The sequence below is a fragment of the Bradyrhizobium sp. genome, from assembly GCF_035701725.1.
GTDB lineage: Bacteria > Pseudomonadota > Alphaproteobacteria > Rhizobiales > Xanthobacteraceae > Bradyrhizobium.
The window spans coordinates 1-45,076 of the sequence record NZ_DASSRP010000242.1; the positions used below are offsets into that span (position 1 = coordinate 1).

The window sequence follows — 45,076 nt, forward strand, 5'->3', positions numbered from 1 at the left end:
TCCGACGAACGCGATCGCCTCGCGCGCCTTCTCGCGCGCCACCGCGTTGTTTTTGGATCGCAGAAATGCGCCGGTCATGACGTTCGAGAGCACCGTCATGGCGCCAAAGGGCTTTGCGACCTGAAAGGTTCGCGCGAGGCCGAGCGCGCAGATGTCATGCGGCTTGAGCCCGACGATCTCGCGGCCGAAGGCCTTGACCGAGCCCTGGTCCGGCCGGTGAAAGCCGGTGATGAGGTGAAAGCTCGTGGTCTTGCCGGCGCCGTTCGGGCCGATCAGCGCCAGCGTCTCGTTTTCCTTGACGGTGAAGCTGACGTCCTGAACGGCACGCAGGCCGCCGAACCGTTTGCTGAGACCGCTGATCACGAGCGCATCTGCCATCACGCTGTTCCTCAGGCCTGCGCCGGTTTACGCGCGGCAAAGCGTTGCCGCATTTCGTTGATCATGCCCATCAGCCCGGTCGGGCGCCAAAGGATCACCGCCATCAGGATCAGGCTGTAGACGGTGAGCTGCACGCCGCCGATCGAACTGCCAAGCCAGCTCTGCAACAGCGCCGAGGTCGTCTCCAGCAACACGGTGCCGATCAGGGGACCCCACAACGTGCCGATGCCGCCGACGATCGAGACCAGGGCGGCCTCGATCGAGATGTTGAAGGAGAAGGCGGTCGCGGGATCGATGAAGTAGATGTACTGCGTGTAGAACGTGCCGGCGAGCGCGGTCAGAAACGCGCTGATCATGTAGATGTCGCGCTTCATTTTCGGCGCGTTGACGCCGATCGCCTCCGCAGCGTCTTCGTCCTCGCCGATGGCGACCAGGTAATTGCCGATCCAGGAGCGCTCGATCAGCCAGGTGACGAGGAGGCTGAGCAAGAGCAGGCCGAGCACCACGTAATAATAGGAGCTCTTGTTTTCGAACTGCATCATCAAGGGCGCCGCGCCGAGGTTGGGGATAGTTGTGCCCTCGGCGCCCCAGGCGAAGTCGCGGAATTTGAGGAAGATCAGCATCAAGGCTTGCGCGGTGGCGATCGTCGCAATCGTGAAGTAGGGGCCGCGCAGGCGAAAGCACAGCCAGCCGATCGGGAGGCTCGCGAGCGCCGCGACGACGCCGCCGACCACCATGCCGATCCAGGGCGAGACGTCGTAATTGATCTCGAGAATGGTCGAGGTATAGGCGCCGAGGCCGAAATAGGCGGCATGACCGAGCGACAACTGCTTGGCATAACCGCCCATCAGGTTCCAGGCGGTGCCGATAAAGGCGAACAGCAGGATGCGCACGAAGATGTCGATCGCAAACGAGCTCTTCACCACCATTGGCAGCACGATGAGGACTGCCACACCGATGGCGATGACAATGGCGTGGCGCGGATTGATATCTGCCATCATCGCGCGCGGCCTCCGCCTAGTCCGGTCGGCTTGAAGGCGAGCGTCAGCAAGAGCATCGCGAACACGACGATCAATCCGGAATCGGCGCCGACATATTGGATGCCGAGCGATTCCGCGATGCCCATCATCAGGCTTGCAATCAGCGCGCCCACCACGTTGCCGAGCGTGCCCAGCACCACGGCGACGAAGGCCATCAGGACGAACACCTGGCCGACGAACGGATAGGCCGAATAAAACGGCATCAACAGCGAGCCGGCGGCGCCCGCCAAGGCGAGCGCGATCCCAAGCGCGACGCAGAACACCCGGTTCGGGTTGATGCCCATCAGCATCGCCACGTCGCGGTTCTGGGATGCGGCGCGCATCGCCTTGCCGAGGTCGGTGGTGTGCAGAAACAGCCAGAGCAGGCCGCTCAGCAGCATGGCGACCACGAAGGCGATCAGTTTCGCAACGGGAATATAGAGCCCGGCGATATGGAAAGCTTCATCGGAGTAGGAGGTGTGCACGGTGCGGTAATTCGCGGTGAAGAGCATCAGCGACAGATTGAGAAGCAGGAGCGACAGCGCAAAGGTCAGGAAGATCTGCGGCATGTCGTTTGGCCCGAGCACCCTGCGGATCAGGAAATGCTGGATCAGGACACCGATCACGAACAGCACCGGCATCGAGACGAACAGCGAGAGCAGGGGATCGATGCCGAACTGACTGGAGAGGAAGAAGGTGATGTACATTCCGATCATCACGAATTCGCCCTGGGCGAAGTTGACGATCTTGACGACGCCGAAGATCAGCGTGACGCCGATGCTGACGAGCGCATAAATCCCGCCGATGAGCAGGCCGTTGATCACGGCCTGGGCCACTGTCTCCCACATTGGGCTTGCCGAGTCAGGTTTTCAGCAGCGGCGCGCGGGCGTCTTCCTTGGGGAAGACGCTGGCCAGATCGCCGTTCTGCCACTGCACGCCGACGGGATGGCCGTAGATGTTCTTGCCGTCGGGCCCGAACTTGACCTTTCCGCCGGGCGCCATGGCGGCGTAGCCGGATGATACGTCGAGCGTCGACAGCGCTTCGCGCACCTTTTGCGGATCGGCGGACGCCGCCCGCTCCAGCGCGTCGGCCAGCATGAAGGTCTGCGCGACCAGCCCGCCGGCATATTCGAAGGCGAAATCGCCGGTGCGTTTCTTGAATTCGGCGTTCACCTTCTGCGCGTCCTCGCTGACGTCGTGGTTCCAGTGCGCGACGCCGAGCAGGCCCTCGGCGAGCTTGCCGACATTCTTGTAGAAGTCCGGGATGACGAATCCGCCGGAGCCGCCGTTGATCGGCATGTTGAGGCCGAACTGCTTCACGGTTCGCACGATCAAGATGAGATCGTTGAGGTAAGAGACGGAGAACAACATGTTGGCCCCGGAGGACTTCACCTTGTTGATCAGCGGGCTCGCATCGGTGAAGCCGGCCGAGTAGGGCTCGAACATCACGATCTCGACGCCTTCCGACGGCGCAAGTTCCTTGAGCCCGTTCGAGGTCGAGGTGCCAAAGGCGGTGTTCTCGAAGATCACGGCGACTTTCGGCGTATCGCTGACGAGCTTGGACATCTGCAGTTGGGCGCGCGCAAATTGCGAGGCCCGCGCAAAGGGTGTGAAAGTGTAGGTGCGGCCCTTGTTGAGCTGATCCGAACTCGATCCGGTGATCAGCGGCACCTTGGCGCGCTCGGCGACTTCGCTCGCGATCAAGGTCAGCGCGCTGGCATAGCATCCGTGGATTGCCGACAGCTTGTTGCCGGTGATGAGCCGATCGGTTTCCGTGCGCGTGACTGTCGTATCGCTCTGCACGTCGGAAATGATCAGATTGAGTTTGGCGCCGCCGAGCGATTTGATGCCGCCAGCGTCATTGACCATGTCGACGGCGAGCTTGGCCGCCGCGACACAGCCGACGCCGATCTGCGCCATGCTGCCGGTCGTCGGGTAAAGCGCGCCGATATTGATGGGATCCGCGGCCCAGCCGCGAAGCGGAACGGCACCGAATGCGCCTGCGGCAAGCAGGCCTCCGGTCCTGGCGATGAATTGACGGCGGCTCTGTCGCCTGGACGTGGCCTGATCGACACTCTTGCAGGCGGAATCCTTGCGTGCCCTCGCCATCTTCTTCTCCCCATTTATTGGCTGCGGTGGCCGCAGCTCACTGTTTTCGCGGGCCGTTTCGAGACAGGCCCGCGCATTTTGGGGGACGGTAGCCGTATTCAATATTCTTTACAATACGACATCCGACTTTACTGAACGGCCGCTGGCAGCTTCGGCTATTCCGCGCTGCTCACCAGCTTGATCCGAGGCGCGGTCGCTTCCATCAGACTGTGATAGGTAGCGAGATAGTCGAGCGCCATGCGCCTGGCGGTAAATCGCGTTTCAAACTGTTTTCGGATCGTTGCGCGATCGAGCTGAGGCAGGCGATTCACGGCCGCAGCAGCGCTGATCTCATCTTCGACGATGAAGCCGGTCAGATTTTCCTCGACGATCTCCGGGACCGAGCCGCGGTTATAGGCGATGACAGGCGTGCCGCAGGCCATCGCTTCGATCATGACGAGGCCAAACGGCTCCGGCCAATCGATCGGCACCAGCAGTCCGAGCGCACCAGAGAGGAAATCGGATTTTTCGTGGTCGCCGATCTCGCCGATATATTCGACAAGCGGATGATCGATCAGCGGCCGGATCACCTCGTCGTAATATTCCTGGTCGGCACGATCGACCTTCGCTGCGATCTTGAGCGGAATGCCGCATCGGGTCGCGATGCGGATGGCGCGGTCGACACCTTTTTCCGGCGCGATTCGGCCAAGAACGGCGAGGTAAGATGGCCGCGTCGGGCGCGGCGTCAATAGGTTCTCCGGCAGACCATGATAGATGGTGCTCGTCCAGTTCGCCTGCGGTACCGGGCGTCGCTGTGCGTTCGAGATCGAGATCACCGGAACGGATGAGAAGGTCGTGAAGACGGGCTGATGCTCCGGCAGATCCAGCCGGCCGTGCAATGTCGTCACAAACGGCGTCGGCTGTCGAAAAAACAACGAGAATGGGTAGTAGTCGAGATGAAAGTGGAGGAAGTCGAATTCCTCATCGTCACATTTCCGTCGAACCTGCTCCAACATCACCATGTGTAGTGCATTCGGATCGCGGACCGATCCATCGAGGCGTAGCGCGCGCGGCCAGATCGCATGGAGTTTGCCGGATGTTCTCGAGTCTCCGCTGGCAAATAGCGTCACATCGTTTCCGAGTGCGACAAGTTCCTCCGTCAGCCAGTGTACCACCCGCTCAGTTCCGCCATAAAGCCTCGGCGGAACAGCCTCCGTCAGCGGAGCTACTTGCGCGATGCGCATCTACCTCTCCTTCTCGATGTCATGGACGAACAAGCCCCACAAAGCCCGGCGTAAGGACGCCGGGAGGGGAACGTTTCCGCGTCTGCGAGGTTCCACTAGCGCGCGCACTTCTTCCGTCGGGAACGTCACGCGATATTGCCGGCGAACGGGAGTGGTGTGCGCGAAAGGCAGCGGGGCGGGAACCGCGAAGCGGTGTGCGGCATTCCATCGGCTGAACAAGCGGGTCTGAAAAAACAGGCCTTAACAAAAACGTAAGAAGGTCTTGCAGCACATGGATAACCTCTCAGGATTCGCAAATCGCCCTTTTGCCTTCGTGCTGCGCTATCTGCGCCATAGGCCTGCATCACATCTTTGTATTCTGTCGGCGGTGATTGCTGCGGTTGCCTGTTCCGTAGGCACGCAATATGGCGTCAAATTCCTCGTCGATGGTCTTTCGGGCGGGCCTTCCAATGCCGATAGCGTCTGGCAGGCATTCGCAATCCTGGTATCGCTGATCGCCGCGGACAACTTTCTGTGGCGAATTGCTGGCTGGATTGCGAGCTTCACGTTCGTCGGCGTGACCGGCGATCTGAGACGGGACATGTTCCGCCATCTGACGGGCCACGCGCCCAGCTACTTTTCGGACCGGCTGCCGGGCATGCTGACCAGCCGCATCACGGCAACATCGAACGCCGTTTTTTCGGTTGAAAACATGTTCATCTGGAACGTGCTGCCGCCTTGCATCGCGACGATCTCCGCCATCTCCCTGATCGGGACCGTGAGCTTGCAGATGTCGGCGGTCCTGATCGTGATCGCAGGCGGCATGGTGGTTGCCATGTTCCGGCTCGCAGCTGCGGGCAAGCCGCTGCACGACGATTTCGCCGACAAGGCCGCAGCCGTTGACGGCGAGATGGTCGACGTCATCAACAACATGCCGCTGGTGCGGGCATTCTGCGGATTGAGCTTCGAACATGAGCGCTTTGATGCGACCGTGAAGCGCGAGCTGACCGCGCGCGGGCGCAGTCTACGATATCTCGAGAAACTCAGGCTCACTCACGCCGCAGTAACTGTGGTGCTGACGATCGCGATCCTTGCCTGGGCGGTCACGCTTTGGCAGAGCCGCAGCGCGACGACGGGCGATGTCGTTCTGGTCTGCACGCTCGGCATCTCGATCCTCAGTGCGACGCGCGATCTTGCTGTCGCTCTGGTCGACGTCACGCAGCATGTTGCCCGGCTTACTGAGGCGCTCGCCACGGTATTGCTTCCGCACGAGCTGTGCGATCATCCGGAAGCCGAGCCGCTGGTCAAAAGCGGGGCCGCCATCACCTTCAACAACATTTCGTTTAACTATCCGGGCGGTGCGACGGTGTTTGACAAATTCAACCTCCGCATCCAGCCTGGACAGCGCGTAGGGTTGGTTGGCCAGTCCGGTGGCGGCAAGTCTACGCTGTTCGTGCTGTTGCAGCGTTTTTACGATGTTCGGCACGGTAGCATTACGATCGACGGGCAAGATATTTCGCGGGTTACCCAGCAAAGTCTGCGCGAGGCGATTTCGGTCGTGCCGCAAGACATTTCGCTGTTCCATCGCTCGATCATGGAAAATATCCGCTACGGCCGTCCCACGGCCACCGACGACGAGGTGTTGCGCGCGGCGATCGCGGCGCGCTGCGATTTCGTCGAACAGTTGCCCGAGGGGCTCGACACCATGGTCGGCGACCGCGGCGTCAAGCTGTCCGGCGGCCAGCGTCAACGCATCGCGATCGCGCGCGCTTTCCTGAAAGATGCCCCAATTCTGTTACTTGATGAAGCGACTGCGTCGCTCGATAGCGAGTCGGAGGAGGCGATCCGGGATGCGTTGTCACGATTGATGCGCGGGCGAACGGTCATTGCGATCGCCCATCGCTTGGCGACATTGCGCCATTTCGATCGCGTCGTGATGCTCAAGGCCGGCAAGATCATCGAAGACGGTTCGCCCGACCGTCTGATGCAAGGGCAGGGGCCTTACCGCGAGCTGGTGACTCAGGAAATGAGGCGACTGGCCAAACACGCGGCCTGATATCCGACGAGCGTTGCGTCTGTCTTTCGCTGTCAATTCAAGCGAGGCCACATGTCCGCTGAAGCCGTAACCCACGTCACCACATTGCGGATACAGGAAACGGTGATGGAATCGCCGTTCTACATCCCGATGACCGGGCCCGCGGCCCGGCCGCGACGCTCGCTGAAACACGACGACACTTTCATGGTGCTCGACAGCCATGGCGATATCGGTGCGTCGGCCGGCGGGCCGGACGGCCTGTTCAATGCCGATACGCGCTATCTTGCGCGGCTTGAACTCGTGCTCGACGAGGTTCAGCCGCTGCTGTTGGGTTCGAACCTTCGCGACGACAATTCGGCGCTCACGGTGGACCTCACCAATCCCGACGTTTATCGCCAGGGGCGCAATGTCCTGCCAAAGGACGTGTTGCACATCGTGCGCACGATCTTTCTCTGGCGCGGCGCAGCCTACCAGCGGATCGGGGTTCAAAATCACAGCGAACAGACCGCGAGCTTCGATCTGACGCTGTTGTTCGGTAACGATTTCGCCGATCTGTTCGAAGTGCGCGGCGAGCGTCGTTCGCGCCGCGGTACCGCCGTCACGACGCTGCCAAGTCCCGCCGACGTGCTGTTCGAGTATACGGGTCTTGACGGCAGTTCCCGCACCACCGCACTTCAGTTCGATCCGCGGCCGACGCGCCTTGCGGCGAACGCGGCGACCTATCATCTCGAACTGGCACCCAAGCAGACGCGTTCGCTGTTCGTCATCGTCGCCTGCAACAAGCCGGCGATGTCGAAGCCTGTTCCGTTCTTTCGCGGCTTGTTGGCGCACCGCCGGGAGATGCGCGAACAGACCAAAGGTGCAGCCAGCATCGAAACCTCGAACAACATTTTCAACGAGGTGCTGTGCCGCTCGATGGCGGATCTGAACATCCTGATGACCGACACGCCCCAGGGACGTTATCCATATGCCGGCATTCCCTGGTATTCGACGACATTCGGCCGCGACGGGATCATCACCGCATTGCAGATGTTGTGGATTGATCCGCGGGTCGCGCGCGGGGTGTTGAGGCGACTTGCCTTGCATCAGGCAAAGCGGGTCGATCCGCTCGCCGATGCTGAGCCCGGAAAGATTCTTCACGAGATGCGCGGCGGCGAAATGGCGGCCCTTCGCGAAGTGCCGTTCGCGCAGTACTACGGCAGCGTCGATGCAACGCCACTATTCGTGCTCCTGGCGGGACTTTATGTCGAACGCACCGGCGACGACGCGACGCTCCGCGAGCTGTGGCCCGCCATCGAGGCGGCGCTGAACTGGATCGACGGTCCCGGAGATCCGGACCGGGACGGCTTTGTCGAATATCAGCGGGCCTCCGAACAGGGCCTCGCCAATCAAGGCTGGAAAGATTCTTACGACGCGATCTTCCATGCCGACGGGCGGTTGGCCGAAGGTTACATCGCGCTCGCTGAAGTGCAGGGTTATGTCTTTGCCGGAAAGCGGTTGGCAGCGCGCTGCGCCAAGCGGCTGGGATTGTTGGAAAAGGCCCGCCAGCTTGAGGCGGAAGCGCTCCAATTGGCGGAGCGGTTCGAAAATGCGTTCTGGTGTGATGATATCTCTACCTATGCGCTGGCGCTCGATGGCACCAAAGCGCCGTGCCGGGTGCGCACGTCGAATGCCGGGCAGCTGCTTTTCACGGGCATCGTCCGCGAGGACCGCGCCCGGCGCGTGGCGGCTGGCTTGATGCAGCCGAATTTCTTCACCGGTTGGGGCATTCGCACGGTGGCGCAGGGCGAAGCGCGCTACAATCCGATGTCCTACCACGACGGATCGATCTGGCCGCATGACAACGCGCTGATCGCGCTTGGACTTGCGCATTATGGGCTCAAGCACTGCGTCGAGCAGGTGTTCAGGGCGCTGTTCGATGCCGCAACCTATATGGACTTGCGTCGTCTGCCGGAACTGTTCTGCGGCTTCCGTCGCGAGAAGGGGCGAGGGCCGACGCTCTATCCGGTCGCCTGTGCGCCGCAAGCCTGGGCCAGCGCGACGCCGTTCACTTTGCTTGAAGCCGCGCTTGGTTTTGAATTCGATGCCGATCGCAGCGAAATTCGTCTGCATAATCCAAGGCTGCCGGCATTTCTGAACGAGGTCGTATTCCGCGATCTGCAGCTCGGCGCGTCGAGCGCGGATCTTCGCGTGAGGCGGCATGGCGATGAAGTTTCACTGGAAGTGATGAAGACGCGCGGGCAGATCCAGGTGTCCATCGTACTCTCCCGCTGATCGCGGGTACGTGACTGCCGATCGTTCGCTTTCGAGTGAGGGAATAAGATGCAGGCCAGAAGTCGTCTCGCGTTTACGGTCGTCATCGTTGTCAGCCTGTACGGCGCGCATTCGCGTGGCGAGGAAGAAGCAAACGCGCCGCCCGCGCAACAGGACAGCGCCGCGCCGACGACGCCGAAGGAGCAGACGCCGGTGCCGCCGCCGTCCGTCACCATCATTGGAGCGAGGGAAGCGCATGGCGTGCTCGGACGCGACGTCCGTAGCCCCGCGAATGAAGATATGGGCCGCATCGTCGATGTGATCGTCGACCGCCAAGGCATGGTGCGCGCCGCAGTGATCGATTTCGGCGGTTTTCTCGGCGTCGGTAGCCGGAAGATCGTCGTCGACTGGAGCGCCTTGCATTTTGGCCGTGTTGCCGACAAGGGAGAAAGTATCACGCTCGACTTGACCAAAGAGCAGGTGATGGCGGCACCTGAATATAAGGATGGCACGCCCATCGTGGTGCTTGGCGCGGCCGGCAGCCTCCAGCCGTGGCAATTCGATCATTAGCGAGATGGCGGAGAGATGTTTGCCCGGCCATCCCCGCCTCAACATCACAAGCCCCTCTCCGAAGAGCGCGGGCGCTCCTACCGCGATGGCCGAGTGGCAGAAGCCAAAACCGCGGGCACGCGGCCGACGCCTTCGCGCGGCAGCCTGCGTGGTCTCGACTGGTTCATCTTTTTCCTGGCGGATGTGCAAACCGGTTTCGGTCCCTTTGTTGCAGTCTATCTGACCACGCAGAAGTGGACCCAAGTCGAGATCGGCTCTGTGCTCTCGATCGGCAGCGTCATCGCCCTGCTTGGCCAGATGCCGGGTGGGGCCATCATCGATGCAGCGAAATCCGAACGGTTGGTCGCAGGTCTTGCGATCGCGACCATCGGATGCGTTGCGTTGGCCTATGCGGCCTGGCCGATTTATCCGGTGGTCGCGACCGCGGCCATGCTGCATGCCGCGGCGAGTTGCGTGCTCGGCCCCGCGATTGCAGCGATCAGCCTTGGTCTGGTCGGTCCGATGATGATCGGCGAGCGGCTGGGACGCAATGCCCGCTTTGCTTCGCTCGGAAACGGCTTTGCCGCCGCCCTGATGGGCATCTGCGGCTACCTTTTGTCGAGCCGGTCGGTGTTCGTGGTCGCCTTCATATTGGCCCTCCCCACCTTGCTGGCGCTTGCACGTATCCGCGAACGCGAAGTCGATGCCGCGCGCGCTCACGGCTTCGTGCCGCCGAGCGCGCCGGACGCCAAATCGACCAGCGTTCTGGTTCTGTTGCGTCAACGGCCGCTTCTGGTGTTTGCCGGCTGCATCCTGCTGCTGCAATTGGCCAACGCGGCGATGTTGCCGTTGATGGCGGGCATCGTCACCACACGGTCGAGCAAATGGGCAACCCTCCTGATCGCCGCCTGTATCATCGTGCCGCAGGCGATCGTGGCGCTGACCTCGCCCTCGGTCGGGCGTAAAGCGCAAGAATGGGGAAGGCGCCCGCTGTTGCTGCTTGGATTTGGCGCGCTTGCGGGGCGGGGACTTCTGTTCGCGATGGTCCACGATCCCTATCTTCTGGTCGCGGTCCAGGTGCTCGACGGCATCACGGCGGCGGTATTCAGCGTCATGATTCCGCTGATCGTCGCCGACGTCGCATTCGGCAGCGGGCATTTCAACCTCGCCCAAGGCGTCGTCGGTACCGCCACCGGAATCGGCGCTTCGCTCAGCACGCTGGTTGCGGGCTACGCCAGTGACAAATTCGGCAGCAGCATCGCCTTTGTCGGACTTGCTTCGGTGGCAGCGTTCGGCCTCATCATCATCTGGTGTGCGATGCCCGAGACGCGCCCGGCGCCGCGCGTGCTGGAGATGGACAAGACCGGTGACTGAACACGTCCCCTAGGGTGCGACCGTCTTGCGATAGAGCGCGCCGTATAAAGCCGCCGAAATATCCCAGCTGAAAGAGCGCGCCATCGCATTCCGCCGCATCGAGTCGAGGCGGTCCTTGGCGGTGAAAGCCGAGAAAGCGCGGCGGACGCCGCCGAGGAAGGATTCCGGCGAAGGTTGCGGAAACAGAAAGCCGGTCTCGCCATCGGTGATGGTTTCCGCAAGACCGCCGGTCTGATGGCCGATCGGCAGCGATCCGAAGCGCTGGGCGTACATCTGGCTGAGCCCGCAGGGCTCGAAGCGTGACGGCATCAGCGTGAAATCGCTGCCGGCAAAGATGCGCCGCGCCTGCGCGGCGTTGAAGCCGATCACGACGCCGATCGCATCCGGACGTCGCCGGTGCGCCGCGACCAGGGCTTTCTCGATCTCCGGCTCGCCGCGTCCGGTGACGACGATCTGTCCGCCGGCATTGATGATTTCGTCGGTCGCCGACAACACGAGGTCGATACCCTTCTGGTGGACCAGGCGCGCGACGAGACCGAACAGCGGACCGCGCGACAGCGCGAGCCCGAATTGATGGCGGACGTAATCGGCATTGGCCTGCTTGCCGACCCAGTCGCCGGGCGCGAACTGCTGCGCCAGCTGAGCATCGACCCGCGGGTCCCAGCTCTCATCGATCCCGTTCAGGATGCCGGTCAATTGATGGGCGTCCGAGCGCTGGCGCAACAGCCCTTCAAGTCCGCAACCGAGTTCGGCCGTCGTGATCTCTTTGGCATAGGTCGCGCTGACCGTAGTCAGGTGGGAGGCATAGACGAGTCCACCTTTGAGGAAAGACAGCTTGTCGTAAAATTCGAGCCCGTCGATGTGGAAGGAATCCGGCGGCGCGCCGATCCGCCGCAGCGACTCCTTCGAAAACAGGCCCTGGTATGCCAGATTATGAATGGTGAGGATGCTCGGGATCTTGCTGCCGCTCCAGGCCAGGTAGGCGGGCGCCAAAGCCGCCTGCCAGTCGTTGGCGTGAACGAGGTCAGCTGCCCAATTCTTGTCCAGGGTGCCCTCGGCGAGCTGCGCCGCGATCGAGGCCAACCGTCCGAAGCGGATGTCGTTGTCGGGCCAGTCGTGGCCCTCTTCATCGCCGTAGGGGTTGCCCGGCCGATCGTACAATTCTGGACACAAGACCACATAGACGGGCAGGCCGTCCTTGGTTGCCCCGAGGGCGAGCGAGCACGCCGGCATTTCCGCAAGCGCTGGGCATTGGCCGACAATATCGAGATGGGTGAATTGTTCGACGACGTCGCTGTAGCCTGGAAGGATGACCCTGACGTCGCTCCAGCGCCGGAGCGCCCGGGGCAGCGCGGCCGAAACCGCGGCCAGCCCCCCGACCCGAACGAAGTCATCCATCTCCGTGGTAACGAACAGGACTCTCAAAACGCCCTCGCACGCTGCCGTGGCTAAACTCCGACTATGCAAGATCAGTTCCAGTTGCGCGTCGCCCGTCGTATGGGCAGTCGCAACATGGATCGCCATTCTTGGCTCGGCCGGCATTCCTTGCCGGACTCGTCGATGAGATGCTTTCCCCTCGGGCCCGCACCCTCTAGTCTTTTTGGCTAGGCCCGCGGTCAGACGGGCGGCAAGGGGAGTTCTTCGATGACCATAGCAGACGTCGATGAGCGGAATGCGACAGGCAGCCTGCACGGCCTGCGCGTGCTCGATTTCTCGACCACCATTGCCGGTCCTCATTGCACGCGGATGCTGGCCGATATGGGTGCCGAGGTCATCAAGATCGAGGCGGCCGAAGGCGAGACGATGCGCATCCGCCCGCCCGTCCGCAACGGCTGCTCCAGCCTTTTCGGCCAGCTCAACGCCGGCAAGAAAAGTGTCGTGCTCAATCTGAAATCGGCGGACGCCGTCGGCATCATTCATCAACTGGTGAAGGATGCGGATGTCCTGGTCGAGAATTTCCGGCCTGGCGTGATGCGGCGGCTCAAACTCGATTACGCCTCGCTGCAGCCGCTCAATCCGAAGCTCGTCTATTGCTCGATTTCGGGCTACGGCCAGAGCGGGCCATCGGCGGAGTTGCCCGCCTATGCGCCGGTGATTCATGCCGCGTCCGGCTATGATATGGCCCATCTCGCCCATCAGCCGGGCCGAAACCGTCCCGATTATTGCGGCATCTACCACGCCGACATCCTGACCGGTGTCTATGCCTTCGGGGCGATTTCGGCGGCGCTGTACCAGCGACACCTGACCGGCAAAGGCCAGCACATTGACGTCTCGATGCTGGAATCGATGCTGACTTTGACCCAGAACGAAGTGCAGAACGCGCAGTTCGACGTGCCGCCGCCGAGCCGGCCGATGTTCGGCCCGGTCGAGACCGCCGACGGCTATGTCATGGTGGCGATTGCCAGTGAAAAGACGTTTCAGGGTCTCGTCCGGGCTGCGGGCCATCCAGATTGGATCGAGGATGCCCGTTTTGCGAAATATGCCGACCGGCGCCGGCACTGGACCGAGCTGATGGAGGGCGTCGAAAGCTGGTCGCGCACGGTCACGAACGAACAATGCCTCGCGGAATTGGGCGTCCATGGCGTGCCGTGTTCGGCGTATCGAACCGTGGCGGAGGCGATGCGCGATCCGCAGATCGCCCACCGCGGCGGGCTCGCCACGGTCGAAGACGGCGGCGGCACCTTTGAGGTCATGAACATGCCGTTTCGGATGTCGGGCGCCCGCGTCGCAGCCGGCAAGCGCGCGCCGGCGCTCGGCGAACATACCCGCGAATTTCTCGCCGAAAGCGGGCTGTCGGATGATCAGATCGCGGCCGTGCTTGATCAGCGGTAGCGGACGGTCTTGCGGGGGCGGCAGTTTCCGGCCTATCACACGCGCAAAGAGGTATCCGGGAGTGAAACAATGAAGAGCTTTCGCGTCGCCGAGTTCAACGCCCCATTGAAGGAAATGGAGGAGCCGACCCCGCAACCCTCCGGCACGCGCGTGCTGATCAGGGTCAAGGCGGCCGGCGTCTGCCACAGTGACCTGCACATCTGGGAGGGCGGCTATGATCTCGGTCATGGCCGCAAGCCGTTGTCGCTCAGGGATCGCGGCGTCTCGTTGCCGCTGACGATGGGACACGAAACCGTCGGCGAAATCATCGCGTTCGGTCCGGATGTTAAAGAGAGCGACAAAGACGGTCTCAAGCTCGGCGATACCGTGCTGGCCTATCCCTGGCTTGGTTGCGGCAAGTGCAAGACCTGCCTCGGTGGCGATGAGAACATGTGCATCGTCAAGCCGAGCGCGCTCGGCGTCTACTGCGACGGCGGCTATGCCGACCACATGACGGTGCCGCATCCGAAATATCTGATCGACCTGAAGGGGCTCGATCCGGTCACCGCCGCGCCATACGCCTGCTCCGGCGTCACCACCTATAGTGCGCTGAAGAAGGTCGAGTCCGTGTTCGATACGCCGATCGTGATTATCGGCGCCGGCGGTCTCGGCCTGATGGCGCTGTCGCTGCTGAAGGCGATGGGCGGCAAGGGCGCCATCGTCGTCGACATCGATGCCGGCAAGCGTGAAGCCGCGGAAAGGGCCGGGGCGCTCGCGACCGTCGACGGCGGCGCAGCCGATGCGCTGGAGCAACTCACAAGGAAAGCCGGCGAGCCGATCCGCGCCGTGATCGATCTGGTCGGCAATGCCAAGACCACCCAGCTCGGCTTTGATTGCCTCACCAAGGGCGGCAAGCTCGTGATCGTCGGCCTGTTCGGCGGCGGTGCAACTTTTGCCCTGCCGCTGATCCCGATCAAGGCGATCACGATTCAAGGCAGCTATGTCGGCAATCTGCGCGAGACGCGCGAACTGCTGGATCTCGTGCGCGCCAAAAAGATCGCGCCGATCCCGGTGACGCCGATGCCGCTTGCCAAAGCCAATGAGGCGCTTTCCAGTTTGAAAGCCGGCCGGCTGGTCGGGCGGGCGATTCTGACGCCGTGAGACCAATGCCTCGGTCATGGCTGGGCTTGACCCGGCCATCTACGTCTTGCTTGTGGTGACGCTTGAAGACGTGGATACCCGGAACAAGTCCGGGCATGACGAAACAGAAAAATCCGACCTAACGAAGATCAAGGATACCCTTCATGTCTGCCAACACTGCGCTCCACATCGCCGTCCTTCCCGGGGACGGCATCGGCCCCGAAGTCATGGAGCCAGCGCTCGAGGTCCTGCGCAAAATCGAAAAGACCACGGATCTCAAGTTCCGCTTCACCGAAGCCGCGGCGGGCGCCAATCACTATAAGGAGACCGGCAAGTCGATGCCGGACTCGACCATCAAGCTGTGCGAGGAGGCGGACGCGATCCTGCTCGGCGCCTGCGGCCTGCCGTCGGTGCGCTACCCCGATAACACCGAGATCATGCCTCAGGTCGAACTGCGCTTTCACTTCGACCTCTATGCCGGCGTGCGCCCGGCGCGTCTCATTCCGGGGGTGCCGAGCCCGATTGTCGGCGCCGATGCGCGCGGCATCGACCTCGTCGTGATCCGCGAGTCCACCGAAGGCCTGTTCGCCTCGATGGGGAAGGGCATCGTCACCCACGAGGATGCGCGCGAAACGCTCGTGATCACCCGCAAGACGTCGGAACGGCTGTTCGAGTTTTCCTTCCGTCTCGCCGAACGTCGCAAAAAGCGCGGCCGCCCGGGCGCGCTCACCTGTGTCGACAAGGCCAATGTGTTCAAGGCTTTTGCGTTCTTTCGTGAAATGTTCGACGAAGCCGCCAAGCGCCATCCGGATGTGAAAACCGACAGGCTCTATGTCGATGCCTGCTCGGCGATGCTGGTGAAGCGGCCGTGGGACTTCGATGTCATGGTGATGGAGAACATGTTCGGCGACATTCTCTCCGACATGACGGCCGGCCTGATCGGCGGCATGGGCATGGCGCCTTCGGCCGACATCGGTGACAAATATGCGGTGTTCCAGCCCTGTCACGGCACCGCGCCCGATATCATGGGGCAAGGCAAGGCCAACCCCACAGGCATGATCCTGTCGGCGGCGATGATGCTCGACTGGCTTGCCGACAAGCACGGACTGGAGTCCGCTGCCGAAGCCGGCGAGCGCATCGAGAGAGCCGTCGACAAGGCGTATGCGCAAGGGATCAAGCCGATGGAGTTCGGCGGCAAGAACGGCACCGCCGACGTTGCCAAGGCGGTGTTGGAAGCGTTGTAGGTTCGGCACTTGTTCATCTCGTCATTCCGGGGCGCGCGTAAGCGCGAACCCGGAATCCATTTCTCCCGGCATTGTTGCGGCTCCATGGATTCCGGGCCTGCGCCTTTTGGCGCATCCCGGAATGACCGGATCTTGCGAGCCTGCCTCGACGGTTAAGTGAGATGCGCGGCCTCTTCGCTTTCCTGCTCATCCCAATGCGTGCTGCCAATCGCGGGGTCGATCAGTTGGCCCCGCAACAGCGCCAGCGGCGACTTGTAGTAGAGCGCAATGTTGTGAAAGGGATCGGTGAGGACTTTGTAGACCCATGCCAGTCCAGTCATCACACCACGCGTGAGAAAAAGCTGGATCATGCGAAAGGCGCCGCCGCCAATACCGATGACGAGCCAGATGTCGCCGACGTGACGAACGAAATCGATCCTGCCGGCTGGCGGAGCGAAGATTCCGAACAGCGTCGGAAAGAAAAACAGCAATGCGGGCGCCGATCCCCATACCACTAGCAAGGCGATCTTGCGGTTCTGGTTGTATCCGACCTTGATCGCCTCCTTGTACTCATTGGTGACGTGATTGACCGCGTCGTAGCCGTTCGGCTCGAAAAAGAAATGCCCGGTCTGCCGCGTGAGCATCGCAAGCCAGCCGATCAGGCCGGCGAGCGCGGGATCCCTGAACAGCAGCGCATAACACGCTAGAAAAATCACCGCGCTGATCAGATGCAGTGTCTGGTTGATCCGGCTCTGATGGTAATAGCGATAGTCGTCGTAGCGCTGGGTGCGCAACATTTCGAAAAAATGCTTCATCTGAAATCCTCGTTGCGGTTGGCGCGCGCACCTAACGAGATTCCCCCAAAAGACGTGTGACAGTTCAATAATGTCATGCTCCGTATCATTACTTAGGACGAAAGGCGTGGAAACGAACCGCGCGCATCTGACAATCAGTTGCAATCCGCTTCCCGAAGTCATGACGATTTTCCTCCCGCGGCGCGATTTTCGCGTCCGGGTTTTCCAATAGTGCCCCCAATCAGAAGAGGGCGCGGGAAATGCCGGGCGTTTGGCGCGCCCGCAGCCTCGTGTGTAGAAAGAAAAACACACGAGTTAGTCACCGCAGGTTCGCCGAAAACGATCCGGCATTCCCCGCGCAACGGTTTTACGGTTTCCTTCGTGCTCGCCCCGGAGACCGGGCTTTGTTGTCTCCGTCGCCGGTGAGACGCGCTAGCGTCATCACCGGCTTGATCTCAGCGTCGGGAGATCAGGCCCACACGACTTCGCCGTCCGCAAACCGCATCACTCGTCAGTTGATGCGGCCCACGTCCATCGCATCCCGCGCTCAACGTTCATGACGATCGCGAAACGCCCCTCTCAGTGGCGCGGGACAGGCCGGCTTCTAAGACTGATTTGCCCGACGTCGCAAGCGATGCGGCCCTGCGACCAATTGGCACGACGGGCAAATCAGCGTTATGACGCGAAAGTAATTTCGACGAAGTCAAGCGCCTCGTTCGGGTTCATGCTCTCAGGGCTGCAATGCCTTTGGCGAACTTAAGGGCAAGGGCGAAGACAATGGCGAATGGCCAGAGGCGCAGCGCAACAAAACCGTAGAACACGTCGAAGGTACTCGGCACTTTATCCTTCGCCAGGTCCATCCGTGTCTTCACGTCTGTCTTGGCGGCTTCTATTGCCGGAATTTCGGCATTCCATCGCTGTATAGTTTGCAGGACTGCAGCCTGTTGCGCCGGTATCCTCAGACACGGCGCTAAAGCCCAATAAGTGACCGCCGCAAAACTCGAGTTTTCCTCCCATACCTTTTGATAAATTGTACGAAGATCAATCGAAAGCGCGGGTAACACGCTATCAAGCCGTTCATGCAATGACGTCTCAAATTTCTTCTCACTGGCGACGAGCTGGACGAGCAGGGCGCTTGGATCTTTGGGCAAGCTGGCTAACGAAGCTTTCAGCTCTTTGAATATTTCAGCCCCTCTATCCCAATTGCTCAGCCCGGCGCAGGCTGCCGATCATCGATACCTTCAGCAGATATTCGCGCCTCAAAGTCGGATCGGCGGCGGTTTGCCGGAGGAAGTCGCGGAATCCGTTGTCTGCCGCTTCAAGGTTGCGCTTGTTCTGGATCGATTGGCGCTCGACATATTCCTTGGTGACCAGCCGGCGCTGAAGGTCGAAACGATCGAGCTCGGCCTCCGCTTTCTCGCCGCGCCAGACCGCAGCCAGCCGTTCGGTCAGGTTCATCGCATCGTGGATGCCGCCGTTCATGCCCATGCCGCCGAGCGGATTGTTGACATGCGCGGCATCGCCGATCAGGAAGGCGCGGTGCTTGCGGAATGTGCTCGCGACGCGCTGATGCACGCGGTAGAGCGTGGTGTGATCGATCTGGTAGCGGTCGATGCCCGGGACGACCTCGGCCATCAAGGCCGTGACGAATTCCGCCGACAGTGCCAGTTCGTCGCTTTCCTCCGGCGCAATGCGGAACATCACCCGCCACAGACCCGGAATGCCCAGGAGGAAATGCCAGCGCACCGGATCGGCCACATAGCTCACGGTGGCGAGCCCCGGAATGACGCTGTGGAAGTCGAAGGGCGTCGAGACCACCAGATAGCGGTCGGGCCATGTAAAGCCCTCGAATTCGATGTCGAGAGAACGGCGGACGTCGCTGCGCGCGCCGTCGGCACCGATCAGCCAGCGATAGCTGTGCGCTTCGCTTCTGCCGTCTCGCTCCACGGTGACGGTGACGCTGTCGGTGTTTTGCGTGACGGCGCGAACCGGACTTGAAAACACGATTTCAAGATCCGGTGCGCCGCGAAGCCGGTCGTAGATGATGCGGGTCAGTTTCGACTGTTCGCATTGCAGGCGGAACGGATGCCGCGTTTGATCGGCGATGTCGCCAAAGTCAAATTCCGCGATCACCCCGTCGCGACGGTTGCGGTACTGGAATTTGGGCGCGATCAGGCCTTGCGCGATCAACGGCTGGACGACGCCGAGCTCGCCCAGCATATCGAGCGTCGGAGGGTGAAAGGTCGACGCGCGGGACTCCATGCTCAGGTCGCCGCCGCTCTCAAACACGGTCACGGGAACGCCGTGACGTACAAGATTGGCCGCGGCGACAAGCCCGACGGGGCCGGCGCCGGCAATGAGGACCCTTTCGGTGACCGGATTGGTTCGGTTCATTCCGCTTTGATGCCTGCGGCCTTGACGATCGGCCACCATTTCTCGATCTCGGCGGCTTGATAGGCGCGGAGCGCTGCCGGCGTTTGCTGATCGCGCGGATAGATTTCCTGGCCGAGCTCTGCGAGCCGCTTGTGCACAGTCGGATCGGCAAGGCTGTCGACCACGGCACTGTTCAGCCTGTCGACGATCGGGCCCGGCGTGTCCTTGGGGGCCCACATTCCGGTCCACACCGGCAGGTAAAGGCCCGGCAATCCGGCTTCATCCACCGTCGGAATATCGGGCGCCGCGACCGCACGCGTCTTTGACATCACCGCATACGACTTGATGGTGCCCTCCTGGAGCTGGGGCAGCGAACTCGACAGTTGATCGAAGATGAGATCGATTTGCCCGGCGATCAGCGCCTGCATCGATGGCGCTGTACCGCGATAGGGAACGAATTGAAGCCGAGTACCCGTCAGGCTGCCGAACAGGATGCCGCCGAGATGGGTCGCCGATCCTGCGCCCGAGGTGCCCGCAAGCACGCTATCCTGATTGGCCTTGACCCAGGCGATCAGCTCTTTGAGGTCTCGCGCCGGCACCGCTTTCTTCGAGACGACGACGGAGGGGTTGTTGGCCAACAGCGCCACCGGCTCGAAATCCCGCCGCAGGTCGAACGGCAGATGATAGACGGCTCCGGTCAGCACGTGCGAGTTCATCGGCCCGACACTGATCGTGTAGCCGTCCGGCGCTGCGCGCGCGACCCGGCCAACGCCGATCGTGCCGGCCGCGCCAGTCACGTTCTCGATGATGATGGATTGGCCGAGCAGTTCCTGCATTCTCGCGCTGATGATCCGCGCCACCGCATCGGTGGGGCCACCGGCGGAGAACGGCAACACCATCGTGACCGGACGGGACGGATAGTTCTCGGAGGTCGCTGACCTGACCGGTTTCAGGCAGCACGCCGCCGCAACGGCCGATGACAGGAAAACCCGCTTGCTGATCATGTTGTCCGTCAGCAGATGGAAATTGGAATCAGGCTAATGAATTCCCCGGACAAGGGAAGATGACAATAGCGGCAGCGACAAGGCTTTTCGCGGCGGATCGGCATTCCGTCGCGCAGGACTTCACCGTCCCTTGAATTGCGGCTTGCGCTTTTCCATGAACGCCTGCCGCCCCTCGCGAAAATCTTCCGAGTCCATGCAGGCAGTCCCGATCGCCTTGATCGCCGCCATGTCGCGCTCGTCCTTGTCCTTCAGCACCTGCGCGATGGTGATCTTCGCCGCCTTCACAGCCAGCGGTGCATTGCCGGAAATGGTACGGGCGATCTCCAGCGTTTCTTCCCACAGCTTGCGGTCGGCCATCACGCGATCGACGAGGCCGATCCGTAGCGCCTCGGCAGAATCGATCCGCATGCCGGTATAAAGGATCAGCCGCGCCCAGGACGGCCCGACCAGGGAGACGAGGTGCCGCAAGCCCTCGAAGCCATAGGCGATGCCGAGCTTGGCGGCGGGAATGCCGAACTGGCTGTTCTCCGAGGCGAACCGCATATCGGTCAGCATCGCGATCTGCATGCCGCCGCCGAGGCAAAACCCGCGGATACACGAGATTGTCGGCTTCGGGTAATCGGCGAGCAGGGCGCGCTGCGCGTCGCTCTTGCGGTTATATTCCTCGTTGGCCTTGGCGTCGCGCCGGTTCTTCTCGAACTGGCTGATGTCGGCGCCCGACATGAAGGCCTTGTCGCCGGCGCCGGTCAAAATCACCACCCGCACGCTGTCGTCGTCGCGCAACTCGATCAGCGCCGCACCGAGCCCCTCCCACATCTCGATCGACATCGCGTTGCGCTTGCCGGGATTGTTGAAGGTGATGATGCCGACGCCCTCGGTAATGCTTTTGAGGATCTTGCCGTCGGCAAAGGATTTTTGATTCTGGGCGGGAACGTCGAGCATAGCGGGCCTTGGCTTTACGGGTGATCAGTTCGCCCGCGCAATGAAGCATTGCTACGCCTGAGCCGCAATGGCGGAAGGGTCTCGATTACCGCATAAGGTCTTGCGGGCGCAGGGTAGCGCCCGGTCCATGCTTGCAGCGCAAAGCTGCCGTCGGCTTGCCGATGAGAGGCGGATCGCTCTCAGGTAGCAAGAAGCCAAATCCGGCCGTCTTAGGCTTTTGCGCCGGTGTTGATGCCCAACATCGAGTAGAGCGGGCAGATACGAAATATCGAAGTGGCCAAGAGAACAATCCCGACCGCGCCGACGACGTATCGCCAATTTCCCCAGCCTTCGAAGAGCCCACTAAATTGCGGGACGAATACCGCGACAATCAATGCGACTCCGACCAGAAAACGGACCACGCGATCCACATTGCCAACGTTGATCATGGATGCCCCTTTCAAAACGACATGTTGGATTTCAAGCTGCTGATTGCGACACCGAATAAGGCAAGCCTTCCTCGATCGGCAACGCGGGATCACGAGACCATTCGTTCCATGACCCGAAGTAGATACTGACGTCCTTGATTCCCGCCTCTTCCAGCGCGACGAACGTGTTGGAGGCCCGCGCGCCTTTGAAGCAGTAGACGATGACCGGCGTGGTCGGCGTGATGCCGACGCTCGCGCACTCGGCCAAAATCTCGGCCGGTGACTTGAACATCTGGCCAACGGGGGTTGGCTTCATCATTCTGTACCATTCGATCCAGACCGAACCTGGAATTCGTCCTTTGCGCGGGCAGAAATCTTTGCCGTAAGGGGACGAGCTTTCGCCGATCCATTCATCGACGTCTCGGACGTCCAACTTGACGATCCGGCGGTCGTTGACCGCAGACTTCATCCGCTCCAGGTTGACCAGGATGCGATCGCCGCGGGGATCAAGGGGAAACTTCCTTTCGGTCGGCGTAGTAACCGCCGAGGTGGTCGGCAATCCCGCGGCAACCCATGCAGCGAAGCCGCCATGAAGCACCTTGATCTTTGGATAGCCCAGCGAACGAAGCAGCACGTAGCCGCGGCACGACTGGCCAAATCCCGTACTCATCGATTGCTCGTAAATGACAGCGGTCTCATTGCCGCCGAGACCGGCCTTGCCGAACGCTGTGGCAAAGGTGGTTTTGAGGGCCTCGGCGCCTTCCGGGGTCGACGTTGCCAGATACGTAAAGACTTCCCGCAGATTGACGGCTCCCGGGATGTGCGCCTCGGCATAGACACTGGGATCGCGCGTGTCGATGAGAACCACCGGTTCGGCTCTCGACATCGCGGAGAGGTCGCTGGGCGATATGAGGACGTTGCCGGCCATGATGTTATCCTCCGCACGGTCATCTTGCTCACCAGATGCCGATTCGGGATTGATTCAAATCAAGGTCGAACGGACGGCGGTTTCCGGACAGTCGCTGGTCGAAGTCGCCGCACCGGCAGTTTTTCTGCCGCATCCCTTCAAGTGAACCGGATCATGGCCTGTGAGACCAAATGGGATCGGGTCAAAGGGGGCCGCGAAAATGAAGGTTGCAACGTCCTTGATCGGCCTGTTCGTCGCTTGCGGGATCGGCGTCTGCAACATCGGCGCGGCCGCGGCCGAGCCTGCGGCGCCGCCCGCCGGCTACACCCTCGATCCGGAATTCACCCAAAAGTCGCCGGACGGCGGATCACGATCGAGCAATACGTGAACAAGGACGCCGATGACTGGAAATGGCAGTTCTGGGTGCGCCGGGAGGGCACGTTCAATCGGCTCGATCCGGAGCAGGACGATTATCCAGCCGGGTTTCGCTTCACCGGCGATCTGAAATGGATCGTGCGGATGCAAAAGACCGGCTCGGGCGAGCAGACGCTTTATCTGTATCGTCTCACGCCGCAGGGCTTCGTTGCCGCGACCGGCAAGCCGCTCGCCGATCTGGCGTGGGCCTACTTGAAGAGCCGCCCGGAATGGCGAAAGGTCAGGAAGGATCCCGAGTATCACATTGCGGCTAATCTGGTGAAGGGGACGGAGGAGAACTATCGCTGGCTCGGCGTCGAGTGGCCTGCGAACCGCTATCTGCTCATCGGCCTTTCGGGTGACGCTGACGTCAAGGGCCGCAAGCCGATGCAGACCGGCGTCGTGAACGGCTGGCGGTGCAGATACGATCTGCAGACCGGCAAGTTCGACGTGCCGGCGCTTTTTTTCAAAGACAATGCGAAAGCCCTGGTGCCGGGGTGAGCGGTTACTCTATCGCGCCAGGTGCGCAGTCAAGGGGTGACTGGCGGCCTGGTTGAAGAAGGCGGCTTCTTCGGCGGTGGCTTCCAGAAGCTGTTCATCCTGGTCGTAGATGTCGTTGCGGAACTGGATGGTCTGGTCGCGGGTCATCCACGCCGTCAGATAAATCCAGGCCACCGGTACCTTCTTCGGCAGAACGATGTCTTCGCGCTGGCCGCTGGCGATCGCCGCATCGACCGCGGCGCGGTTCCACTTCGGCATTTCCTCCTGCAACAGCCAGACGGCGAGATCGCGGACATTGTCGACGCGCGAGCAGCCGTGGGAATCGAAGCGATAGTCGTCGCTGAACAGATTGCGCTGATTGGTGTCGTGCATATAGACCGAGTACGGGTTGGGCATATCGATCTTCACCTGTCCCAGCGCATTCCAGGTGCCGTTCTGCTGGCGCACCGTGAAGTTCGGCGTGTGACTGCCGGACCAGTCGACCGACGCGGGATCGATCGGATGGTCGTGGGCGTCGAGCACCTCCATGTGCATCCGCGAAAGATAGCTCGGGTCCTTGCGCATATGCGCGGAGATCTCGGTTTTGGCGATCGAGGAGGGGACGGTCCAGGTCGGGTTGAGATTGACGCTGGTGATTTCCGCGGTCAGCGTCGGCGACGGCTTTTCGGTTTTGCCGACAATCACGCGATAGCGCCGCACCACGACATCGTTCTCGACGGCTTCGGCAAACGTCGCCGGGATGTTGACGACGACATAGCGCTGGCCGAACGGGAAGCTCATGTTTTGCAGCCGCTCCAGCGAGGCCTCGAGCTGCCTGATCCGCTTTTGAACCGTAACATTGAGGGCGGCCAGCGTGCGCGGCGTCACCGTGCCGGTGGCGGCAAGGCCATGGCGGACCTGGAAATGCTTGACGGCCTCGGCGAGCGCTTCATCAAACGGCCCGGAGGCTTTGTCGGCGGCGAGGTCCTCGGTGATGATCAGCCGCCGGCGCAACAGCTCGTCATTGGGGCCGGCGACACCCAGCGCGAATTTGGCGTCCGATGGAATCATCGGCCAGCCGCCGCGGACCGCGATGTCCGAATAGCTCAGCGCCGCCTCCTTGATCCGCTGCGCCGTGCCCTCGTCGAAGGTCGGCTCATGCGATAGCGCGAGCGCCGCCGCCGAACGCGATTCCGGGGTCGACGCCGCCGGCTTGGCGGCATGCACTGCTGCCGGCGGCTTGGGGGCCACCGGGACCGGGCCATTGTTCTGGGCAAAGGCGGGGGCGCTCGCCAGCAGGATCGCTGAGGCGGCAAGGAAAGGAATGGTTCGCATCGCAAAGTCCCTAAAGCAAAGCTGGAAGTAAGGCATTGAGCAACGTCAAGACAGGCAAAGATCCGGCGCCGGGGCGCGGAATCGGTGACCCGCACTATCGATCATGAGCGTTGCCGTCCCCTTAAGCCCGAATCCGTCAGTCCGCCCGTCCGCGACCACTTTTGATATGTCTGCCGCACGGCTAATCTGGTTCGGATAAGCGCAAACCTTTTAAGAACAAGGCGCTTTCTCCGGGAGGTTCGATGGCTGATGTCGACGCGAATGTCCTGATCGTCGGCGCCGGGCCGGTCGGGCTGACCCTGGCGATCGACCTGGCCTGGCGCGGGGTCGAGGTGACGGTGGCCGAGGCGCGCGCGGCGGGCCAGCCGCCCGAGCCCAAATGCAATCATGTCGCCGCCCGCACCATGGAGATCTTCCGGCGGCTGGGGCTCGCCGAAAAAGTCCGCAATTCAGGCCTGCCCGCCGATTATCCGCATGACGTCAGCTACCGCACGACGTTCACGGGCGAGGAATTGACGCGAATTCCGATTCCCTGCCGCCGCGACCGCTTCACCTGCAAGGAGGGTCCGGATTGCAATTGGCCGACGCCGGAGCCGCCGCATCGCATCAACCAGATTTTTCTCGAGCCGATCCTGTTCGAGCATGCGACGGATCAACAACGCATCCGCATCCTCAACCGCACCGCGGTCGACGATGTCAGGATCGGCGACGCCTTCACGGAGGTGACCTTGCGTGATCTCGATAGCGGCGCAACGAGATCGATGCGATGCCGCTATCTGATCGGATGCGACGGCGCGCGGTCGATCGTCCGCAAGGCGATTGGTGCTGCCTTTGAAGGCGATGCGGTCATCCAGCGCGTGCAGTCGACCTATATTTGCAGCGCCGAGCTGATGTCCTTGCAGCATTGCGCGCCGGCCTGGGGCACCGGCGCCATCAATCCGCGCCGTTCCGGCATGGTCTATGCGATCGATGGCCGCGAGCGCTGGCTCGTGCACAACTACTTAAGGCCAGGCGAGGGTGAGTTCGATTCCGTGGATCGCGATGGCTGCATTCGCGCTATCCTGGGGGTAGGGCCTGATTTCGAGTATGAGGTGATCTCGAAGGAAGACTGGGTCGGACGACGGCTGATCGCGAGCAAATTCCGCGATCGTGGCGCCTTCATCGCCGGCGATGCCGCCCATATCTGGGTGCCATATGCGGGCTATGGCATGAACGCCGGAATTGCCGACGCCACGAGCCTGTCCTGGATGCTGGCGGCCCATCTCAACGGCTGGGCGCCTTCCTCGATTCTCGACGCCTATGAGGCCGAGCGTCTGCCGATCACCAGCCAGGTGTCGCGGTTTGCCATGTCGCATGCCGAGGCCGAGATCCGCCGCCGCGGCGCCGTGCCGGAGACGATCGAAGAGGCGAGCGCGGAGGGCGAACGGATGCGCCGGGAGATCGGCCGCCTCACTTACGAGATCAACGTCCAGCAATATGCCTGCGCCGGTCTCAATTTCGGCAGCTACTACGACCGCTCGCCGATCATCTTCTATGACGGCGCTTCGCCGCCCGCTTACACGATGGGGAGCTTCACGCCGTCAACCGTTCCGGGATGCCGCACCCCGCATCTCTGGGGCGGCGACGGAACCTCGCTTTACGACCGGATGGGACCCGAATTCACGCTGTTGCGCTTCGACCCGGCGATCGATGTCGGGCCGCTGGTGCAGGCTGCCGAAGAGCGGAAACTGCCGCTCAAGGTGATCAATGTGACCGCACCGATTGAACTCGTCGACGCTAAAACGCTCGTGCTGTCGCGGCCGGACCAGCATGTTGCGTGGCGCGACCACTGCGCGCCAGCCGATCCGCTAGACCTGATCGATCACGTCCGCGGCGCCGCGAAGCAAGCCGCTCACTAGTGTGGCGGTTCAGTCTTCGTTGGCCGCGATCGATTCCATCAGGGAGACGAGCTGACGCTGAACCGTCTGATCCTTGATCTTGCTGTAGGCGCGAAGCAACCGAAGGCTGAAGGCGCTATCGAGGAACAGCAGGCTTTCCACTTCGCGCGCCTTGCTGTCGCCGTCATAGAAGAAGGTGACGGGCACATCGAGCGCGGTTGCGATCTGCTGCAAGCGCGCAGCGCCGACGCGATTGACGCCTTTTTCGTACTTCTGGACCTGCTGGAAGCTCACGCCGAGCTGTTCGCCTAGCTCGGCCTGCGAAATCTTCTGTTCCACGCGCCGCAACCGGATGCGCTTGCCAAGCTCGATATCCGGCTTGCCGGCACTGCGCTGCTTCATCTTTTTCGCTATGGATTTGTTCATACTGCTTGTACCCGTCCTTCGTTCACGAAGCGCCTGAATAAACGGAATCCGAGGTCACTTCTTATACATTGGTTCCAGAGTCTGTTCTAATGGTGGAGAACCGCACCCAAATCCGGGAATCTACGGAGATTTAGGGCGTTCTACGGGCAGCCTTAATGGCCGTCAAATTGCCAAGTAAATGAATGACGTTCGTAATGCGAGCCGAACGGTATCTCGTTGCGAGCGTTCCTGTCATCATGCCTCGCTGAAACCCACCGACAAATCGCGCTACCAACGGCGTTTTTCCCCTGGTAGTTTGCATCTAAGGGTCGTTTCTGTCGGGTTTGCAAGCCATAGGTCGTGTAAGAACCTTGGTACCAGCCTGGAGCGGGACGATTTGACGCGTCGGCCGCGGCCTCGCCAGATTGGTTGGCGGCCTATTGCACGGCCGCCGCTGTGGTGGGAGCGAACTGAAACCGGCTTTCGCGGCGCAGCAGTGCGAGCCCTGCATGGAAGGCCGTCGCATGGTCCGGTTGCGGCCGGATCAATACGGGATAGGCTGTGATGTCACAAATCTGTGTAAGGACGAAATCTATCTTCTCGGTCCTAATGCGGCGGGACTTTTTCTGGTGGCAAGGTGTTGATCGGTCCAACGCCATCTTGCGGGCTCGATAACGGAAACACGCTGTGGTTTATGTCGAAGAAAATCTGCGGGACGTGCTGGCGACCCTCGAGGAATGCCAGGCGGCCCTGGTCCATAATGGCGATCACGACACGGCACAGCTGGTTTCGGTCGCGATCCTGGCGCTTCGGATCAAGCTGAACCGGGTCGAAGACTCGGAGCTGAAGGCTTTGTGCGATGCAATGCTGCGGGAGGCTGATGCAAGGCCGGCGCACAGCAAACCGCAGGAAGGATCGCGGCCACGGCCGCCGGTGTCGCTCAAGCTGGTCAAATAGCGCCGCACGCCTGCCGAAACCGTGATATCGGGCCCGCCCTCGTGATTTTGCGGAATGGCGCATATCCGCTACATCAGCGCCCATCATGATCCATGACGTCTCGATCCCCGCCGCGCTGATTGCCGGCCTCGTCAGCTTCCTGTCGCCCTGCGTGTTGCCGCTGGTGCCGCCTTATCTCGTGTACCTGACCGGCGCGACCATCGAGCACGTCGCCAATGACGAGGCGGTGTCGGCCTCGCGCCGCGCGGTGATGATTTCGGCGGTCATGTTCGTGCTCGGCTTCTCCACCGTGTTCGTGGCGCTTGGCGCCAGCGCCTCGCTGATCGGCGGTTTCATCCATGCCTGGTCGGCGGAGCTGTCGCTTCTCGCTGGCTGCGTCATCATCGTCATGGGGCTGCACTTTCTCGGGCTGACGCGGATCGATCTGTTGATGCGGGAAGGGCGCTTGCCGATCCCCAAACCCGTCGGACTGTGGGGCGCCTACCTGATGGGGCTTGCCTTTGCGTTCGGCTGGACGCCGTGCATCGGTCCGATCCTAGCCGCGATCCTGTCGATCGCGGCCTCGGAGGCGACGGTGACCAAAGGCGCCGGCCTGCTCGCGGTCTATTCTGCAGGTCTTGGCATTCCGTTCCTGATCGCCGCCTTCATGGTCGAGCAGTTTTCGACGCTGTTCGCGCGCATGAAAAAGCACCTGGCGCGGGTCGAGCAGGCGATGGGCGTGCTGCTCGTCGTCACCGGCATCGGCTTTCTGACCGGCGGCGTTTCGGCAGTCAGCATCTGGCTGCTCGAGACTTTTCCGAGCCTTCAGACCATCGGTTGAATCTAAAGATTGCTGTCGGTGATGGCTGAATAGACCATGGTGCGCAGCTCGCGCCGAATCGGCGTTGCGGTCGACGGCAATACCTGCGTCATGAAAATCGCAATCAGCTCTTCCAGCGGGTCGATCCAGAACGAGGTCGTTGCCGCGCCGCCCCAGGCATATTCACCCGCGCTTCCGGGAATAAGCGTCCGCGCCGGATCGAGCGTCACCGAAAAGCCGAGACCAAAGCCGATGCCGTGGTAGGTCGCTTCCGAGAACAGCGACCGCGACAGTTCCGGCAGCGTCTTGCCGCCGGGCAGATGGTTTGCCGTCATCAACTGAAGCGTTTTCGGACCGACCAGCCGCACGCCGTCGAGCTCGCCGCCATTGAGCAGCGCGCGACAGAAGCTGAGATAATCGGCCGAGGTCGAGCACAGTCCGCCGCCGCCGGAAATGAGATCGGGCGGCGACAGGAAGGATGAGGTCGCCGGATCGTCCTGCAGCGTCAGTCCGCCTTTGCGGTCGGTGGCGTGAAAGGTCATGGCGCCTTGCGGACTCGCCGAATAGCATGCCGCCAGGCGGCGCGCCTTGTCGGCTGGGACGAAGAAGCCGGTGTCCTTCATGCCAAGCGGATCGAAGATGCGCTCCTGCAGGAATTGTTCGAACGGCTTGCCGCTGATCAGGCCGATGAGATAGCCGATTACGTCGGTGGAGACCGAGTAATTCCAGGCTTCGCCCGGCGAGAACTCCAGTGGAAGCTTGGCGAGGCCCTCGATCATCGATTGCAGCGTGCCGGCCTTCTCGACCTCGCCGATTTTCAGTTCGCGATAGGCGGCATCGACATTGCCGCGCTGCTGGAAGCCGTAGGTCAGGCCGGACGTATGCCGCATCAGATCGATGATCTGCATCGGCCTGGACGGCGGTCGGGTGAGAAACGCCGGCCACACCCCGGCCTGGAACACGCCGAGGTTTTTCCATTCCGGAATATATTTATGGACGGGCTCGTCGAGCGCGACGCGGCCTTCTTCGACCAGCATCATGAAGGCGATGCTGGTGACCGGCTTGGTCATGGAGTAGATGCGGTAGATCGTGTCGTCCTTGACCGCGACCTTCCGCTCGATATCGGCCAGCCCTTGCGAGGAATTGTGAACGAGCCGGCCGCGCCGATAGACCATGAGCTGGGTGCCGGGAAAGCGGCGGGTCTCGATGTAGCGCTCGCGCAAATGGCGGTCGATCCGCTCAAGCGCGGCTTTTGACATGCCGGCGGCTTCGGGCGAGGCGAGGGCAAGCGGGCTCGGCATAGTATTTCACCTCTTGAAAAGCGGAATGTAGCTCTTAGCCCATATCGGCATGGCGTTCCAATGACCGATCTAAAGGTATAGATTGGCGCCAAATAGACGTAACCCCAAGGACGCAGCGAAATGCCCCAGTTCAGCGAGACCGAACTTACCGACGCCGTCATCAAGAGCTTCGAGGAAGTCCAGGACCCCCGGATCAAGTTCCTGATGGAAGAACTCGTGAAGTCGCTGCATGCCTTCGTGCGCAAGACCGATCTGACCTTCGCCGAATGGGAATACGCGATCGACTTCTTGACCCGCGTCGGCCAGAAGTGCACGCCAAGCCGGCAGGAATTCATTTTGCTCTCGGACGTGCTCGGTGTCTCGATGCTGGTCGACGCGGTCAATCACCGCCAGCGCGAAGGCGCGACCGAAACCACCGTGCTCGGCCCGTTCTATGTCGGCGAGCACAAGGTGATGCCGCATGGCACCGACGTCTCACCCAATCTCGAAGGCGAGAAGATGTTCGTGCAGGGTCGTGTGACCAATCTCGAGGGCAAGCCGCTCGCCAACGTGCCCGTCGATATCTGGCATGCCGATGATGACGGCTGGTACGATTCACAGAAGCCGGATTACGAGACGGCAGGTCCGTCCTCGCGCGGCCGCTTTGTCACGGATGCCGACGGCCGGTTCTACTTCCGCACCATTTTGCCGTGCAGCTATCCGATCCCGACCGACGGTCCGGTCGGACAGATGATCTTGGCGCTGCATCGTCATCCGATGCGCCCGGCCCACGTGCATTTCCTGGTGAACGCGCCCGGACACGAGCCGCTGGTCACGCACGTCTTCGTCGAAGGCGACAAATACATCGACACCGACGTCGTGTTCGGGGTGAAGGAAGAGCTGATCGCCAAGGTCGAGAAGCGTACCGACCCTACCATGCCGGACGGTAAGCCGGCCAAGGCGCCGTGGCATCTCATGACCTACGAATTCCGTCTGAAGCCCGGACAGGGCGTGGCGCCGAAGCCGATGGCGGCGGTGAGCGAGGACGCGTGAGGCTTCCCGGCCTCAGTGTCCTCTCGCCAGCAAGACGATCACGATCAACGCAAGCAGCGCCGTCGTGCACTTCCAGAACAGGTTCGGATTGCGTTCGATCAGCGGCCGCGCGGAGGCGTTGACGTAATTCGGATTGGGGTGGCGGAGGTCGTAAACGAATTCGGACAGGCTGTCGTAACGCTTCGCCGGATCGGTGTGCACCGCCCGCCGCAACGCGGCGTCCATCCATACCGGGACATCGCGATTTGTCTCCGAGGCGGACTTGTATCTCAATTTGTTGAATTGCGACCGGGTTCGGGCTTGCGCGATTTGGGCGCCATACGGCAATTGGCCCGTCAGCATCTGGTAGGCGATCACGCCGAGCGAGAACAAGTCGGAGCGTGCTGAGCCGCCTTCGCCGCGGAAATATTCTGGTGCGGTGTACTGCGCGGTGCCGAGAATATCGTCGGCTGCAACCGGAGCCGCAACTTCGGCGACCCCGGCGATTTTCGTCGCGCCGAAGTCGATGATCTTGGCCGTCCCGGTCTTGTCGATCATGATGTTGTCGGGCCGCAGATCCTGATGCAGCATTTCCTTGCGATGAAACGCCCGCAGACCTTTCGCGACCTGCTCGACGATGTTGCGCACGGTTTCCAGATCGGGTTTGGGATGGTCGATCATCCATTGCCGCAGCGTCTGTCCCTCGACATATTCCATCGCGACGTAGAGATAGTTGCGCTTTCGCGAGGGCTGGCAAGGTTTAAGCACGTGCGGGCTGTCGAGGCGGCGGGCGACCCATTCCTCCATCATGAAGCGTTTGAGGTAGGCCGGATCGTCACGCAGGTCGATCGAGGGAATCTTGATTCCAACCAGCGCGTCGCTGTCGGTATCGACGGCAAGATAAATATGGCTGCGATGGCTCGCATGCAGTTCGCGGACGATCTGGTAGCCGTCGAAGACGCTGCGTGCCTCGAGCAGCGGCGGAAGCGGCAGTTCCGATGACGGTTGAAGTATCTCGCTCGCCTCGCGCGATGGCGTTTCATCGATCCGCACGATCTGGATCGTCAGGTTGTCCTGGCTGCCATGTTGCAAGGCCTCGTCGACGATGCGTCTTGCGACGGCATCGAGGTCGGCGGGGTGTTCTCTCACCGCGGTTGCGATGAACCGTCCGCTGACATGTTCGTAAACGCCGTCGGTGGCGAGCACGAACACGTCGCCTGTTTCGGCGGACAGTGCCTGATAGTCGATTTCGATTTGCGGATTAATGCCGAGCGCCCGACCGAGATAGGTCTGCTCCGATGAAACGATCACGCGATGATCGTCCGTCAACTGTTCGAGCGTGTGATCCGCAAGGCGATAGACGCGGCAATCGCCGACATGGAAGATGTGCGCCGTCGTCGATCGAAGCACCAGCGCAGTGAAAGTGCAGACGTAGCCCTTGTCCCGGTCATAGGCATATTGGCTGCGCCGTGTCTGTGAATGCAGCCAGGCATTGGTTGCCGCCAGCACGCGCTGGGCGGACGTCTTCACCGACCAGGATTCGGACGTACAGTAATAGTCGGTCAGGAAGCTCTTGACTGCCGACTCGCTCGCAATGTGACTGACTTCGCTCGAGCTGATGCCGTCGGCGATGACAACGGCGATGCCTTTCAGTGCCAGCAGCGGCTCAGTCGGGATCAGCGCGCCATGGAAATCCTGATTGGTCGGCTTGCGGCCTTTGTCCGAACATTGCCCCAGCGATATCCGCAATTCGGCCGGCATGATTGCCTACGGAAAAAGGGAGCCCGCCAAAGCGACGATTGGCGGCGGACTCCCGGGTTGAAGCGTTAGACCGCGACGCGGACCGGTGCCGCCTTGGTGTCACGCTTGGGCGCGGTGCGCACATGCGTGGCGTAGAGCGTCAATCCGGTGAAGGAGAGTCCCCCGACGAGATTGCCGAGCACGGTCGGGATTTCATTCCAGATGAAGTAATCCATGATCGAGAATTTGGCGTGCAGCATCAGTCCCGACGGAAACAGGAACATGTTCACGACCGAATGCTCGAACACCATATAGAAGAACACCAGGATCGGCATCCACATCGCGATCACCTTGCCGGGGACGGTGGTGGAGATCATGGCGCCGACCACGCCGGTCGAAACCATCCAGTTGCAGAGCATGCCGCGAATGAACAGCGTGACCATGCCGGCGGCGCCATGCGAAGCGTAGCCGAGCGTCCGCGATTCGCCGATATTGCCGAGCGCTGCGCCGACCTTGTCGGGATCCTGCGTAAAGCCGAAGGTCGTGACGAATGCCATCATGAAAGCAACCGTCAGCGCGCCGGCGAAGTTGCCGATGAACACCAGCCCCCAGTTTCGCAGCACGCCATAAAGCGTGACGCCGGGCCTCTTGTCGATCAGCGCCAGCGGAGTGAGCACGAATACGCCTGTCAACAGATCGAAGCCCAGCAGATAGAGCATGGAAAAGCCAACGGGAAACAACAGCGCACCAACGATTGGCTGGCCGGTGTTGACGTTGATCGTGACTGCAAACCAGGCGGCGAGCGCCAGGATGGCGCCGGCCATATAGGCGCGGATCACGGTGTCCCGCGTTGACATGAAGATCTTGGATTCTCCGGCATCCACCATCTTGGTCACGAATTCCGAAGGCACGAGATAAGACATTGAAAGTCCTCTTTGGTCAGGTTCAGCCAGGGCGCGGCGGCTCGCAGTGATTGTCGATCCGAAGTCGCAAGCTCCGGATTGCTCTTCACGATGATGATGTCGGCATCCGTGGATTGCTGCGTCATCCGCCCATGTCTCGGTCGAGGACAAGCCAAGGGAAACTCGACGGGCGATGTCTCGAGGACATCGCAGCTTGAGCCGAAGTTGCCTCGCTCGGGGGTGACGTCTGATTGTTTTTCAGCCAGCGCGGCCTTGAGCAATCCGGTAGATCGCAGTCTTCGTTGACTAGCGATTAAGCGATGCAATCGACATGCCATATCGCTTCGCGCCGCCGTGGCCGCGATGCTGCGATGTCCTTGGGCAAATCCGCCGCGAAATTTGAGCACCTTGTTCAGAGCTTGCGCAAAATTGGCGTGCAGCCGGCTTTCCAGCGAGGTGCGGGTGCTTTTTTGAGCGTATCTGCTCAACCTTTGTGCGGCGCACAACAAATGAGCGACTGCAAATTTTGAATGCGGATTGCTGTTGGCCAGAGAATCGGTCGATCAGGAGTAAAACATTGTCCTGGTTTATGTTTTTGTCTTTCGCGGGCTTGGCACGAAGCTTGAATAACCTTTGTGGGGACGCCATCGACGCCGTCCGCTGAAAAGCCATTCATCCGAATTGCGACCGCTTGACCGGGCTTCGCCCGGAACGCGCTGCCGTGCCCTCCGGCTGGCGATCCGACAGGACCTTCAGACAAAGGAATTTTCAATGAGCGCGAAAGACCCGACCTGGATTTCCGACTGGAACCCTGAAGATCCGACCTTCTGGGAGACCAGGGGCAAGGTGACGGCCCGCCGCAACCTGATCTGGTCGATCGTCGCCGAGCATATCGGATTTTCCGTCTGGCTGATCTGGAGCATCGTCGCGACCAAGCTGCCGGCCGCCGGCTTTCACTATACAACCGACGAACTCTTTCAGCTTGTCGCCATTCCGGGCCTGATCGGCTCGTTAATGCGCTTTCCCTATACTTTTGCGGTGACGACGTTCGGCGGCCGCAACTGGACGATCTTCTCGGCCGCGGTTCTCTTCATTCCGACCTTCGGACTTGCTTATTTCGTCAGCCAGCCCGACACGCCGTTCTGGCTGATGCTGCTGGTGGCTTCGACCGCGGGCCTCGGCGGCGGCAATTTTGCCTCCAGCATGGCCAACATCTCTTTCTTCTATCCCGACCGCATGAAGGGTTGGGCGCTGGGCCTCAATGCCGCCGGCGGCAATATCGGCGTGTCCAGCGTTCAGCTGATCACGCCGATCCTGATGGGCCTCGGCGTCATCAATCTCTACCAGGCGACACCGGTCTCCGGCGTCTATTTGCAGAATGCCGGCCTGATGTGGGTAATCCCGCTGATCATCGCGGTCTGCGGCGCCGTGTTCTTCATGAACAACCTGACCTCGGCGAAGTCCTCGTTCAAGGATCAGCTCGCGATCGTCAAGCGCAAGCACACCTGGATCATGTCCTTTATCTATATCGGGACGTTCGGATCCTTCATCGGCTATTCCGCCGCGTTTCCGCTTCTGATCAAGACGCAATTTCCGCAGATCACGATCGGCATCGCGTTCCTCGGTCCGCTGGTCGGTTCGCTGTCGCGCCCGTTCGGCGGCTTGCTCGCCGACAAGATCGGCGGCGCGATCATCACGTTCTGGAACTTCATCGCGATGGCGGCGGCCACGATCGGCGTCATCTATTTCGTAGGCATCAAGGACTTCACCGGCTTCCTGGCGATGTTCCTGATCCTGTTCGTGACCACCGGCATCGGCAACGGCTCGACCTACCGGATGATCCCCTCGATCTTCCGCGAGGAAAATCTGCGCAAGGCGCGCGGCAAGGGCGATGCCGGCCGTGCGATGGCGATCAAGACCGCGAGCATCGAGAGCGGCGCGGCGCTCGGCTTCATCGGCGCGATTGGCGCTTGCGGCGGCTACTTCATTCCGAGCGGCTTCGGCAAGTCGATCGCGGTGACCGGCGGCCCGCAGCTCGCGCTCGTGATCTACCTCGGCTTCTACGCGATCTGCCTCGCCTTCACCTGGTGGTTCTACCTGCGCCGCAGCCCGGCGGAGGCTAGCGCGACGGGTCTCGCCGAGGCGCGGATCTGAGCTGAAAACAAGTCCCGCGAGCCTTCGCGGTTGAAAGATCGACCTCGTTCCGCACGCGGGACGAGGACCTAAAGCGAAAAAGCAACAGGCAGGAGCAAGATATGACGCCGGATCAGGTCAAGCTTGTGCAACAGAGTTTCTCCAAGGTGGTGCCGATCGCCGATAAGGCGGCGGTGCTGTTCTACGACCGCCTGTTCGAAATTGCTCCGCAGGTGAAGGCGATGTTCCCCGCCGACATGACCGAGCAGCGCAAGAAGCTGATCGCCATGCTTGCCGCGGTCGTAAACGGTCTTTCCGATCTGCCTTCGATCCTTCCCGCGGCAAGCGCGCTGGCCAAACGCCATCTCGCCTATGGCGCCAAGGCCGAGCACTACCCCGTCGTTGGCGCCGCCTTGCTGTGGACGCTGGAAAAGGGATTGGGCGAAGCCTGGACCACTGATGTCGCCAGTGCAAGGACCACCGCCTACGCAACGCTGTCCGGCTTCATGGTTTCGGAAGCCTATGGCAACTCGCAAGCTGCTGAATAGGAAACATTGATGAGTGAATCGCTCGTCATCGTCGGCAATGGCATGGCGGCCGCGCGCCTCGTCGATGAACTCGCCAAGGTCGCCCTCGGGCGGTATGCGATCGCCGTCATCGGCGCCGAGCCGCGGCTTGCCTATAACCGCGTGCTGCTGTCCTCGGTTCTGGCGGGCGAAACCGCATCGCATGAAATCGAGCTCAAGCCGGCCAATTGGTGGCGCGACCGCGGGGTCACGCTGAAATATGGCTGCACCGTCGACGAGATCGATGTCGGCCGCCGTGAGCTGAAGATCGCCGGTGAAGAGAGTGTCGGCTTCTCCAAGCTGGTGCTAGCGACCGGATCAACGCCGCTGCGGCTCAATGTGCCCGGCGTCGAACTGTCCGGCGTGCACACCTTCCGCGACAGCCGGGACGTCGATTTGCTGCTGACGCTGGCTGCCGCCAAAAAGCGCGTGGTCGTGATCGGCGGCGGATTGCTCGGGCTGGAAGCCGCTTATGGGCTCGCGAAGGCCGGTGCGCCGGTGACGCTGGTTCACCTGATGGATCGCTTGATGGAGCGCCAGCTCGACGCGCCGGCGGCCGCGCTGCTCAAATCGCTGGTCGAGAACAAGGGCATCAAGGTTCTGCTCAACGCCAGTACCAAGGCCATCGTCGGCGAGCGGCGTGTCGAAGGCGTCGAACTCAGCGACGGGCAGCGGATCGACGCCGATGTGGTGATCCTGGCTGCCGGCATCCGGCCCAATATCACGCTGGCCAAGGAAGGCGGCATTGCCGTCAATCGCGGCGTCATCGTCGACGATCAGCTTCAGACCGACAAGGCCGGCATCTTCGCACTCGGCGAATGCGCCGAACATCGCGGCATCTGCTATGGCCTGGTCGAACCGGCCTATGAGCAGGCCAGGGTGCTGGCGCAGCATCTGGCAGGCCGCAACGCCGCCTATACCGGCAGTGTGGTCGCCACCAATCTCAAGGTGTCCGGCGTCGGCGTATTTTCAGCCGGCGACTTTCTCGGCAGCGATCGCAGCGAAACCAGCGTGCTCAGCGACGTCAGGCGCGGCGTCTACAGGAAACTCGTGATCGAAGACGGTCGCCTGATCGGCGCCGTGCTGGTCGGCGATACCAGCGATGCGCTCTGGTATCTCGAACTGATCCGCAAGCGCGAAAACATTGCGGCCGTTCGCAAGGACATGATGTTCGGCCGGCCGGCCGCGCCATTGGCCGTCGCGGCATGATCGGGCGCTTGCGATGACTGCGGTCGATACTTCCCTTCAGACCACATCGACGACCTGCCCCTATTGCGGCGTCGGTTGCGGCGTGCTGGCGACGCCCGATGGACGCGGGGGCGCCGCGATTTCCGGCGATCCCTCGCACCCGGCCAATCTCGGCCGGCTTTGTTCGAAGGGTTCGGCGCTCGGCGAGACGCTGGGTCTTCAAGATCGTCTGCTCTATCCGATGATCCGTTGCAGCAATGGTGCGATGGAGCGGATTGCCTGGACCGATGCGCTCGATCATGTCGCGCATCGTTTTGCCCACATCGTTGCGCGCGATGGTCCGGGCGCGGTCGCGTTCTATCTGTCCGGGCAGTTGCTGACCGAGGATTATTATGTCGCCAACAAGCTGATGAAGGGCTTCATCGGCAGCGCCAATGTCGACACCAATTCGCGGCTGTGCATGGCGTCGTCGGTGGCGGGTCATCGCCGCGCCTTCGGCGCCGACACCGTTCCCGGAAACTACCAGGACCTCGACCAGGCCGATCTCCTGGTGCTGGTCGGCTCCAACGCCGCCTGGTGTCACCCGGTGTTGTTTCAGCGCATGGTGGCCAACAGGCAGCGGCGCGGCGCGCGCATGGTCGTGATCGATCCGCGCAAGACCGACACCTCGGAAGATGCCGATCTGTTTCTGGGGCTGAAGCCCGGCACCGATACCGCGCTATTTTCGGGGCTGTTGGTGCATCTGGCCGATCATGGCGTGCTCGATCGCGAATATATCGAGCGTCACACCAGCGGTTTTGACGAAGCGCTGGCGCGCGGCCGCGCCATCGCCGGCAGCGTCGTGGAAACTGCCTTGGCCACCGGCCTTTCCGAATCGGACGTCGCGGCCTTCTTCGAAATGTTCGCGGCGACCGAACGCGTGGTCACGCTTTACTCGCAAGGCGTCAACCAGTCGGCGCAGGGCACCGACAAGGTCAATGCGATTCTCAATTGCCACCTGGCGACCGGGCGGATCGGCAAGGTCGGCGCGTCGCCGTTTTCGCTGACGGGACAGCCGAACGCGATGGGTGGCCGCGAAGTCGGCGGCCTCGCAAACCAGCTCGCCGCGCATATGAACTTCACGCCGCCCGATATCGACCGGGTGCGCCGGTTCTGGAATGCGCCGCGCATCGCGACCCATGAAGGTTTGAAAGCGGTGCAGATGTTCGAGGCGATCGGCCGCGGCGAGATCAAGGCGCTGTGGGTGATGGGCACCAATCCCGCCGTGTCGTTGCCCGAGGCCGATGCCGCGCGCGATGCACTGAAGAAACTTGAACTGTTCGTGATCTCCGAGAACGTGCTCTCCAACGACACCGTCGGCGTCGGCGCTCATGTGCTGCTGCCGGCGCTTGCCTGGGGCGAGAAGTCCGGCACCGTCACCAACTCCGAGCGGCGCATCTCGCGTCAGCGCGCATTTCTGCCGGCGCCGGGCGAGGCGCGGCCGGACTGGTGGATCATCAGTGAGGTCGCAAAGCGGCTCGGCTTTGCGTCGGCTTTCGATTACCGCTCGGCGGCGGCGATCTTTCGCGAGCACGCAGGCCTGTCATCCTTCGAGAATAACGGCAGCCGCGATTTCGATATCGGGGCCTTGAGCTCGGTGTCGGACGAAGGGTTCGACGAGATGGCGCCCATCCTGTGGCCGTTTCGCTACGGTGATATCGAGCCATCGGAACGGTTCTTTTCGAGCGGCGCGTTCTTCACGGGCGACCGCAAGGGACGGTTCGTTGCACCCGAGCGGCCGGTGCTGCGCACCGAAACCTACGAGGGCCGGCCGCTGCGGCTGAATACCGGCCGCATCCGCGATCAGTGGCACACGATGACGCGCACCGGCACCAGCGCGCGGCTGGGCGCGCATCTGCCCGAGCCGTTCGTCGAGGTCCATCCCGACGACGCCGCACGATTTGGGCTTGCCGACGGATCGTTCGCCCGCGTCACCACCGATCACGGACAGTGCACGCTCAAGGTCGTCGTCAGCCCGCGGCAACAGCGCGGCATGCTGTTTGCGCCGATCCATTGGAGCGCGGCCAACGCCTCCAGCGCGCGGGTCGGTGCGCTGGTCGCGCCCCTGATCGATCCGTTTTCCGGCCAGCCGGAGGCCAAGGCGACACCGGCGTCGATCACGCCATATGAGTATGTGTTTCGCGGCTTCGTGCTGTCGCGCAAGCCGGTCAAGTTGCCCGACCATGCCTGGTGGGCGCGCGCCACCGTCAATGGCGGCCTCGGTTATCTCATCGCCGATAACGCCGAGCTGAAGGGCTGGTCGTCCTGGTTGCGCGCGGTAGCCGGCGAGGAGCTTGCCGAGTATTGCGACTTTGGCGGCGGCGTGTATCGCGCGGCATCGTTCACGGACGATGCGATCGAGACTTGCCTGTTTCTCGGACCGGCGCGTGACGCCGGCGACTGGGATGCGGTCAAGGAATTGTTCGCAGCCGGCTCACTTGACGACGATCAGCGGCGCATGTTGCTGTCTGGAAAGCCTGCGCAGGGAACGGCCAGCGCGGGTCCCGTCGTTTGCGCCTGTTTCGGCGTCGGCCGTACCACGATCTGCGATGCGATCGCCGCAGGTAGCCGTTCGGCGGCCGAGCTCGGCGTCAAATTGAAAGCCGGCACCAATTGCGGCTCGTGCATTCCCGAACTCAAGCGCCTGATCGCGCAAGCGGGAACCGACCACGAACGCGCCAAATTGGTCGCGGCAAGCTGATCGACGTTTCAGATCATGTGATCTATGGTGCGCCCGCTTTCGCGCCATAGGGCACTTCCATGAAACACAAGAAATTCGGACCAACCGGCCATGATGTTTCGGTCATCGGGCAGGGCACCTGGTATATCGACCGTGGCGACCGCAAGTCGGCGGTTGCCGCGCTGCGCCGCGGGCTGGATCTCGGCATGACTCACATTGACACCGCCGAGATGTATGGCGATGCGGAACTCGTCATCGCCGAGGCGATCGCAGGACGACGCGACGAGACCTTTTTGGTGTCCAAGGTGCTGCCAAGCAACGCCTCGCGGCGCAGCACCATCGCCGCTTGCGAACGTTCGTTGACGCGCCTGAAGACGGATCGGCTCGATTGTTATCTCCTGCACTGGCGCGGCAGTGTTCCGCTGTCGGAGACGGTTGCCGGTTTCGAGCAACTGGTGAGCGCTGGCAAAATCCGATCCTGGGGCGTCTCCAATTTCGATGCGGATGACCTCGACGAGATGCGCGGCGTCGCCGGCGACGGAAAGATCGCCTGCAATCAGGTGCTGTATCATTTGCAGGAACGCGCGATCGAGCACGCGGTGATGCCGTGGTGCGCAAAACACGACGTCGCCGTGGTGGCCTATTCGCCGTTCGGCCATAACGATTTTCCGCAACCCGGCAGCAAAAGTGGCGCGCTGTTGCAGACCATTGCCAAACGCCTTCGCGTTTCGACGCGCCAGGTCGCGCTGGCGTTTCTGGCGCGCGATCCGCACGTGTTCCCGATTCCCAAGGCATCGAGCGCGGAACATGCCGCTGATAACGCGGCGGCCGGCGATCTCGTGCTCAGCGCCGAGGACATTGCGGCGCTGGACCAGGCGTTCCCGCGCGGAGCGAAACCGCGAAGCCTGCCAATGCTTTGAGGCCGCATGGTGAGCGAATGGTTGCGCTGAAAGGTTGCGCCGTCCCGTTGCGCGCATATCCGCTGCCTGTTTTCGGGTGTTGTGACAATCGCGCGATGGCGCTTTTTTGAGGGCTGCCCGATTCGGTGAGCCCCCAATTCAAGCCGTGACTCCTCCTTCAGCAGCCTTAAAGCTCGACAGCGTTCCCTTGCCGTCGCCCGAGCAGAAGCCGGCGGTCAAGACCGCGCCCGCGCGCGCCGACCGGCCGCTGCGCGGAATAGCGCTGTTGATCGCTTCGACGGTTTTTCTCGGCACGTCGGACGCGACCTCGAAATATCTCTCGACGACGCTGCCCTCGATCGAGATCGCCTGGATCAGGTTCCTGATCTTCCTGATCATCATGGTTCCGGCGATGGTGCCGGCCTCGCCGCTGTTCGCGTTGAAGACCCAGCGTCCAGTGCTGCAGGTGATGCGCGGGGCCGCGCTGCTGAGCTCTTCGCTGTTGTTCATCTCGGGCCTGCGATTCCTTCCCATTGCGGAAGCCTCCGCTACCAGCTTTGTCTCGCCGCTATTCGTCACCGCGCTCTCGATCATGTTTCTTGGCGAGAAAGTCGGCTTGAGGCGCTGGGTTGCGACGGCGATCGGGTTGATCGGGGTGATGATCGTGCTGCGTCCGGGCACCGGCGCGTTCCATCCGGCCGCATTCTTCCCCGTGGTGTCGGCATTCGCCTGGGCCTGCTGCCTGATCATGACGCGCCGCATGAGCGGGCACGAACGCGTGATGGTCACCATGACCTATTCGTCGATCACGGGCTTCGCGCTTCTCTGCGCGCTGGTTCCCCTGGTCTGGGTGACGCCGACCTGGCACGATATTATGTTCGGCGTCATCATCGGCCTGACGTCGACGGCCGGACAGTGGATCGTTGTGCTGGCGTTTCGCTATGCCGACGCCTCGGTGCTGGCACCGTTTTCCTATGTCCAGTTGCTTTGGGTCACGTTCCTCGGCTTTGTGATCTTCGGTGAAGTGCCTGATCTCTGGACCATCGCGGGCGCGGCCTTCATCGTCGCGAGCGGTCTCTATACCGCGCATCGCGAGCGCGTGCGGCACTCGCAGCTCGCAGCGCTCGCTGCCGAGCGCTCGCCGAACGCATAAGGCGCGGTGTGGTCACACCGGCAGCGCGATTGAATATTTCACCTGACTGAGCGCAAAGCTCGACTCGATTGAGGCAATGCCGTCGAGCCGCGTCAGCTTGTTTTTCAGGAATGCTTCGTAGGAAGACAGATCGGCGGCGACGACGCGTAAGAGATAGTCGCGGTTGCCAGTCATCAGGTAGCACTCGAGCACTTCCTCCCATTTCGAGATCGCGCGGGCGAAGCGGTTGAGATCCTCTTCCTTCTGCCGCGCCAGCTTGATCGAGATGAAGACGCTGACATGAAGGCCGACCGACTTTTGGTCGACGGTCGCGATGTAGCGGGTGATCACGCCGCGCTCCTCCAGAAGTTTTACCCGGCGATGACAGGGCGAGACCGACAGCCCGACCTTCTCGGCGAGCTCGGCCATGGTGATGCGGCCGTCGGATTGCAGATGGCCGAGGATCTTGCGGTCGATGGCGTCGAGGGCATGCATTGGGATGAACCATTTATCAGGAGGGTGTATTTGGCAAATTATACCAAAAAACGCGGGTATACCGCCAAAATTTGAGATTTTCGGCATCGCTCGCCGCGGTAACATTCAGCCAAAATAGCCGCCAAACGCCGTTGGCCGGGAGCACGCCATGCCGATCGAACCCTCACGCCTCGACATTCTGAATGCGCTGACGCGCAAAGTGCTGTGGCTGTCCTCGTGGACCATTCACCACGCCAACCATGTCAGGCCCAATATCGATGGCCTGAAGGTCGGCGGCCATCAGGCCTCATCGGCTTCGCTCGCCACCATCATGTCGGCGCTGTATTTCTCGGTGCTCCGGCCACAGGACCGCGTCGCGGTGAAGCCGCATGCGAGTCCCGTGTTTCACGCCATCCAGTATCTGTTCGGACATCAGACCCGCGAGAAGCTGGAGAACTTCCGTGGCTTCAAGGGCGCGCAATCCTATCCGTCGCGGACCAAGGACGTCGATGATGTAGATTTCTCGACGGGTTCGGTCGGTCTCGGCGTCGCGCAGACGCTGTTTTCATCGCTGGTGCAGGACTACGTCAAGGCGCATGGCTGGGCCAAGGACCGTCCCGAAGGGCGGATGATTGCGCTGGTCGGCGACGCCGAGATGGACGAAGGCAATATCTTCGAGGCGTTGCTGGAGGGCTGGAAGCATGGCCTGCGCAACACCTGGTGGGTCGTCGACTATAACCGCCAGAGCTTGGATGCGGTGGTGCGCGAAGGCCTCTGGGAAAAATTCGAAACCATGTTCCGGAATTTCGGCTGGGACGTGGTGATCGTCAAATACGGCAGCCTGATGCGCGAGGCCTTTGCCGAGCCGGGTGGCGAGGCGCTGCGTAAATGGATCGATGCCTGTCCAAACCAGCTTTATGCGGCACTGTGCTTCCAGGGCGGCGCGGCGTTCCGCAAGCACTTGCGCGACGAGATCGGCGATCAGGGACCAGTGACGAAGCTGATCGACAAGCGCAGCGACGACGAATTGCTGGCGCTGATGTCCAATCTCGGCGGCCACGACATGGCGAGCATGCTGGAGGCGTTCGGCTCGATCGATCATGATCGGCCGGTCTGCTTCATCGCCTATACGATCAAGGGCGTCGGTCTGCCGTTCCAGGGCCACAAGGACAACCATGCCGGCCTGATGACGGTTGCGCAGATGGAAAAGTGGCGCAGCCACCAGAACATCCGTCCCGGTCACGAGTGGGACAAGTTCGAAGGCCTGCCGCTCGAGCCGGCCGAAATCGAAGCGTTCCTGTCAAAGGTCCCCTTCAACCGTGAGGGCCGGCGGCGCCTGAGCGCGCCGGCAGTCGCGGTGCCGGAGCGGCTCACCTTCGCGCCGTCGGCGCAGATGTCGACCCAGCAGGGTTTTGGATTGTTGCTGAATGAACTCGCGCGCGGCGATAGCGCGCTGGCCGAGCGTATCGTCACGGCCTCGCCCGACGTCACGGTGTCGACCAACCTTGGTGCCTGGGTCAACCGCCGCGGCCTGTTCGCGCGCGCCGAGAAGGCCGACCTGTTCCGCAGCGAAAAGATCCCCTCGACCTTCAACTGGGATGCCTCGCCCAAGGGCCAGCACATCGAACTTGGCATCGCCGAGATGAACCTGTTCATACTGATGTCGGCGCTCGGATTGTCGCACACGATCAACGGCGAGCGGCTGTTGCCGGTCGCCACGCTCTACGATCCCTTCATTGAGCGCGGCCTCGATGCCTTGAACTACGCCTGCTACCAGGATGCGCGGTTCATGGTTGCGGCGACGCCGTCCGGCATCACGCTGGCGCCGGAAGGTGGCGCCCATCAGTCGATCGCAACGCCTTTGATCGGCATGGCGCAGGATGGTCTTGCGTCCTTTGAGCCGGCCTTCGTGGACGAACTCGCCGTCATTATGCGCTGGGGTTTCCAGCACATGCAGCGCGAATACGGCGAGGGCGGTTCGGTCTATCTGCGGCTCACCACCCGCAGTATCGACCAGCCGCAGCGCATCATGTCGCCCGAACTCGAGGCCGGCATTACCGAAGGCGCGTATTGGCTGCGCAAACCCGGACCGAATGCGGAAGTCGTCGTTGCCTATACCGGCGCGGTCGCGCCGGAAGCGATCGAGGCAGTCGGGCTACTTGGCGAAAACCGCCGCGACATCGGCCTGCTCGCCATCACCTCCGCCGACCGGCTGTATGCGGGA

General features: G+C 61.9%; 40 protein-coding genes. 20 read left to right on the plus strand and 20 right to left on the minus strand.

Translation table 11 applies throughout. The annotated features are described in order from the left end of the window. The 5 genes from VFL62_RS14015 to VFL62_RS14035 form a co-directional block, all read right to left on the minus strand. Window positions 1-378, minus strand: a 378-nt coding sequence (locus tag VFL62_RS14015) for an ATP-binding cassette domain-containing protein (protein ID WP_325172979.1), incomplete at its 3' end; no start/stop codon positions are given. An 11-nt stretch (window positions 379-389) separates the two neighbouring features. Continuing rightward, window positions 390-1,379 (minus strand): branched-chain amino acid ABC transporter permease, encoded by a 990-nt coding sequence (locus VFL62_RS14020; protein ID WP_325172980.1) that lies wholly within the window; start codon window positions 1,377-1,379, stop codon window positions 390-392. Then, the gene (locus tag VFL62_RS14025) at window positions 1,376-2,245 is read right to left on the minus strand and encodes a branched-chain amino acid ABC transporter permease (RefSeq protein ID WP_325172981.1); all 870 of its coding nucleotides are present in this window, start codon (window positions 2,243-2,245) and stop codon (window positions 1,376-1,378) included. The genes VFL62_RS14020 and VFL62_RS14025 overlap by 4 nt, the downstream gene beginning before the upstream one ends. A 13-nt stretch (window positions 2,246-2,258) precedes the next feature. After that, window positions 2,259-3,506, minus strand: coding sequence for an ABC transporter substrate-binding protein (locus VFL62_RS14030; RefSeq protein WP_325172982.1), 1,248 nt, complete (start codon window positions 3,504-3,506; stop codon window positions 2,259-2,261). A 155-nt stretch (window positions 3,507-3,661) separates the two neighbouring features. Further along, window positions 3,662-4,729 (minus strand): glycosyltransferase family 4 protein, encoded by a 1,068-nt coding sequence (locus VFL62_RS14035; protein ID WP_325172983.1) that lies wholly within the window; start codon window positions 4,727-4,729, stop codon window positions 3,662-3,664. A 271-nt stretch (window positions 4,730-5,000) separates the two neighbouring features. Here VFL62_RS14035 and VFL62_RS14040 point away from each other — a divergent pair, with 271 nt between their 5' ends. The 4 genes from VFL62_RS14040 to VFL62_RS14055 are packed head-to-tail and all read left to right on the plus strand — an operon-like array spanning window position 5,001 to window position 10,919. Further along, window positions 5,001-6,764: an ABC transporter ATP-binding protein gene (locus VFL62_RS14040; RefSeq protein WP_325172984.1), complete on the plus strand. Its 1,764-nt coding sequence runs from the start codon at window positions 5,001-5,003 to the stop codon at window positions 6,762-6,764. A gap of 51 nt (window positions 6,765-6,815) precedes the next feature. After that, window positions 6,816-9,017 (plus strand): amylo-alpha-1,6-glucosidase, encoded by a 2,202-nt coding sequence (locus tag VFL62_RS14045; protein ID WP_325172985.1) that lies wholly within the window; start codon window positions 6,816-6,818, stop codon window positions 9,015-9,017. Between the two features lie 48 nt (window positions 9,018-9,065). Continuing rightward, the gene (locus VFL62_RS14050) at window positions 9,066-9,566 is read left to right on the plus strand and encodes a PRC-barrel domain-containing protein (RefSeq protein WP_325172986.1); all 501 of its coding nucleotides are present in this window, start codon (window positions 9,066-9,068) and stop codon (window positions 9,564-9,566) included. Between the two features lie 15 nt (window positions 9,567-9,581). Continuing rightward, complete coding sequence (locus VFL62_RS14055; RefSeq protein ID WP_414644711.1) at window positions 9,582-10,919, plus strand: MFS transporter; 1,338 nt, start codon at window positions 9,582-9,584, stop codon at window positions 10,917-10,919. Window positions 10,920-10,928: 9 nt separating this feature from the next. On the opposite strand, the gene glgA is transcribed toward VFL62_RS14055, so the two are convergent. Next, entirely contained in the window at window positions 10,929-12,344 is a 1,416-nt protein-coding gene (glgA, locus tag VFL62_RS14060; protein WP_325172988.1) for a glycogen synthase GlgA, read from the minus strand. A 219-nt stretch (window positions 12,345-12,563) separates the two neighbouring features. On the opposite strand from glgA, the gene VFL62_RS14065 reads away from it, so the two are divergent. The 3 genes from VFL62_RS14065 (at window position 12,564) to VFL62_RS14075 (ending at window position 16,114) form a co-directional block, all read left to right on the plus strand. After that, window positions 12,564-13,751, plus strand: coding sequence for a CoA transferase (locus VFL62_RS14065; RefSeq protein ID WP_325172989.1), 1,188 nt, complete (start codon window positions 12,564-12,566; stop codon window positions 13,749-13,751). Between the two features lie 69 nt (window positions 13,752-13,820). Further along, window positions 13,821-14,891 (plus strand): alcohol dehydrogenase, encoded by a 1,071-nt coding sequence (locus VFL62_RS14070; RefSeq protein ID WP_325172990.1) that lies wholly within the window; start codon window positions 13,821-13,823, stop codon window positions 14,889-14,891. Window positions 14,892-15,034: 143 nt separating this feature from the next. After that, window positions 15,035-16,114, plus strand: coding sequence for an isocitrate/isopropylmalate dehydrogenase family protein (locus VFL62_RS14075; RefSeq protein WP_325172991.1), 1,080 nt, complete (start codon window positions 15,035-15,037; stop codon window positions 16,112-16,114). 152 nt (window positions 16,115-16,266) lie between these two features. Here the strand turns inward: VFL62_RS14075 and VFL62_RS14080 are convergent, their stop codons facing one another. From VFL62_RS14080 to VFL62_RS14110, 7 genes are all read right to left on the minus strand, one after another. Then, window positions 16,267-16,908, minus strand: coding sequence for an Mpo1-like protein (locus VFL62_RS14080; protein WP_325172992.1), 642 nt, complete (start codon window positions 16,906-16,908; stop codon window positions 16,267-16,269). Between the two features lie 701 nt (window positions 16,909-17,609). Further along, window positions 17,610-18,038 (minus strand): hypothetical protein, encoded by a 429-nt coding sequence (locus VFL62_RS14085; RefSeq protein WP_325172993.1) that lies wholly within the window; start codon window positions 18,036-18,038, stop codon window positions 17,610-17,612. Window positions 18,039-18,081: 43 nt separating this feature from the next. After that, window positions 18,082-19,281, minus strand: coding sequence for an FAD-dependent oxidoreductase (locus VFL62_RS14090; RefSeq protein ID WP_325172994.1), 1,200 nt, complete (start codon window positions 19,279-19,281; stop codon window positions 18,082-18,084). After that, window positions 19,278-20,264 (minus strand): tripartite tricarboxylate transporter substrate-binding protein, encoded by a 987-nt coding sequence (locus VFL62_RS14095; RefSeq protein WP_325172995.1) that lies wholly within the window; start codon window positions 20,262-20,264, stop codon window positions 19,278-19,280. The genes VFL62_RS14090 and VFL62_RS14095 overlap by 4 nt, the downstream gene beginning before the upstream one ends. 120 nt (window positions 20,265-20,384) lie before the next feature. Further along, window positions 20,385-21,206, minus strand: a complete 822-nt coding sequence (locus tag VFL62_RS14100) for an enoyl-CoA hydratase (protein ID WP_325172996.1) — start codon at window positions 21,204-21,206, stop codon at window positions 20,385-20,387. A 209-nt stretch (window positions 21,207-21,415) separates the two neighbouring features. Beyond that, complete coding sequence (locus VFL62_RS14105) at window positions 21,416-21,634, minus strand: DUF2892 domain-containing protein (RefSeq protein ID WP_325172997.1); 219 nt, start codon at window positions 21,632-21,634, stop codon at window positions 21,416-21,418. A gap of 31 nt (window positions 21,635-21,665) precedes the next feature. After that, entirely contained in the window at window positions 21,666-22,541 is an 876-nt protein-coding gene (locus VFL62_RS14110) for a sulfurtransferase (protein ID WP_325172998.1), read from the minus strand. A 199-nt stretch (window positions 22,542-22,740) separates the two neighbouring features. Between VFL62_RS14110 and VFL62_RS14115 the strand changes: the two genes are divergently transcribed. Together VFL62_RS14115 and VFL62_RS14120 are read left to right on the plus strand one after the other, a co-directional pair. Then, a complete protein-coding gene (locus VFL62_RS14115; RefSeq protein WP_325172999.1) occupies window positions 22,741-22,908 on the plus strand; it encodes a hypothetical protein in 168 nt (55 codons plus the stop codon). Continuing rightward, window positions 22,905-23,435, plus strand: a complete 531-nt coding sequence (locus tag VFL62_RS14120) for a hypothetical protein (RefSeq protein ID WP_325173000.1) — start codon at window positions 22,905-22,907, stop codon at window positions 23,433-23,435. The genes VFL62_RS14115 and VFL62_RS14120 overlap by 4 nt, the downstream gene beginning before the upstream one ends. Window positions 23,436-23,444: 9 nt before the next feature. Here VFL62_RS14120 and VFL62_RS14125 read toward each other — a convergent pair whose 3' ends face one another. After that, the gene (locus tag VFL62_RS14125; protein WP_325173001.1) at window positions 23,445-24,749 is read right to left on the minus strand and encodes a L,D-transpeptidase family protein; all 1,305 of its coding nucleotides are present in this window, start codon (window positions 24,747-24,749) and stop codon (window positions 23,445-23,447) included. Between the two features lie 242 nt (window positions 24,750-24,991). Between VFL62_RS14125 and VFL62_RS14130 the strand changes: the two genes are divergently transcribed. Continuing rightward, window positions 24,992-26,647: an FAD-dependent oxidoreductase gene (locus VFL62_RS14130; protein WP_325173002.1), complete on the plus strand. Its 1,656-nt coding sequence runs from the start codon at window positions 24,992-24,994 to the stop codon at window positions 26,645-26,647. A 9-nt stretch (window positions 26,648-26,656) separates the two neighbouring features. Here VFL62_RS14130 and VFL62_RS14135 read toward each other — a convergent pair whose 3' ends face one another. Continuing rightward, window positions 26,657-27,052 carry a helix-turn-helix transcriptional regulator gene (locus tag VFL62_RS14135; RefSeq protein WP_325173003.1) on the minus strand — a complete coding sequence of 132 codons (396 nt, stop codon included), beginning with the start codon at window positions 27,050-27,052 and terminating at the stop codon, window positions 26,657-26,659. Between the two features lie 666 nt (window positions 27,053-27,718). Here VFL62_RS14135 and VFL62_RS14140 point away from each other — a divergent pair. Beyond that, the gene (locus VFL62_RS14140) at window positions 27,719-27,988 is read left to right on the plus strand and encodes a hypothetical protein (protein ID WP_325173004.1); all 270 of its coding nucleotides are present in this window, start codon (window positions 27,719-27,721) and stop codon (window positions 27,986-27,988) included. 85 nt (window positions 27,989-28,073) lie between these two features. Continuing rightward, window positions 28,074-28,808: a cytochrome c biogenesis CcdA family protein gene (locus VFL62_RS14145; protein ID WP_325173005.1), complete on the plus strand. Its 735-nt coding sequence runs from the start codon at window positions 28,074-28,076 to the stop codon at window positions 28,806-28,808. A 2-nt stretch (window positions 28,809-28,810) separates the two neighbouring features. Here the strand turns inward: VFL62_RS14145 and VFL62_RS14150 are convergent, their stop codons facing one another. Then, window positions 28,811-30,088, minus strand: a complete 1,278-nt coding sequence (locus tag VFL62_RS14150; protein WP_325173006.1) for a serine hydrolase domain-containing protein — start codon at window positions 30,086-30,088, stop codon at window positions 28,811-28,813. A 120-nt stretch (window positions 30,089-30,208) separates the two neighbouring features. Here VFL62_RS14150 and VFL62_RS14155 point away from each other — a divergent pair, with 120 nt between their 5' ends. After that, complete coding sequence (locus VFL62_RS14155) at window positions 30,209-31,120, plus strand: intradiol ring-cleavage dioxygenase (protein ID WP_325173007.1); 912 nt, start codon at window positions 30,209-30,211, stop codon at window positions 31,118-31,120. Between the two features lie 12 nt (window positions 31,121-31,132). Here the strand turns inward: VFL62_RS14155 and VFL62_RS14160 are convergent, their stop codons facing one another. The 3 genes from VFL62_RS14160 to VFL62_RS14170 all read right to left on the minus strand — a co-directional run bounded on the left by VFL62_RS14160 (window position 31,133) and on the right by VFL62_RS14170 (window position 34,229). Beyond that, window positions 31,133-32,860: a bifunctional protein-serine/threonine kinase/phosphatase gene (locus tag VFL62_RS14160; RefSeq protein WP_325173008.1), complete on the minus strand. Its 1,728-nt coding sequence runs from the start codon at window positions 32,858-32,860 to the stop codon at window positions 31,133-31,135. A 65-nt stretch (window positions 32,861-32,925) separates the two neighbouring features. After that, window positions 32,926-33,762 (minus strand): formate/nitrite transporter family protein, encoded by an 837-nt coding sequence (locus VFL62_RS14165; protein ID WP_325173009.1) that lies wholly within the window; start codon window positions 33,760-33,762, stop codon window positions 32,926-32,928. After that, on the minus strand, window positions 33,732-34,229 hold the full coding sequence (locus VFL62_RS14170) for a hypothetical protein (protein WP_325173010.1): 498 nt from the start codon (window positions 34,227-34,229) through the stop codon (window positions 33,732-33,734). The genes VFL62_RS14165 and VFL62_RS14170 overlap by 31 nt, the downstream gene beginning before the upstream one ends. A gap of 283 nt (window positions 34,230-34,512) precedes the next feature. On the opposite strand from VFL62_RS14170, the gene VFL62_RS14175 reads away from it, so the two are divergent. From VFL62_RS14175 to VFL62_RS14200, 6 genes are all read left to right on the plus strand, one after another. Further along, on the plus strand, window positions 34,513-35,895 hold the full coding sequence (locus VFL62_RS14175; protein ID WP_325173011.1) for an MFS transporter: 1,383 nt from the start codon (window positions 34,513-34,515) through the stop codon (window positions 35,893-35,895). 101 nt (window positions 35,896-35,996) lie between these two features. Further along, window positions 35,997-36,422, plus strand: coding sequence for a globin family protein (locus VFL62_RS14180; protein WP_325173012.1), 426 nt, complete (start codon window positions 35,997-35,999; stop codon window positions 36,420-36,422). Between the two features lie 9 nt (window positions 36,423-36,431). Further along, the gene (locus VFL62_RS14185) at window positions 36,432-37,649 is read left to right on the plus strand and encodes an NAD(P)/FAD-dependent oxidoreductase (RefSeq protein ID WP_325173013.1); all 1,218 of its coding nucleotides are present in this window, start codon (window positions 36,432-36,434) and stop codon (window positions 37,647-37,649) included. A gap of 13 nt (window positions 37,650-37,662) precedes the next feature. Then, a complete protein-coding gene (locus VFL62_RS14190; RefSeq protein WP_325173014.1) occupies window positions 37,663-40,368 on the plus strand; it encodes a molybdopterin-dependent oxidoreductase in 2,706 nt (901 codons plus the stop codon). A gap of 59 nt (window positions 40,369-40,427) precedes the next feature. Further along, window positions 40,428-41,267 carry an aldo/keto reductase gene (locus VFL62_RS14195; RefSeq protein ID WP_325173015.1) on the plus strand — a complete coding sequence of 280 codons (840 nt, stop codon included), beginning with the start codon at window positions 40,428-40,430 and terminating at the stop codon, window positions 41,265-41,267. Between the two features lie 187 nt (window positions 41,268-41,454). Continuing rightward, entirely contained in the window at window positions 41,455-42,399 is a 945-nt protein-coding gene (locus VFL62_RS14200) for a DMT family transporter (protein ID WP_414644714.1), read from the plus strand. A 12-nt stretch (window positions 42,400-42,411) separates the two neighbouring features. On the opposite strand, the gene VFL62_RS14205 is transcribed toward VFL62_RS14200, so the two are convergent. Beyond that, complete coding sequence (locus VFL62_RS14205) at window positions 42,412-42,873, minus strand: Lrp/AsnC family transcriptional regulator (RefSeq protein WP_325173017.1); 462 nt, start codon at window positions 42,871-42,873, stop codon at window positions 42,412-42,414. Between the two features lie 148 nt (window positions 42,874-43,021). Here VFL62_RS14205 and VFL62_RS14210 point away from each other — a divergent pair. Further along, a partial coding sequence (locus VFL62_RS14210; protein ID WP_325173018.1) for a transketolase occupies window positions 43,022-45,076 on the plus strand: 2,055 nt, incomplete at its 3' end.

What these genes read in the sequence shown, in the direction of transcription:
- VFL62_RS14020 (WP_325172980.1), bottom strand. Translation starts at nt 1,379, where the DNA reads ATGATGGCAGATATCAATCCGCGCCACGCCATTGTCATCGCCATCGGT.
- VFL62_RS14025 (WP_325172981.1), bottom strand. Translation starts at nt 2,245, where the DNA reads ATGTGGGAGACAGTGGCCCAGGCCGTGATCAACGGCCTGCTCATCGGC.
- VFL62_RS14030 (WP_325172982.1), bottom strand. Translation starts at nt 3,506, where the DNA reads ATGGCGAGGGCACGCAAGGATTCCGCCTGCAAGAGTGTCGATCAGGCC.
- VFL62_RS14035 (WP_325172983.1), bottom strand. Translation starts at nt 4,729, where the DNA reads ATGCGCATCGCGCAAGTAGCTCCGCTGACGGAGGCTGTTCCGCCGAGG.
- VFL62_RS14040 (WP_325172984.1), top strand. Translation starts at nt 5,001, where the DNA reads ATGGATAACCTCTCAGGATTCGCAAATCGCCCTTTTGCCTTCGTGCTG.
- VFL62_RS14045 (WP_325172985.1), top strand. Translation starts at nt 6,816, where the DNA reads ATGTCCGCTGAAGCCGTAACCCACGTCACCACATTGCGGATACAGGAA.
- VFL62_RS14050 (WP_325172986.1), top strand. Translation starts at nt 9,066, where the DNA reads ATGCAGGCCAGAAGTCGTCTCGCGTTTACGGTCGTCATCGTTGTCAGC.
- VFL62_RS14055 (WP_414644711.1), top strand. Translation starts at nt 9,582, where the DNA reads ATGTTTGCCCGGCCATCCCCGCCTCAACATCACAAGCCCCTCTCCGAA.
- VFL62_RS14065 (WP_325172989.1), top strand. Translation starts at nt 12,564, where the DNA reads ATGACCATAGCAGACGTCGATGAGCGGAATGCGACAGGCAGCCTGCAC.
- VFL62_RS14070 (WP_325172990.1), top strand. Translation starts at nt 13,821, where the DNA reads ATGAAGAGCTTTCGCGTCGCCGAGTTCAACGCCCCATTGAAGGAAATG.
- VFL62_RS14075 (WP_325172991.1), top strand. Translation starts at nt 15,035, where the DNA reads ATGTCTGCCAACACTGCGCTCCACATCGCCGTCCTTCCCGGGGACGGC.
- VFL62_RS14080 (WP_325172992.1), bottom strand. Translation starts at nt 16,908, where the DNA reads ATGAAGCATTTTTTCGAAATGTTGCGCACCCAGCGCTACGACGACTAT.
- VFL62_RS14090 (WP_325172994.1), bottom strand. Translation starts at nt 19,281, where the DNA reads ATGAACCGAACCAATCCGGTCACCGAAAGGGTCCTCATTGCCGGCGCC.
- VFL62_RS14095 (WP_325172995.1), bottom strand. Translation starts at nt 20,264, where the DNA reads ATGATCAGCAAGCGGGTTTTCCTGTCATCGGCCGTTGCGGCGGCGTGC.
- VFL62_RS14100 (WP_325172996.1), bottom strand. Translation starts at nt 21,206, where the DNA reads ATGCTCGACGTTCCCGCCCAGAATCAAAAATCCTTTGCCGACGGCAAG.
- VFL62_RS14105 (WP_325172997.1), bottom strand. Translation starts at nt 21,634, where the DNA reads ATGATCAACGTTGGCAATGTGGATCGCGTGGTCCGTTTTCTGGTCGGA.
- VFL62_RS14110 (WP_325172998.1), bottom strand. Translation starts at nt 22,541, where the DNA reads ATGGCCGGCAACGTCCTCATATCGCCCAGCGACCTCTCCGCGATGTCG.
- VFL62_RS14115 (WP_325172999.1), top strand. Translation starts at nt 22,741, where the DNA reads ATGAAGGTTGCAACGTCCTTGATCGGCCTGTTCGTCGCTTGCGGGATC.
- VFL62_RS14125 (WP_325173001.1), bottom strand. Translation starts at nt 24,749, where the DNA reads ATGCGAACCATTCCTTTCCTTGCCGCCTCAGCGATCCTGCTGGCGAGC.
- VFL62_RS14130 (WP_325173002.1), top strand. Translation starts at nt 24,992, where the DNA reads ATGGCTGATGTCGACGCGAATGTCCTGATCGTCGGCGCCGGGCCGGTC.
- VFL62_RS14135 (WP_325173003.1), bottom strand. Translation starts at nt 27,052, where the DNA reads ATGAACAAATCCATAGCGAAAAAGATGAAGCAGCGCAGTGCCGGCAAG.
- VFL62_RS14145 (WP_325173005.1), top strand. Translation starts at nt 28,074, where the DNA reads ATGATCCATGACGTCTCGATCCCCGCCGCGCTGATTGCCGGCCTCGTC.
- VFL62_RS14150 (WP_325173006.1), bottom strand. Translation starts at nt 30,088, where the DNA reads ATGCCGAGCCCGCTTGCCCTCGCCTCGCCCGAAGCCGCCGGCATGTCA.
- VFL62_RS14155 (WP_325173007.1), top strand. Translation starts at nt 30,209, where the DNA reads ATGCCCCAGTTCAGCGAGACCGAACTTACCGACGCCGTCATCAAGAGC.
- VFL62_RS14160 (WP_325173008.1), bottom strand. Translation starts at nt 32,860, where the DNA reads ATGCCGGCCGAATTGCGGATATCGCTGGGGCAATGTTCGGACAAAGGC.
- VFL62_RS14165 (WP_325173009.1), bottom strand. Translation starts at nt 33,762, where the DNA reads ATGTCTTATCTCGTGCCTTCGGAATTCGTGACCAAGATGGTGGATGCC.
- VFL62_RS14175 (WP_325173011.1), top strand. Translation starts at nt 34,513, where the DNA reads ATGAGCGCGAAAGACCCGACCTGGATTTCCGACTGGAACCCTGAAGAT.
- VFL62_RS14180 (WP_325173012.1), top strand. Translation starts at nt 35,997, where the DNA reads ATGACGCCGGATCAGGTCAAGCTTGTGCAACAGAGTTTCTCCAAGGTG.
- VFL62_RS14185 (WP_325173013.1), top strand. Translation starts at nt 36,432, where the DNA reads ATGAGTGAATCGCTCGTCATCGTCGGCAATGGCATGGCGGCCGCGCGC.
- VFL62_RS14190 (WP_325173014.1), top strand. Translation starts at nt 37,663, where the DNA reads ATGACTGCGGTCGATACTTCCCTTCAGACCACATCGACGACCTGCCCC.
- VFL62_RS14195 (WP_325173015.1), top strand. Translation starts at nt 40,428, where the DNA reads ATGAAACACAAGAAATTCGGACCAACCGGCCATGATGTTTCGGTCATC.
- VFL62_RS14205 (WP_325173017.1), bottom strand. Translation starts at nt 42,873, where the DNA reads ATGCATGCCCTCGACGCCATCGACCGCAAGATCCTCGGCCATCTGCAA.